Source organism: Sulfurimonas sp. (assembly GCF_016744025.1).
Taxonomy (GTDB): Bacteria; Campylobacterota; Campylobacteria; order Campylobacterales; family Sulfurimonadaceae; genus Sulfurimonas.
In genome coordinates this window covers 1-55007 of record NZ_JADGFC010000001.1, presented here as the reverse complement: position 1 = coordinate 55007, position 55007 = coordinate 1, and the positions used below count along the sequence as shown (strand labels likewise).

At 32.6% G+C, this 55007-nt stretch carries 67 protein-coding genes (1 of these 67 running past the window's edge); 20 read left to right on the top strand and 47 right to left on the bottom strand.

The window, feature by feature from the left end; genetic code table 11:
- The 4 genes in view from QZZ48_RS00335 to QZZ48_RS00320 are tightly spaced (each overlapping or abutting the next) and all read right to left on the bottom strand, a layout consistent with a single transcriptional unit that may run on beyond the window.
- On the bottom strand, positions 1 to 662 hold the 5' portion of the coding sequence (locus QZZ48_RS00335; protein ID WP_294960498.1) for a dialkylrecorsinol condensing enzyme. Its footprint begins 250 nt before the window's first position; 662 of the gene's 912 nt are visible here — the first part of the coding sequence; its start codon is at positions 660 to 662; its stop codon lies beyond the left edge, outside the window.
- The gene (locus QZZ48_RS00330; protein ID WP_294960496.1) at positions 662 to 1510 is read right to left on the bottom strand and encodes a lysophospholipid acyltransferase family protein; all 849 of its coding nucleotides are present in this window, start codon (positions 1508 to 1510) and stop codon (positions 662 to 664) included. The genes QZZ48_RS00335 and QZZ48_RS00330 overlap by 1 nt, the downstream gene beginning before the upstream one ends.
- Positions 1501 to 2187 (bottom strand): glycosyltransferase family 2 protein, encoded by a 687-nt coding sequence (locus tag QZZ48_RS00325; RefSeq protein WP_294960494.1) that lies wholly within the window; start codon positions 2185 to 2187, stop codon positions 1501 to 1503. The genes QZZ48_RS00330 and QZZ48_RS00325 overlap by 10 nt, the downstream gene beginning before the upstream one ends.
- The gene (locus tag QZZ48_RS00320) at positions 2184 to 2477 is read right to left on the bottom strand and encodes a hypothetical protein (protein ID WP_294960492.1); all 294 of its coding nucleotides are present in this window, start codon (positions 2475 to 2477) and stop codon (positions 2184 to 2186) included. The genes QZZ48_RS00325 and QZZ48_RS00320 overlap by 4 nt, the downstream gene beginning before the upstream one ends.
- 169 nt (positions 2478 to 2646) lie before the next feature.
- On the opposite strand from QZZ48_RS00320, the gene QZZ48_RS00315 reads away from it, so the two are divergent.
- Together QZZ48_RS00315 and QZZ48_RS00310 are read left to right on the top strand one after the other, a co-directional pair.
- The gene (locus tag QZZ48_RS00315; protein ID WP_294960490.1) at positions 2647 to 2847 is read left to right on the top strand and encodes a hypothetical protein; all 201 of its coding nucleotides are present in this window, start codon (positions 2647 to 2649) and stop codon (positions 2845 to 2847) included.
- Complete coding sequence (locus QZZ48_RS00310; protein ID WP_294960489.1) at positions 2847 to 3911, top strand: class I SAM-dependent methyltransferase; 1065 nt, start codon at positions 2847 to 2849, stop codon at positions 3909 to 3911. Before QZZ48_RS00315 ends, QZZ48_RS00310 begins: the two co-directional genes overlap by 1 nt.
- 47 nt (positions 3912 to 3958) lie before the next feature.
- On the opposite strand, the gene QZZ48_RS00305 is transcribed toward QZZ48_RS00310, so the two are convergent.
- From QZZ48_RS00305 to QZZ48_RS00285, 5 genes are all read right to left on the bottom strand, one after another.
- On the bottom strand, positions 3959 to 4504 hold the full coding sequence (locus tag QZZ48_RS00305; RefSeq protein WP_294960488.1) for a hypothetical protein: 546 nt from the start codon (positions 4502 to 4504) through the stop codon (positions 3959 to 3961).
- A gap of 74 nt (positions 4505 to 4578) precedes the next feature.
- Complete coding sequence (locus QZZ48_RS00300; RefSeq protein ID WP_294960486.1) at positions 4579 to 4929, bottom strand: hypothetical protein; 351 nt, start codon at positions 4927 to 4929, stop codon at positions 4579 to 4581.
- The gene (locus QZZ48_RS00295) at positions 4926 to 5567 is read right to left on the bottom strand and encodes a beta-ketoacyl synthase chain length factor (protein WP_294960485.1); all 642 of its coding nucleotides are present in this window, start codon (positions 5565 to 5567) and stop codon (positions 4926 to 4928) included. Before QZZ48_RS00295 ends, QZZ48_RS00300 begins: the two co-directional genes overlap by 4 nt.
- A complete protein-coding gene (locus tag QZZ48_RS00290; protein ID WP_294960483.1) occupies positions 5557 to 6660 on the bottom strand; it encodes a beta-ketoacyl synthase N-terminal-like domain-containing protein in 1104 nt (367 codons plus the stop codon). The genes QZZ48_RS00295 and QZZ48_RS00290 overlap by 11 nt, the downstream gene beginning before the upstream one ends.
- Positions 6653 to 6913, bottom strand: a complete 261-nt coding sequence (locus tag QZZ48_RS00285) for a phosphopantetheine-binding protein (RefSeq protein WP_294960482.1) — start codon at positions 6911 to 6913, stop codon at positions 6653 to 6655. Before QZZ48_RS00285 ends, QZZ48_RS00290 begins: the two co-directional genes overlap by 8 nt.
- Before the next feature lie 176 nt (positions 6914 to 7089).
- On the opposite strand from QZZ48_RS00285, the gene mgtE reads away from it, so the two are divergent.
- Positions 7090 to 8418 (top strand): magnesium transporter, encoded by a 1329-nt coding sequence (mgtE, locus tag QZZ48_RS00280; RefSeq protein WP_294960480.1) that lies wholly within the window; start codon positions 7090 to 7092, stop codon positions 8416 to 8418.
- Between the two features lie 16 nt (positions 8419 to 8434).
- Positions 8435 to 9484 (top strand): CNNM domain-containing protein, encoded by a 1050-nt coding sequence (locus tag QZZ48_RS00275; protein WP_294960478.1) that lies wholly within the window; start codon positions 8435 to 8437, stop codon positions 9482 to 9484.
- A gap of 163 nt (positions 9485 to 9647) precedes the next feature.
- Here the strand turns inward: QZZ48_RS00275 and QZZ48_RS00270 are convergent, their stop codons facing one another.
- A complete protein-coding gene (locus QZZ48_RS00270) occupies positions 9648 to 10832 on the bottom strand; it encodes an FAD-dependent oxidoreductase (RefSeq protein WP_294960476.1) in 1185 nt (394 codons plus the stop codon).
- Between the two features lie 61 nt (positions 10833 to 10893).
- Positions 10894 to 11757 carry a DMT family transporter gene (locus tag QZZ48_RS00265; protein ID WP_294960474.1) on the bottom strand — a complete coding sequence of 288 codons (864 nt, stop codon included), beginning with the start codon at positions 11755 to 11757 and terminating at the stop codon, positions 10894 to 10896.
- 79 nt (positions 11758 to 11836) lie between these two features.
- Between QZZ48_RS00265 and QZZ48_RS00260 the strand changes: the two genes are divergently transcribed.
- From QZZ48_RS00260 to QZZ48_RS00250, 3 genes are read left to right on the top strand one after another with little or no spacing between them, the layout of a single operon-like run.
- Positions 11837 to 12262, top strand: a complete 426-nt coding sequence (locus QZZ48_RS00260) for a hypothetical protein (RefSeq protein ID WP_294960471.1) — start codon at positions 11837 to 11839, stop codon at positions 12260 to 12262.
- Between the two features lie 8 nt (positions 12263 to 12270).
- Complete coding sequence (locus QZZ48_RS00255) at positions 12271 to 12972, top strand: tetratricopeptide repeat protein (RefSeq protein WP_294960467.1); 702 nt, start codon at positions 12271 to 12273, stop codon at positions 12970 to 12972.
- Positions 12973 to 13024: 52 nt separating this feature from the next.
- Positions 13025 to 14146 carry a multiheme c-type cytochrome gene (locus QZZ48_RS00250; protein ID WP_294960463.1) on the top strand — a complete coding sequence of 374 codons (1122 nt, stop codon included), beginning with the start codon at positions 13025 to 13027 and terminating at the stop codon, positions 14144 to 14146.
- Positions 14147 to 14187: 41 nt separating this feature from the next.
- On the opposite strand, the gene QZZ48_RS00245 is transcribed toward QZZ48_RS00250, so the two are convergent.
- The 12 genes from QZZ48_RS00245 to QZZ48_RS00190 form a co-directional block, all read right to left on the bottom strand.
- Positions 14188 to 14877, bottom strand: coding sequence for a response regulator transcription factor (locus QZZ48_RS00245; RefSeq protein ID WP_294960460.1), 690 nt, complete (start codon positions 14875 to 14877; stop codon positions 14188 to 14190).
- Positions 14867 to 16378, bottom strand: a complete 1512-nt coding sequence (locus QZZ48_RS00240; protein WP_294960457.1) for an ATP-binding protein — start codon at positions 16376 to 16378, stop codon at positions 14867 to 14869. The genes QZZ48_RS00245 and QZZ48_RS00240 overlap by 11 nt, the downstream gene beginning before the upstream one ends.
- Entirely contained in the window at positions 16371 to 17111 is a 741-nt protein-coding gene (cobA, locus tag QZZ48_RS00235) for a uroporphyrinogen-III C-methyltransferase (RefSeq protein WP_294960454.1), read from the bottom strand. Before cobA ends, QZZ48_RS00240 begins: the two co-directional genes overlap by 8 nt.
- Positions 17111 to 18247 (bottom strand): cytochrome D1 domain-containing protein, encoded by a 1137-nt coding sequence (locus QZZ48_RS00230; protein ID WP_294960452.1) that lies wholly within the window; start codon positions 18245 to 18247, stop codon positions 17111 to 17113. The genes cobA and QZZ48_RS00230 overlap by 1 nt, the downstream gene beginning before the upstream one ends.
- The gene (locus QZZ48_RS00225; RefSeq protein WP_294960450.1) at positions 18247 to 19362 is read right to left on the bottom strand and encodes a radical SAM protein; all 1116 of its coding nucleotides are present in this window, start codon (positions 19360 to 19362) and stop codon (positions 18247 to 18249) included. The genes QZZ48_RS00230 and QZZ48_RS00225 overlap by 1 nt, the downstream gene beginning before the upstream one ends.
- Positions 19362 to 19667 (bottom strand): cytochrome c, encoded by a 306-nt coding sequence (locus tag QZZ48_RS00220; RefSeq protein ID WP_294960447.1) that lies wholly within the window; start codon positions 19665 to 19667, stop codon positions 19362 to 19364. Before QZZ48_RS00220 ends, QZZ48_RS00225 begins: the two co-directional genes overlap by 1 nt.
- 218 nt (positions 19668 to 19885) lie before the next feature.
- A complete protein-coding gene (locus tag QZZ48_RS00215; protein ID WP_294960444.1) occupies positions 19886 to 21526 on the bottom strand; it encodes a nitrite reductase in 1641 nt (546 codons plus the stop codon).
- 63 nt (positions 21527 to 21589) lie between these two features.
- Positions 21590 to 21742: a hypothetical protein gene (locus QZZ48_RS00210; protein ID WP_294960442.1), complete on the bottom strand. Its 153-nt coding sequence runs from the start codon at positions 21740 to 21742 to the stop codon at positions 21590 to 21592.
- Positions 21743 to 21753: 11 nt separating this feature from the next.
- Positions 21754 to 23187 (bottom strand): cbb3-type cytochrome c oxidase subunit I, encoded by a 1434-nt coding sequence (locus QZZ48_RS00205; protein WP_294960441.1) that lies wholly within the window; start codon positions 23185 to 23187, stop codon positions 21754 to 21756.
- Positions 23177 to 23863 (bottom strand): cytochrome c, encoded by a 687-nt coding sequence (locus QZZ48_RS00200; protein WP_294960438.1) that lies wholly within the window; start codon positions 23861 to 23863, stop codon positions 23177 to 23179. Before QZZ48_RS00200 ends, QZZ48_RS00205 begins: the two co-directional genes overlap by 11 nt.
- A gap of 41 nt (positions 23864 to 23904) precedes the next feature.
- On the bottom strand, positions 23905 to 24231 hold the full coding sequence (locus QZZ48_RS00195; RefSeq protein WP_294960437.1) for a hypothetical protein: 327 nt from the start codon (positions 24229 to 24231) through the stop codon (positions 23905 to 23907).
- 173 nt (positions 24232 to 24404) lie between these two features.
- On the bottom strand, positions 24405 to 24596 hold the full coding sequence (locus QZZ48_RS00190; protein ID WP_294960435.1) for a hypothetical protein: 192 nt from the start codon (positions 24594 to 24596) through the stop codon (positions 24405 to 24407).
- A 138-nt stretch (positions 24597 to 24734) separates the two neighbouring features.
- Between QZZ48_RS00190 and QZZ48_RS00185 the strand changes: the two genes are divergently transcribed.
- Positions 24735 to 25100, top strand: a complete 366-nt coding sequence (locus QZZ48_RS00185; RefSeq protein WP_294960433.1) for a hypothetical protein — start codon at positions 24735 to 24737, stop codon at positions 25098 to 25100.
- Between the two features lies 1 nt (position 25101).
- On the opposite strand, the gene QZZ48_RS00180 is transcribed toward QZZ48_RS00185, so the two are convergent.
- The 6 genes from QZZ48_RS00180 to QZZ48_RS00155 form a co-directional block, all read right to left on the bottom strand.
- Positions 25102 to 25491 carry a DUF255 domain-containing protein gene (locus QZZ48_RS00180; protein WP_294960430.1) on the bottom strand — a complete coding sequence of 130 codons (390 nt, stop codon included), beginning with the start codon at positions 25489 to 25491 and terminating at the stop codon, positions 25102 to 25104.
- 15 nt (positions 25492 to 25506) lie between these two features.
- A complete protein-coding gene (locus QZZ48_RS00175) occupies positions 25507 to 27324 on the bottom strand; it encodes a multiheme c-type cytochrome (protein ID WP_294960427.1) in 1818 nt (605 codons plus the stop codon).
- A complete protein-coding gene (locus tag QZZ48_RS00170; protein WP_294960424.1) occupies positions 27321 to 28532 on the bottom strand; it encodes a cytochrome c peroxidase in 1212 nt (403 codons plus the stop codon). Before QZZ48_RS00170 ends, QZZ48_RS00175 begins: the two co-directional genes overlap by 4 nt.
- Positions 28533 to 28634: 102 nt before the next feature.
- Complete coding sequence (locus QZZ48_RS00165) at positions 28635 to 29447, bottom strand: SDR family oxidoreductase (RefSeq protein ID WP_294960421.1); 813 nt, start codon at positions 29445 to 29447, stop codon at positions 28635 to 28637.
- A gap of 102 nt (positions 29448 to 29549) precedes the next feature.
- Entirely contained in the window at positions 29550 to 30470 is a 921-nt protein-coding gene (locus QZZ48_RS00160) for a helix-turn-helix transcriptional regulator (RefSeq protein ID WP_294960419.1), read from the bottom strand.
- Positions 30470 to 31279, bottom strand: a complete 810-nt coding sequence (locus tag QZZ48_RS00155; protein ID WP_366755886.1) for an SDR family oxidoreductase — start codon at positions 31277 to 31279, stop codon at positions 30470 to 30472. The genes QZZ48_RS00160 and QZZ48_RS00155 overlap by 1 nt, the downstream gene beginning before the upstream one ends.
- Before the next feature lie 89 nt (positions 31280 to 31368).
- On the opposite strand from QZZ48_RS00155, the gene QZZ48_RS00150 reads away from it, so the two are divergent.
- Positions 31369 to 32262, top strand: a complete 894-nt coding sequence (locus QZZ48_RS00150; RefSeq protein ID WP_294960416.1) for a glycosyl transferase — start codon at positions 31369 to 31371, stop codon at positions 32260 to 32262.
- 6 nt (positions 32263 to 32268) lie between these two features.
- On the opposite strand, the gene QZZ48_RS00145 is transcribed toward QZZ48_RS00150, so the two are convergent.
- The 7 genes from QZZ48_RS00145 to QZZ48_RS00115 form a co-directional block, all read right to left on the bottom strand.
- Positions 32269 to 32610 carry a hypothetical protein gene (locus QZZ48_RS00145; protein ID WP_294960414.1) on the bottom strand — a complete coding sequence of 114 codons (342 nt, stop codon included), beginning with the start codon at positions 32608 to 32610 and terminating at the stop codon, positions 32269 to 32271.
- A gap of 54 nt (positions 32611 to 32664) precedes the next feature.
- Positions 32665 to 34080 (bottom strand): serine hydrolase domain-containing protein, encoded by a 1416-nt coding sequence (locus QZZ48_RS00140; RefSeq protein ID WP_294960411.1) that lies wholly within the window; start codon positions 34078 to 34080, stop codon positions 32665 to 32667.
- A 638-nt stretch (positions 34081 to 34718) separates the two neighbouring features.
- Positions 34719 to 35375, bottom strand: a complete 657-nt coding sequence (locus tag QZZ48_RS00135; protein ID WP_294960409.1) for a DUF6198 family protein — start codon at positions 35373 to 35375, stop codon at positions 34719 to 34721.
- Between the two features lie 5 nt (positions 35376 to 35380).
- The gene (locus QZZ48_RS00130; RefSeq protein WP_294960407.1) at positions 35381 to 35899 is read right to left on the bottom strand and encodes a tetratricopeptide repeat protein; all 519 of its coding nucleotides are present in this window, start codon (positions 35897 to 35899) and stop codon (positions 35381 to 35383) included.
- A 38-nt stretch (positions 35900 to 35937) separates the two neighbouring features.
- The gene (locus QZZ48_RS00125; RefSeq protein WP_294960403.1) at positions 35938 to 36252 is read right to left on the bottom strand and encodes a DUF1330 domain-containing protein; all 315 of its coding nucleotides are present in this window, start codon (positions 36250 to 36252) and stop codon (positions 35938 to 35940) included.
- A 158-nt stretch (positions 36253 to 36410) separates the two neighbouring features.
- On the bottom strand, positions 36411 to 36761 hold the full coding sequence (locus QZZ48_RS00120; RefSeq protein ID WP_294960401.1) for a rhodanese-like domain-containing protein: 351 nt from the start codon (positions 36759 to 36761) through the stop codon (positions 36411 to 36413).
- 54 nt (positions 36762 to 36815) lie between these two features.
- Entirely contained in the window at positions 36816 to 37058 is a 243-nt protein-coding gene (locus QZZ48_RS00115; protein ID WP_294960398.1) for a helix-turn-helix domain-containing protein, read from the bottom strand.
- 343 nt (positions 37059 to 37401) lie between these two features.
- Between QZZ48_RS00115 and QZZ48_RS00110 the strand changes: the two genes are divergently transcribed.
- Positions 37402 to 37575: a hypothetical protein gene (locus QZZ48_RS00110; RefSeq protein ID WP_294960396.1), complete on the top strand. Its 174-nt coding sequence runs from the start codon at positions 37402 to 37404 to the stop codon at positions 37573 to 37575.
- Between the two features lie 59 nt (positions 37576 to 37634).
- Here QZZ48_RS00110 and QZZ48_RS00105 read toward each other — a convergent pair whose 3' ends face one another.
- The 3 genes from QZZ48_RS00105 to QZZ48_RS00095 form a co-directional block, all read right to left on the bottom strand.
- Entirely contained in the window at positions 37635 to 38471 is an 837-nt protein-coding gene (locus QZZ48_RS00105; RefSeq protein ID WP_294960394.1) for an HNH endonuclease, read from the bottom strand.
- Between the two features lie 13 nt (positions 38472 to 38484).
- On the bottom strand, positions 38485 to 39399 hold the full coding sequence (gene lepB, locus QZZ48_RS00100) for a signal peptidase I (protein WP_294960392.1): 915 nt from the start codon (positions 39397 to 39399) through the stop codon (positions 38485 to 38487).
- Between the two features lie 135 nt (positions 39400 to 39534).
- Entirely contained in the window at positions 39535 to 40380 is an 846-nt protein-coding gene (locus QZZ48_RS00095; RefSeq protein WP_294960389.1) for a hypothetical protein, read from the bottom strand.
- A gap of 157 nt (positions 40381 to 40537) precedes the next feature.
- On the opposite strand from QZZ48_RS00095, the gene QZZ48_RS00090 reads away from it, so the two are divergent.
- Complete coding sequence (locus tag QZZ48_RS00090; RefSeq protein WP_294960387.1) at positions 40538 to 41743, top strand: MFS transporter; 1206 nt, start codon at positions 40538 to 40540, stop codon at positions 41741 to 41743.
- Positions 41744 to 41752: 9 nt separating this feature from the next.
- Here the strand turns inward: QZZ48_RS00090 and QZZ48_RS00085 are convergent, their stop codons facing one another.
- Positions 41753 to 42130 carry a hypothetical protein gene (locus QZZ48_RS00085; protein WP_294960385.1) on the bottom strand — a complete coding sequence of 126 codons (378 nt, stop codon included), beginning with the start codon at positions 42128 to 42130 and terminating at the stop codon, positions 41753 to 41755.
- Complete coding sequence (locus QZZ48_RS00080; RefSeq protein WP_294960383.1) at positions 42127 to 42696, bottom strand: bifunctional precorrin-2 dehydrogenase/sirohydrochlorin ferrochelatase; 570 nt, start codon at positions 42694 to 42696, stop codon at positions 42127 to 42129. Before QZZ48_RS00080 ends, QZZ48_RS00085 begins: the two co-directional genes overlap by 4 nt.
- A 131-nt stretch (positions 42697 to 42827) precedes the next feature.
- Between QZZ48_RS00080 and QZZ48_RS00075 the strand changes: the two genes are divergently transcribed.
- From QZZ48_RS00075 to QZZ48_RS00055, 5 genes are read left to right on the top strand one after another with little or no spacing between them, the layout of a single operon-like run.
- On the top strand, positions 42828 to 43838 hold the full coding sequence (locus QZZ48_RS00075; RefSeq protein ID WP_294960380.1) for an Lrp/AsnC family transcriptional regulator: 1011 nt from the start codon (positions 42828 to 42830) through the stop codon (positions 43836 to 43838).
- Positions 43838 to 44221: a hypothetical protein gene (locus tag QZZ48_RS00070; RefSeq protein WP_294960378.1), complete on the top strand. Its 384-nt coding sequence runs from the start codon at positions 43838 to 43840 to the stop codon at positions 44219 to 44221. The genes QZZ48_RS00075 and QZZ48_RS00070 overlap by 1 nt, the downstream gene beginning before the upstream one ends.
- Positions 44222 to 44392 carry a hypothetical protein gene (locus QZZ48_RS00065; RefSeq protein ID WP_294960376.1) on the top strand — a complete coding sequence of 57 codons (171 nt, stop codon included), beginning with the start codon at positions 44222 to 44224 and terminating at the stop codon, positions 44390 to 44392.
- Positions 44389 to 44682, top strand: coding sequence for a hypothetical protein (locus tag QZZ48_RS00060; protein ID WP_294960374.1), 294 nt, complete (start codon positions 44389 to 44391; stop codon positions 44680 to 44682). The genes QZZ48_RS00065 and QZZ48_RS00060 overlap by 4 nt, the downstream gene beginning before the upstream one ends.
- A complete protein-coding gene (locus tag QZZ48_RS00055; RefSeq protein ID WP_294960371.1) occupies positions 44679 to 45374 on the top strand; it encodes a hypothetical protein in 696 nt (231 codons plus the stop codon). The genes QZZ48_RS00060 and QZZ48_RS00055 overlap by 4 nt, the downstream gene beginning before the upstream one ends.
- On the opposite strand, the gene QZZ48_RS00050 is transcribed toward QZZ48_RS00055, so the two are convergent.
- From QZZ48_RS00050 to QZZ48_RS00030, 5 genes are read right to left on the bottom strand one after another with little or no spacing between them, the layout of a single operon-like run.
- Positions 45371 to 46093, bottom strand: coding sequence for an ABC transporter ATP-binding protein (locus QZZ48_RS00050; RefSeq protein WP_294960369.1), 723 nt, complete (start codon positions 46091 to 46093; stop codon positions 45371 to 45373). The genes QZZ48_RS00055 and QZZ48_RS00050 overlap by 4 nt on opposite strands.
- Positions 46083 to 46877 carry an ABC transporter ATP-binding protein gene (locus QZZ48_RS00045; protein WP_294960367.1) on the bottom strand — a complete coding sequence of 265 codons (795 nt, stop codon included), beginning with the start codon at positions 46875 to 46877 and terminating at the stop codon, positions 46083 to 46085. Before QZZ48_RS00045 ends, QZZ48_RS00050 begins: the two co-directional genes overlap by 11 nt.
- Complete coding sequence (locus QZZ48_RS00040) at positions 46877 to 47830, bottom strand: branched-chain amino acid ABC transporter permease (RefSeq protein ID WP_294960364.1); 954 nt, start codon at positions 47828 to 47830, stop codon at positions 46877 to 46879. The genes QZZ48_RS00045 and QZZ48_RS00040 overlap by 1 nt, the downstream gene beginning before the upstream one ends.
- Positions 47830 to 48732: a branched-chain amino acid ABC transporter permease gene (locus QZZ48_RS00035; protein ID WP_294960362.1), complete on the bottom strand. Its 903-nt coding sequence runs from the start codon at positions 48730 to 48732 to the stop codon at positions 47830 to 47832. The genes QZZ48_RS00040 and QZZ48_RS00035 overlap by 1 nt, the downstream gene beginning before the upstream one ends.
- Before the next feature lie 14 nt (positions 48733 to 48746).
- A complete protein-coding gene (locus QZZ48_RS00030) occupies positions 48747 to 49865 on the bottom strand; it encodes a branched-chain amino acid ABC transporter substrate-binding protein (protein WP_294960359.1) in 1119 nt (372 codons plus the stop codon).
- A gap of 373 nt (positions 49866 to 50238) precedes the next feature.
- Here QZZ48_RS00030 and QZZ48_RS00025 point away from each other — a divergent pair, with 373 nt between their 5' ends.
- Entirely contained in the window at positions 50239 to 53778 is a 3540-nt protein-coding gene (locus tag QZZ48_RS00025; protein WP_294960357.1) for a bifunctional proline dehydrogenase/L-glutamate gamma-semialdehyde dehydrogenase, read from the top strand.
- Here the strand turns inward: QZZ48_RS00025 and QZZ48_RS00020 are convergent, their stop codons facing one another.
- The gene (locus QZZ48_RS00020) at positions 53779 to 53976 is read right to left on the bottom strand and encodes a hypothetical protein (RefSeq protein WP_294960355.1); all 198 of its coding nucleotides are present in this window, start codon (positions 53974 to 53976) and stop codon (positions 53779 to 53781) included. It lies immediately after the preceding gene.
- Positions 53977 to 54127: 151 nt separating this feature from the next.
- Between QZZ48_RS00020 and QZZ48_RS00015 the strand changes: the two genes are divergently transcribed.
- The 3 genes from QZZ48_RS00015 (at position 54128) to QZZ48_RS00005 (ending at position 54944) form a co-directional block, all read left to right on the top strand.
- A complete protein-coding gene (locus tag QZZ48_RS00015; RefSeq protein WP_294960622.1) occupies positions 54128 to 54574 on the top strand; it encodes a YaeQ family protein in 447 nt (148 codons plus the stop codon).
- A gap of 72 nt (positions 54575 to 54646) precedes the next feature.
- Positions 54647 to 54775: a hypothetical protein gene (locus QZZ48_RS00010; RefSeq protein WP_294960352.1), complete on the top strand. Its 129-nt coding sequence runs from the start codon at positions 54647 to 54649 to the stop codon at positions 54773 to 54775.
- Positions 54747 to 54944, top strand: coding sequence for a hypothetical protein (locus QZZ48_RS00005; protein ID WP_294960349.1), 198 nt, complete (start codon positions 54747 to 54749; stop codon positions 54942 to 54944). The genes QZZ48_RS00010 and QZZ48_RS00005 overlap by 29 nt, the downstream gene beginning before the upstream one ends.
- Positions 54945 to 55007 lie beyond the last annotated feature (63 nt).

Here is a 55007-nt window from a genome sequence, read left to right as displayed (position 1 = left end):
TTTACGCTTACTGCATTTAAGTTTTTTAGTAGAGCTTCACCACTTTTTTCTTTGTCTTGGTGAAGGGCTTCATTTAGTCTTTTCCCAAATCTTGAAGCTTCTTGAATATCTGAGTCTTTGATTCCCGCAGGCGGAAAAAACATAAAAGGTTTTTTCTTTCCTGTTAAAAGAAAACCTGGGAGTGTTACAAGACTAAGAACACTTCCTCCTTGATCTGTTAAAGCCACATGGTCGATAAGTTTAGCATCAACAGCTTTTAGCATCTCTTTTACTTTTTCTTGAGCTAAAACCCACATGTCACGACAAGCTACAAGAGTTACTACAGGTTTGTCTTTAAATACTTTTTTAGCTTGTTCAGAGTGCATAAAGGCAGTGATAGGAATAGATGGAGCCATATACCAAACCGTATATCCCAAAATAATCATGTCATAATCATCTTCCAAATCTTCAAGCTCATTAATCTCGCACCCGTCCAAGAAAACAGATTCTGGAAATTCATCAAAAAACTGGTAAAAGGGCCAAGGAAATGGGTACTTTACTTTTGGTGTTATTTCTTTAATATCCAGCTTTATCTCTTCATCTTCTAAGTCTGATAAGAAGCTGTCTAAAACTCGTTTGAGTTGTCCTGATTGTGAGTAGTAAAGTATTAAAATTTTTTTCATTAATTCATCTTTTTAAAAAAATCGTAGAAATTATACCATTGATTGGGATATTCTCTTATTGTATTTTGTAAGACATCTGCATAGTCTTGCGACATTTGTTCCAGTGAAGACTCTTTAATCAGCTCTAGTGCTAGGTCATATTTATTTAGTGAGTTGTTAGTAACAAAGATGGCTACAAGAGGTTTTTTGACTCTAAGTGCAATTTCAAAAGGGTTTTTGTTTATAAGTACTTTTTTGTCTAAAAATTTTACTTCTATGGTTTTAGTCTTATCAACTGCTCTATCTGCCATCATTGCCACTAACTCTTTGTTCATAAGAGCATTTGCTATTTGAATATTAGCAAGAATTGCACCTTGATTGAGGTCTATAATCTTTACTCTTTGCTCATTTACTCTTTCTCTATTTTTTTCTACTTCTTGGATGTTTTCTTTAGTGTTTTCACGCATTACTATGCTCATTGGTGGTAGTTCATCACTTAAACAGTGGGCAGCACTCGCCCAACTTCCAACATGAGAAAGCAGAATTACTCCTCCATTTTCATTGAGTGTTTTGATAACGTCATTATTGTGAATACAAAAGCTTAAGTCTTGCGGTTTTATACGAGAGACAAATCTGTCAAAAATTGATATAGCAAACATTTTTAAGTGATTAAAATAGCTTGTATTTGTTAATTTAATGCCTATGTTATCATAATAACTCTGCATTGATTTTTTCACACTTGGTGCAAAAAGTAGGTAGTAAAGTGCAACAAAGTTTAGTATAAAAACAACTAAGTTATAACCAAGAACACTATATGCAAAAAGCAGTAGTTTATAGCCAAATGCATTTCCTCTTTGTTTTATCTCCACAACCAGCCTCTAAGTAAAAGATATCTTTGCATAAGCAATTTTATGTGAAGAAGAGTTATGTGTACATTGTCCCAAAGCTTGTCAAAGTGAGAAACTCTCTCCTCGTGCGGTGGATAGTAGCACTCAACTTCTACATCTTTAATCTTTGCACCTCTATATGAATGATGGACTAAAATCTCTACTTCAAAATCAAAACGTCGATTTGTAAGGGGCAGGTCTAAAATAGAAACAGGGTACATTCTAAAACCGCTCTGCGTATCGCCTAAAGCTTTGAGAGTCTCTAGCATAACCCAGAAGTTGCTAAATTTTCTACCAAATTTTGAACTATTAGGAATATTCTCTTGCTCGAAATCTCGGTTTCCTATTACAATAGTTTCATCTTCGTAAGCATCTGTTAGTTTTTGAATCTGTGAGCTTAGATGCTGTTTGTCTGCATCTACGCTGACAAATGAGTTGAAACCTAACTCTTTTGCTTTTTTTGCACCACTTAAAATGGCCTCACCTTTGCCCATATTAGAAGAATGAGTAACTAACTCTATATCTAATTCTTGCACATCTATAGGTGTTGAAGAACCATCATCTACTACCACAACTTTGTAGTTATAGCTTAAAACATCTTGGATAACTTCTCTAATATATGGGGAGTTGTAAACGGGAATAACTATACAAAAATTCATAGGCTAAAACTTGCTACCTCTGCATCTTGGCAAAATACTTTAAATTTGTTATTGTTTTTTTCATACTTGATTGTCTGAGAAGGTGATATGACTTTAGTAAATTTTGCTTTTTTGATTGTAGTAATATCTAGTTGGAAAATATCAGATATTATTTCAAAATGAATAAAACCTGGGAGTATTGGTTGGGATGGAAAGTGGGCTTTAAATATTGGATGATTTTCATCGCAAAGAGTTATTATAGCACTGTTGTCATCTTTAAAATCTATATTATATAGTTGCTTATGCATCATAGTTATTTTGGGTCACCTTGATAAGTTGTATGTCATCTTCATAAATTTTACTATAATAAAAGTTATATAATATTTTTATTTATACTAAATATGGAGAGTATTTTACCTTGATTATGCTAAAAATAAACAAAGATTTAGTACAATCAGCAATATTCAATAAAGGTAAATCATGAAATATTTTTTAATATTGTTAGTTACATTAGTCTTTGTTACGGGTTGTACAAAAAAAGAGTTTAAAACAAATTGGCATAATGTTAAAGACGGTACATCAAAAAGATGGAATGAAGGTAAAGAAGATTTTAAAGAATCTACAAAAACTTATGAGAAAAATGAAAAAAAAGATGATAACAAAACATCTGAAGCTAAATAATGTTTGATGACACTCAACGTAATGGCGCAGAAGCCCTACTAGAAGCTCAAAAGATTGCTTTTGGAGCAGTTGTTTTCCAATCAGCGAGACTATTACGTGATTGGGGTGTTTTTAAACTTTTAGAAGATAATAAAAATGGCTTTAGTGTAGAAATTATAAGTGAAAAACTAGGTTTGACTCTATATGCTGCACAAATTTTATGTGAATCAGGTTTTAGTATGGGGGCTCTTAAATTAGAAGGGGATATATACACTCTTACAAAAATAGGCTACTTTTTACTTAATGATGAGATGACAAAAGTCAATATGGATTTTAATCATGATGTCAATTATCAAGGTCTTTTCTTCCTCGATGAAGCACTTAAATCTCAAAAACCATCAGGTCTTCATCAAACATTTTCTAAAGAAGAAACGATTTATCCTATACTTTCAAAACTACCTCCCAAAGCAAAAAAAAGTTGGTTTGGTTTTGATCACTTTTACTCAGATGCGGCATTTGTAAAATTAGTAGATATTATGAGTAAGCGCGGAATAAAAAAACTTCTTGAACCAGGTGGAAATACTGGAAAATGGTCAATAGCATTAACCACAGCATCTCCATCTACAACTGTTACAATATTAGATCATCAGGGACAGATAGATGTTGCTATGCAAAATGCTGATTTAAAAGGTGTAGGTGATAGAGTAAATGGTAAGGCTATAAATTTACTTGATCATACAATAGACTTTCCTAAAGATTTTGATGGTGTTTGGATGAGTCAGTTTTTAGATTGTTTTGCTCCAAAAGATATTATAGCTTTATTAAAACGTTCTAAAGAAGCATTAAATAAAGATGGCCGAGTTTATATAGTAGAACCTTTTTGGGATAGGCAAACTCATGAAATAGGATCTTATTGTCTAATAAATACATCACCATATTTTAGCGCATTAGCAAATGGTACTAGTAAGATGTATAGAGCTAGTGAAATGTCAAAGTTTGTTGATGAAGCTGGACTTGAAGTTGAAGAAGAGATTAATGGTCTTGGATTTGGGCACACACTAATGATATGTAAGGCTAAAAACTAGCCTTACACTATGTAGCACTTCAAGTATTAAGTAATGTCACCAATAATTTATATAACTTTATTGTCTTCAAACCTAACTTCAATTGTCTGAAATCTATTATTCCAATATTTCCATACATCTGCTTTTAAAGATATTGTTGCGTGAAATGGAGGGTATCCGCGAGATAAAACCACTTCTTCTTTTGTCATTCCAACAACAATTTTTCCATCTAATATATTTTGTAGAGTATCTTCAGAATACATTGATAAATCTACTTTAGTTTTAGAGAATAATCTATCTAAAGTTCCAGCAGCATCAACTTTGGTATATTTTGTATATACATAATAGTTTATTTTAGAACCCATGTATTCAAATGTTATAACTTTTGAAGATACAGCTAAAATTTTAACTTCAGTATTTATTGGAATGTGTAAACCTCTTGAATAGTTAGTTCCATAAACCCTATTTTTTTCTGTCCACATAGATACCTTAGTATACATAGTAGCATTAGATTTAACCAGTTCTTGTTGAGCTGGGGACAATTTTGCTGCTCCACAACCTATTAATACAAATGTCGTTAATAGTAAACTTATTATAGATATGATTCTTTTCATTTTTTTTCCTTATTTTTATCAGTATATTAATTAAAATATTCTTCTATGTTGCTTAATGTGAGAAGTAGATTAAATCACTGCAAAGCGATAACAAAAACACCAGATGCTACAAGTGTATTATCATCGTTTACTTCAAAACTAAAATATGTTAGTGCTTCTAGTGCATGTTGATAAGTGACTGTAATATCATACTTTAAAACTTTTGCTTCTTGTATAAGTTTAACATTCTTTAGGGTTACTAAAAATCCCATTTTCCCTTTACCATCACTAAATGCAGCACTGCTCTGTGCTGCCGCTTCAACTAACATAGCTAGAGATGGTAAAGACTCAAACTCAGCTCTAACAATAGCCGAAGTTTCATCTTTTGAAATAATATATTTTGCAAATCTTACGGGTGCTTGATGTGGTAAATTTAGTTTTATCATAATTCAACCTCTATGATGCATCTATCATTACTCTCACATAAATCATATAAGTTTTGCATCCACTCTATAGATTTTGGGACACCTATTCTAGAGTCGCTTTTAACAATTATATTTGCTTCATCTACTGCTTTTTTAATTACAAAAGCAACACCGTATTCAAGCTCATTTTTGCATTTATTTAAAATATCAACTCCATCAAAGTTCATTGCCTCTGCTGTACAAACAAATACTTCATCACACTTATGTAGAGCTAGGGCTCCTTCTTGCATAACAGTATATGAAGTATTATCCCCAGATGAAATAGTTGTTATCTCATCTGTATTTCCCTCAACGATAGAGTGATAAGATGGAGCAGTATTATAAACAGAGTTTTGAAAAGTAGTAGGACTTACCATTTCTTTAGCATTTATAGCTTCTAAAATTTTAACACTATCACCTAGTTCACCATAAGCACTACCATAAATTACTCGCCCAGTTTTAAACTCACATTCATTAGCAAGGTAGACCAATATTTTAGAATTTCGACTTAGCCTACGTCTTATCATCATTTTTTTAACAAGTTCTTTTTCATTTAATTTTTCAATTTGAAGAGGATGATGAATAAGAGCTTTTTTAATAATTTCTACGTTAATTTTCATTATAAACTCCAAAAACAAGAGAAACATTATTACCGCCAAAAGCAAAAGAGTTACTTAGTACGTAATTTATCTTTGACTCTTTTGGCTCTGCAACTAGGTTAATCTCTTTTTCTTTTTGCGTACAGTCAAGTTGAGGAGGAAAGATCTGTCTTTTTAAAGCTTCTGCGCATATAATTGCTTCTATTGCTCCAGCAGCACCAAGAGTATGTCCCAAATTTGATTTAGATGAACTAACGGCTACATCAGTACCGAAAATATCTATAATTGCATTTGCTTCAGATTCATCGTTTGCCTGTGTTCCTGTCCCATGAGCGTTTATATAGTTAATCTGAGAAGCGTCTATATTGGCATCTATAAGTGCTTTTTTTATAGCAGATATTGCTCCAGCGGAAGTTGGATCTGGATTTGCGATATGATAAGCATCGCTACTAGCTCCAGCACCACAAAGCTCAATTGAGTTTTTATTAGGTTTATTTTGTAGTAGAAGTACTCCAATACCCTCTGCTACATTCATCCCTTTTCTATCTTGTTTAAAAGGGGTACATATCTCATCTGATAAAATACCTAAAGAACTGAACCCAAAGATAGTTGTTGAGCATATCTCATCGGCACCAATTATTAAAATATTTTCATATGCTTTTAAAGATATAAGATCTTTTGCAGTTTTTAAAGCATTTGCACTGGATGTACAAGCTGTAGAATATGAACGATTTGCTAAAAAATTAAATTGATTATCTAAGGTAGAAGCTATAACATTGATACTATGTTTTTGTGGATTGATTTTTTCGTAATTGTTTTCTTTAAATAGAATTTTTTCTGTTGTTGCCATTCCACCAACTGATGAACCAACTAGTAAGAGTGTACTTGAAAAATCTTTTAGATTAGAAGCACCCAAAACTTCTTGAACACTTTGTATAAGAAGTTCATTAAAAGTAAAATCTTTTTTAAACTTTCCTATGCAAATTTTTTTCTCATGTATAATGTCGTCATAAACACATAAAGCACTTTTTTTGTTGAATACATCATATATTGAATCTTGTGTTGCCCCAGATGCACTCCGTAAAGAAGTAGCAGTTATGTATGTCTTAGTCAACTTTTAGTTGCTCATTTATGTATGAAGTAAGAGATGTACAAGACGCAAATATGTTCTCAGCTTCAGCCATATTTGTCACTTTAACTCCAAACTCTTTTTCTAAAATAAGTGTTAGCTCAATTGCATCTACAGAATCAAGGCCTAGTCCTTCGTCACCAAAAAGTGCCATATCATCTTCAATTTCATCAGCACTAATATCCTCAAGGTTTAAACCTTCAATAATTTTTCCCTTTAAATCTTGTATACTTACCATTATCTATTATCCTTTTATGAAGACATATTATACATTACTACTCTTTTATAGTAATTATAAGTATAAACTTTACGAAATTTAATTACGTTATTTATAACTATTTGAAACATCGGCGTATTGGCTATTTATGCTATTGTATTAATTAAGTAATATATCTAGGGTATAATTGCAATAATATGAACAAGTTACAAGAATACTTAAATTCTCACGAACTTAGTGAGATTCACCCATCAGATATTGCCAAAATATTAAAACAACTAGATGATAGTGAGTTTGCCAAAACCATTAAACTGGTTCCAAAAGATCTTGTTGGTGCTGTAGCCCTAGCTCTTCCTGATAGATACTTTGACGATATAGTAGAATCTCTTAGTGTTGATGAACTTTCTCATGCCGTAACAGAGCTTGAATCAGATGATCAACTAGAGTTTATGCAAGAGCTTGAAGAAGTTGATGAAAGCGTAGCCTCTCAAGTTTTTGATACTCTAGATGAAGAAGATAAGCAAGAGATAACAAAGCTTCAAACTTATGATGAAGATGAAGCTGGTGCATATATGCAGTTTGAGGTTTTTACTGCTTATATAGATGAAACAGTTCAAGAAGTTATCAAAAGATTTGCTTCATTAAGACGTGCAAATGAGCTTGAAAATGTTCAAAATTTATTTATTACGGGCAGTGATAACAAGTTGCGTTACACAGTAGGATTAGATGATCTTCTTATATTTGATTTTGAAAAAACACTCTTTGAAAATATTGAATTAAGCGGTGATAGTTTTGAACCTAAAAAGGCAATAGATACAGATGATATAAAAGAAGTCGTTCACGTTTTTGAAGAGTATGATCTCCCTGTTATGCCTATTGTAAATGCATATGGCATCTTACTTGGTAGAATTACATCAGATGATATATATGATATTATTAATGAACATGCAACAGAACAAATGTATAATCTTGCAGGTCTTGATGATGATGCAGAAGAAGATGATGAGATAATAAAAGCAGGGCGAAAGCGCGCTACTTGGCTTTCTTTAAACCTTTTTACAGCTATTGCTGCATCTTTAGTAATTAGCATGTTCTCAGATACTCTAGAGAGTATGGTAGCTCTTGCAGTTTTAATGCCAATAGTTGCCTCTATGGGTGGAAATGCTGGAACTCAAAGTCTTACTGTTGTTGTTAGACAATTAGCACTTGGAGACATCTCTCAAGGAGATGCAACGAGGATTATAAAAAAAGAAGTTACCTTATCTCTAGCTAATGGAATCTTATTTGCTATAATTATGGGAATAGTAGCAGCAGTATGGTTTGATAAGGGAATGCTTGGGGTGGTAATTGCACTAAGTATGGTAATAAACCTTTTGATGGCTGGTTTTTTTGGTGCAACAATTCCACTCTTTTTAAAGAGAATGGATATAGACCCTGCTATAGGTAGCACGGTTATTTTAACAACAGTTACAGATGTTATAGGCTTCTTAAGTTTTTTAGGCCTAGCAACATATATACTATTATAAGGAATTTTAAAACTTAATGGATTTATTAATACTATTTTTTGTATTGTCGGTGAGTGTTTCATTTTTATGCTCAATTTTAGAGTCAGTACTTTTATCAGTGAACATGTCTTATGTTTCTGTGTTAGAAAAAGAGAGACCAAGAGTGGGAGCATATTTAAGATCTCATAAACAAAATATAAACAAGTCTATAGCTTCAATTTTAATCTTAAACACTATCGCAAATACTTTAGGTGCAGCAGCCGTTGGTGCTCAAGCTTCTATTATCTTTGGAAATGATGCAGTTGTTTATGTTTCTATCGTTTTAACATTTGCAATCTTATTTCTATCAGAAATTATTCCAAAAACAATTGGTGCAATTTATTGGAAACAGTTAGCTCCATTATCAACAAGAGTTATTAGAATATTCATTTTTATTACATACCCAATTATATTAAGTACCCTTTTCGTAACAAATAGGATATCCAAGGGTAAAAAAGATGCAAACAGCTTAACTAAAGAAGAGTTACTCCATAGTATGCTTCTTAGTGAAGATGATGGTGTTATTGATGAAAAAGAGTCTGATTTTATAGAAAATATTCTAAATCTTAATAAGATAAAAGTTGGAGAGGTCTTAACTCCAAGAAGCGTTGTTTTTGCCCTTGATGAAAATATGACAATAAAAGAAGTCATAGAGACGCAACTATCTATCTTTAAATTCTCTCGTATTCCAGTTTATAAAGGTTCTATAGAAGAGGTTATCGGAATTGTTTTAACTAAAAAGATTTTCAAGCAAGCTCTTAAAGACGATAGCGTAACTGTAGGTTCAATAAAAAAAGAGATTTTTTCTATAAATGAAAATATTCCTGTTTCTAAGGCTCTAGACTTATTTATATCTAAAAAAGATCATATGTTCTTAGTTATTGACAACTACGATCAAACAGAAGGAATCATTACCTTAGAAGACTGTGTTGAAACAATATTAGGTGTTGAAATAGTTGATGAAAGTGATACTACAGAAGATATGAGAGAACTTGCAAAAACAAAAATGAAACAAAAAAGAAGAGAAAAGATAAATAGTGAAAACTAAAAAGTAGTGCCGCAACCTAAAGGGGTAAGTTATGCGGCAATGCTTTGAAATTTAAGGGAAGTGACCGGAAAGAAAGTATACTTCATGTGGACATAAAGTCCTATAGTTCTCTTTCTTGACTCATATTATAAAAGTAAAAAGTGTAAATTAAGTGTGAAGCTAATTAAAGACCTGGGATTCTAGGTATTTTATTTAGTTTAGATAACTTAAAATACGAACCCCATCCTTTTTTTAGCCAGTGACCAATAAATGGAAGTGGAATCATAAGAGCTCTTTTACTATCTCTATATATAAATGAAGCACCATTTCCGCTGTCCATAACACAAAGAATATTGATATGCTCTTGGTAACCTTTAAAATCCCAAAGCCCCTTGTCTTTTTGCTCAATATTAAAAGCAACATTTCTTGCCATTACCTCTGCTACATGACCTTGTTTTGCTCTCCAATCTGCTCCTTCTAAAGCAGCTACATCACCGATAGCGTAGATATTACTAGGCATATTAGGATCTTCAAATACAACATTACAGTAGTCATTTATCTTTATAAATCCAGCTTCATTAGTTGGTAAGTTTGATTTCTTAACTACATCGTGACCATCTCCAGCAGCTATAAACATTGTAAAGTCAGATTCAAGTCTTGAGTCATCTTCAAATATAATAGAATCATTTTCAAATGTTTTTATTTTTTTGCCAAATTCCTGTTTTATATCTAATTTTTTGAAAAATTCAGCCATCATCTTAAGAGCTTGCTTACCCATTCTTTTTCCAGGTTCAGCCATCGGAGCAAAAAATGTTAATTCAAAATTATCTCTAATGCCTTTTTTATTCAAAAGATGGTGAGTATTAAAAAGTAACTCAAATGCAGGACCTCCTCGAACAGCAGAACTGTCTTTCGGATTTCCTCCAAAACCAAAGCAGATTTTACCACTTCCTTTTTCTATAAGGGCATCTATTGAATCACGAATTTTTAGGGATTGTTCTGGTGCACCACAAATTGAAAGTGTATTTTGTATTCCATTATGCTTCATTTTCGAAGCACCCATTGCTAATATTACATGGTCATAATCTTTTAGGATAGTTCCACTACTTAGAGTATATGAATTCTCTTTGGCATCTATCACTTCAAGTGAATCTACTATTAGATTAAATCCATGTACTTCTTTTAGTTTGTTTAAATCTATACAAATATCATCAAATTTTTGTTCTCTTGTTGGAATCCAAATAGAGGTTGGGTAAATAAAGAAATAATCTCTTTCGCTAACTAGAGTAACATCATAATTTGATTTTCTTAAAAAGATAGCAGCTTCAAGACCAGCGAAGCCACCTCCAATAATTAAAGCAGTTTTCATAAGAACCTTTGTATAAAGTTTGGTAATGAAAAATATTACTACAAGTAATATTAAAATTCTATTAAGTTTTTTTGTTTATAAAATACACGGCAATAAGACTAAGCGAACCACCAATAAGGATGTGTGTATGTATAGCTTCGTCTAACACAACCCACGCAATTAATAGAGAGAATAGAGGGACTAAAAACATAAATGAACTTGTTTTTTGACTGCCTAGTTTTGCTGAAGATATAAAGAAAATAGTTGTAGCTACTGTTTGAGCTAAAATGGACAAGAAAATCATAGCTATCCAAAACTTTGCACCTTGCTCAAATACACTCATTAAATCACTGTTAAAAGCGTAAATAAATGAAGCTAGTGAAGCAACTACTGATATATAAAAACTATAGTGAACTGGATGAATATGTTTATTGGAATATTGAGATAGTAGAGTGATTCCAGCCCAGATAAGTGCACAAAGTACAAAATAGATATTAGAGCTGTGCATAAAGAGACTAAAATCATTTAGTTGAAGTATAATCACTCCACCAACAAGACCAATAAAGAGTCCAATATATTGAGAAGCATATAGTTTAGTTTTAAAGATTATGCAAACAAATAAAAAAGTCATAATTGGTGCAAGAGTTGGGATAATAACTCCACCACTTCCTGCAAAACCATACTGTACCCCTAGAAAAGAAAAAACCATGAATGATAAATTTAATACAGAACTAGATACTACAAACTTTGCACTAGAACGGTTTAGAGTTAGAGGTACTTTCATAAAGTAAAGAATAGGAATAAAGGAGATACTCATAAGAAAAAAACGCCAAAATATTATGACATCTATAGGTGTCTCATAAGTTAGAATTTTTAGAGCACTCCATCCGCCACCCCATAGAAACATTGCTAAAATAAGAAGGTAGGTAAAATGAGAATTTTTCAATATTTAATCTTTTGCGAATAAGTGCTATTTTTTTGTCATTATAGCTTAAAAGATTTTACTTTTTTAGGTAACATACCCTATGAGTTATATTAAGTGGTTTGACGCCCATGCTAATAAGCATAAAGTAATAGTAGATAAGTTAGTAGAGTCAGGTTACTCAACACAAGACATAGTTGAGTATTTTGATTTTGATAATATGGTAAAAGAAGAAATTGACTTTTGTCCTCTTTATAAAAAGAATAAAAAGTGCCATGATATGGATGAGTTAAACTGTTATATGTGTGCTTGTCCTAACTTTAGGTTTAATGATGATTCTTTAGAGACTAAAGATGAGTTTACTGTGCTTAGTAAGTGTGATGTAGGTAATGGCGAAGAATTTGTAGGTAAGGGTGTAATCCATCAAAACTGTTCACCATGTAGTGTTCCACATCACAAATCATTTGTATTAAAAAACTTCTCTCTAGATTGGCGAGAGATGATGAAAAATTGTAATAATAATAAATAAGGATTCTAATGTTAAAGCTTGTTCTATCTATGTTGTTGATAACAACAGCCCTTTTTGCAGAGAGTAAAGATGCTCTTGAAGCATTTAAGAAAAAAGACTATGAGGTGGCTTTTAAGCTATATGAAAAGAGTGCAAAAGCTGGAGATACTACTGCTCAAAATGCACTAAGTTATCTATACTTTAATGGTCTAGGTATCTCTAAAGATGCTGATAAAGGTCTTGTTTGGTTGCAAAAAGCTGCAAATAGCTCAGATGCCAGAGCACAAAATGATCTAGGTATGATGTACTTAACAGGTCGCAATATTAAGCAAGACTCTAAGAGTGCATTTAAATGGCTTACAAAGGCTTCAGATGCGAAGAACTCTAATGCTCAGTTTAACTTAGCCCTAATGTATTACAGAGGTGACGTAGCAGATCAAAATGTCTCAAAAACAGCAGAGCTTTTAGAAAAATCTGCACTTCAAGGTAATAAGCTTGCAGAGAAAAATGTAGGTCTTGTATATATGCAACTTATCAAGTTTGATAAAGCTGCTTTTTGGTTAGAAAAAAATGCGGCAAATGGTGATGAGAAAGCTTATTATCTTTTAGCAGAGATATATTGTGAAGCAGAAAAGTTTAAAAAAGCAAAAAAATGGGCACAAAAATCAAAAGATAGTGGAAATAAAGATGCACAGCTCTTATGGTCTAAGTATAATCTAGAAAAATATTAATTATAATATTTCTTATAGTATAATAACTCCATATTAATTTATGGAGTATATTGTGAACTTTCTTCTATCTATTTTACTACTTCTTACTATTAGCGCTAATGCTGAAGTAAAATATCCATCTTCTGAATCCTGTAACGAGTGTCATGAAAATATATATCGTGAGCACCAATCATCTATGCATCCTAAGTCGTCTCTTTTTAAAGATGAATTTCATGCAACAATGAAAGATATAGTAAACAAAAATGAATACGGTTGTGCAGTATGCCATATGCCTGCAACAAAAAATATGCGTGCTATGATGAGTGGAAAGGAACAGCCTGACTCAACAAAGTATAGACAGACAGATGGAGTTTCATGCTTTTTTTGTCATCAAATAAAAAAGATTTATGACTCTCCAGCACATAAAATAAATTATTCAAACTATAGTGGTGACAAAAAACCGACTGTATTTGGAAATCTTAAAAAAGCATATGAGAGTAATGAACATTATTCTGAGTCTAATGAGATATATAAAACCTCTGAAGTCTGTATGGGATGTCATGCACATAAACAAAACTATATAGGTTTTGAAGTCTGTAATGTAGAAAAAGGATATGACAAACAAACAGATTGTATAGGTTGTCATATGCCAAGAACTTCTGGAACTATTGAGAAAAAAGATAAGGGAATGAGAGAGAGTTATGTATCACATGAGTTTTTAGGGGTACACTCTCAAAAAATGATAAAAAAAGCAGTAAAACTGGAACTCTCTTATAAAAATTCACAACTTAAACTTACAATAAACAATAAAATGGGTCACGCTATAATTACTCATCCAATGAGATTAAAGTATGCCAAAACTATTATTACAAGAGATTCTAAAATCATTTGGAGTAACTTTAAAGAAGATCCTGCAAATGATAAGGAAGCTACCTTTGTTATTATATTCAAAGATATAGATGGTAAAGCTACTTTGCCAAACAAAGCCCTAGGATATAAACTCAATAGAAATTTAAGAGCGAATAGTTCTAAGGTAATTACATACAAGGTACCTAAGTTGCAAAAGGGTGATATAGTTAAAACTACATGGGTAAGTTATCTTATAAATCCAGTTTTAGCAAAAATGGCGGGTATTACTGCAAAAGATATAATTAAGCAATCGATAGGCATCCAAGAAATGCTTACTATTAAATAAAATCAGAATTTATAAGTTCTGATTTTATTGGGTTGCTAAAGTTATTTTAGTACTATTTTATAACCTAATCCATACTCATTTTCTATTAGGTTCTCTGGGAGTTTTGCTCTCAGACGTTTTATGAATGATGTTATTGAGTACTCTGAGAACTCTTTTTCACCTTCTCCATATAGATGGTAAAAGATATTTTCTGCTGTAAAAGCATGATTTACTTTTGAGCATAGAAGTTTAAACAACATCAATTCTTTATCTTTTAAAGAGATCTGTTTCTCTGAGTTCCATAGAGTAGAAGAGGTCTTATCCCAAAAGATCTCTTGACTTAGATAAATCCTCTTCTTAGAAGATCTTAGTTTATCTACAAGACTTAGTAAAACACCTTTTAGCTTTTGTGAGTTTATAGGCTTTATAAGATAAGTTACTAGTTTAAGCTCTATAGCTTGAAGAAGTTTTTCTTGCTCAGAGTGAGCACTCATAATGATAATATCAGTTTCATCATCACGTTCTCTAATACGTTTAATCATGCTTAATCCATCAAGATTTGGCATATTAATATCAGTTAAAATGATATCAGGTCTCTTTTCTAAGTACTGCATATAGCCTTCATTACCACATTTAGCTATATATACTTTTTTAAAGAAAATTTGTAAATACTCTTGTAGATACTCTCTTAACTCTGATTCATCTTCAGCTATGAGTATTGAAATATCTTCAATTAATTCACTATTTTTCATTCTTCATCCTTATTGTAAATGTTGCTCCAAGGCTATTGTTGTGTGCTTGTAGTTTACCATCCATCTGGTCTTCTATAATCATTTTAGCAATATGTAAACCTAAACCAGTCCCCATAGATTGATGTTTTGTTGTAAAGTATGGATTGAAAATCTTTGTTAGTATGCTTTCGTCTATTCCACCAGCATTATCACTAATACAAAGTACAGCATCTTCATTTTCTCTTTGAAGAATTATATCTATCTTTATATTAGTTATAGACCTGCTTTTCTTGATATCATATATATTAGAGAGTATAGAAACAATTACTTGTATAAACTCGTTCATAAGACCATAGATATTAAGATTTTTGTCTCCATTAATATTTATATCTACTTTTTCACTTTCTTTATTATAGTTTGTAATTTCAAGTGCTTTAGTTATGGCAGTGTAAACACTAAAAACTGATTTGTTTTTGTTTGGCTTATAGTAATTCATAAAGTCTTCGATAGTATCTGACATATATACAACCCGTTTTTCCATCGTATCTAGTTTAGAAGAGATTTCAGCTCTGTCTAAAATACCAACTTCATTTTTCTCTTTTAATATTGCAACTAAAGTGTTTACTATGGCTAAGGGTTGACGCCACTGATGCGCGATGTTTCCTACCATTTCACCCATTTCTGCTCTTTTAGACTGCTCAAATAGGAGTCTATCTCTCTCTTTAATAGTTTTTTCTTTTTCTTGAAGTTTATTAATAGTATCTAATAGTTCACGATTATATTTATCTTCTATATAAAGCCCACAATCAAGGTTTTTCATATCTTCTATGAGGTTTTTAATGTAAGGTTTTTTAATAATTGAACCATGCTGAGGAGCTATTAGTTGGATATCTAGTTGTTCTATCTTATTAAGGGCATAGTTAAATATGTCCTTACTTGGCATATACTCTTGATGGAATTGTTTTGCTTTTTCAAAATATGTTGCATCTGCATAAAACTCCCATGATTCTTCTATCCCGCCAAATATATCTCCTGAGAATAGTGTTTTAGTATTTGGCTCATAACTAACAAAAGCACCCGGTGAGTGACAGTATGGAGTAGTAAGAAAATCTAATTTGTAACCATTTGAGGTAATTAGAGTATTATCATGTTTATCTATCTCATAATAGTCTGAACTTACAAGATAGTGTTTTATCAATACAGACATTCTAGAGTGAGTAACAATTAGAAGGTCATCTCTATCAATTAGTTTTTCTATCTCGGGAACAGCTGCTGCTAAGTCAGGATCTTGATGGTGTAGGATGATGTATTTAATAGATTTGATATCTGCGATACTTTTGACTTTTCTCACAGTTTCGTTAAATTCAAGCATAGAACCTGGGTCTATTAAGATAGACTCATCTCCATTTTTAATAAAGTAGGGGTGACATTGAAATGGATCATTTTCAAGATACATACCAACCCAGTAGATGCTATCAGCTATCTCTATGGGCTGCTTGTAGTCGTGAAGAGGATTAGGCATTACCCTCAAACCACTTCAGTTGTTCTCTAAGCTCAACTACCTTTCCTACTACTATTAATGCAGGTGTTGGTACGTCTTTAGCTTTTTCAACTATGTTTTCTAAAGTTCCAACAACAACAATTTGATCTTTTGTTGTTCCTTTTGAGATTACAGCTACAGGATAGTCTTTAGCTTTTCCAATCTCAATTAGTTTCTTACTTATCTTTGGAAGATTATGAAGACCCATTAAAAATACAATAGTATCATCTGTTTTAAAATGATTCCATGGAATTTGAGATACTTTTTTATTTGGTGATTCATGTCCAGTAACAACTCTAAAGCTTACTGCTACACCACGATGAGTAACAGGAATACCTGCATATGCAGGAGCAGAGATTGCAGAAGTAATACCTGGAATTACATCAAATTTAACACCTCTTTCTTGTAAATAAAGAGCTTCTTCTCCACCGCGACCAAAAACAAAAGGATCTCCACCTTTAAGGCGAACAACATTGTCATGCTTTAGTGCATTTTGATAAATTACTTCATTGATATCATCTTGAGGTACGATATGACGTCCATCTTCTTTACCAACGTACACGAACTCACAGCCATTCTTCGCTTCTTCAAGTAAATCAGGGTTAGCAAGACGATCGTAAATAATTACATCAGCTTCTTTGATTACTCTAAGTGCTTTGACTGTTAGTAACTCAATGTCTCCTGGACCAGCTCCCGTTAAATATACCTTACCCATTATTGTTTTTCCTCATAAATAAATATGCCAGATGGCTTTTTGATTTGAAATATCTCACGACTTAAATACCATTGTTTAGTATTTATTACAGCAACTTTATTCGTGTCATTTACAGATACATAAAGGTTAGGTCTGATATTTGACCATCTTACATGAAGAACTTTTCCATCAAACTCAAATCTTTTAACGATTTTTAGAGTTTTAGTATCAATGATTTGAATAACTGGAAATTTCTTTCCACTAAATGTTACTGCTAAATATTTTTTATCAGGTGATAGAGCTGTAAATACAGGTAAACCTTCTGTTTCAATGTTTTTTACGAATTTAAAATCAGGTGTATAAACTAGTACTTTGTTGTTTCCAACAGCAGGGATAAATACATATCCAGCACCAATACTCCAAAAACCAAAGTGTGGAACTTTAAGTACAGGTTTTCTGTCATCTAAAAGTATTTTGATTTTTGAGTATTTCATAGTGTCTAAATTAACAACACCAAAGTGATCACTTTGAAAAAAACCTGTAATAAAATTATTGTCTTTTATCATTGCGTCAAAAGGCATAACTCCAACATCTTCAAACTCTTTGTATATCTCAAAGTTTGGAAGACCTTTTCCATCATTTTTGTCTCTTAAAACAGTGATTTTGTCGTTATCCATTTGTGAAAAAACTAAATAATTCTTGTAAGTCTTAATACCAACATTTTTAGAACCAGTCTCAAATGACTGAAGAGGATTTAAATCTCTATCTAAAATATCTACACTCTTTTTAGCATAGTTTGCAACAGCAAGATAGTTCTTTGTAATAGTAAAACCAATTGCACTGTCACTAGTCTTTTGCTCTTTTAAAATAACTTCTTTTACGGGATCAAATTTAATTACATAACCATCACGAGAGATTACATAACCATCTTTACCGTCAAACTTAACAACACCGTGATTCATATTGTGCATTCCGCTAATATGAGATTTTGGTAAGCCCTTTTCAATAACAGCTAGAGATTGACTTTCTCTCTCAACAACAAAAATTTTCTCTTCTGTGTTAAGCATTGCTAAAACTGGGTTTACACCTTGTGCTTGAATATTTGTCAGAATAGATGCTGTAACTATAGCACCAAGTAATATTTTTTTAATTATCATTATTGTTTTCTCTCCTCTTGGCTTAAATAACATGATGGATCTTCACTCCATAAATCACCTGTAATAGCGTATGCACGAGCACGTGAACCACCATTACAGATATCTATTTGTTCACAATCCTTACAGATTCCACTAACGTCTCTTGGGTGAACTCTAAGCTTATCTAATAGTTCGCCTTTTTGCCAGATATCACCAAAATCTTGCTCAATGATGTTTCCAACAGTTATTGGAAAGAAAGGGTCAGGTCTTACATCGCCTTCACTGTTAATGTTAAGAAGTTTTCTACCAGCTGAGTTTCCTCCCCAGTTTGTAAGTCTATTTCTAATTTTTTCTTTTAGCTCAGGATATCTAGATGCAAACTCATTTAAGAAAAGGATTGCATCTTGTTCCATATTCCCAGTTACTATCTCGATATCTCTGCCAGTATCGTAGTACTCAAATGCTTTTTTAAGTATGAACTCTACAGATTTTCTTCTTTGTTCTTTTGTAAGATCCATTTCAAGATTATCAAGACCACGACCTGAATAAACAAGATGCGAGATATATATCTTTGGAATATTTTCTTTTTCAACTAGATCAAAAATATATTCTAATGAATTAATTGTTTCTTTTGTAATAGTGAAACGAATACCAACTTTTGCACCTGTAGAGTTTGCAAGTTGAACAGCTTTAAGGGTCTCTCTAAATGCACCTTTAAGACCACGAAAGTGATCATGAGTAGGCTCATCTCCATCTATACTCACTCCAACATAGTTAAATGTATCAACTATGCGTTGTACATTGCTTTTTGTGAAGTATAAACCATTACTTGATAGATAAGTAATGATTCCGTTATCTTTACAAAAATCGGCTATATCAAATAAGTCTTTTCTTGTAAGAGGCTCTCCTCCAGAGAAAATAATGAACTTTACACCGTTTTCTTTCATTTGTAATATAGTTTTTTTGATTTGTTCAGTAGTCAGAGTGTCAACTTCATCAAGAGTTGATTTTGAATAACAATGCATACAAGATAAGTTACAGCGATTTGTAAAGTTCCATATAGCTATCGAGCCGTCTAAAATTCTTTCTTTTTTGCCTTCTACTACAGAAGATATAAGATTTGTTAGTCTAAACATTATTTGCCTTTATATGAGAGAATATATTTAGCTATAGCTTGTCTCTCTTTGTCGTTTAATTTTAACTCAGTCATTACTGTTCTTTTATATCCAAATGCCTTGTACATTGCTTTTGGTTCTATGATATATGCTTCGATTTCATCTTGTGTTCGTTTAGAAGCAATTTCTGAGAATGGAGGTCCAAATGCAACAGCAGTCTGGTGATGACAGCCCCAACAGTAGCTCTCAAAGACTTTTTTACCATCAGAGTCCTGAGAGTATAAAAGAGAAGATATTATAAGTATTAAGAGTATGTATTTTTTCATATTTATTCTTTATTTTGATAAATTATTCTATCGAAAACTAGCTTTAATCAAAGCTTTTAAAATCTAGAATTTGTCATTTTTTATTCTTTTAAGAATAGCTTTTATTTATAAATATATCGTTGATATTAGTCAATTTTGTAAATTTTTTAAGAAATATTGATTGTAGTTTAAAGAAGTTTTCTCTCCCGAGGGAGAGAAAGTTTTGTAACAAGTGCTAATTATGCACCTGGAATAGTTTGTCTGTGTTCGATAGAGTAAGTAAAAGTAGGAGTTGTTAAACCTTTGATATATTTAACAAATTTACCAGTTTTAGCTTCATAGATACCGATACGACCAGCGTTCCACTCAGAAATCATAGTCCACGCACCATGATTAGCAGGCTCAGCGTGAAGGATTCTAGGTGTAACAACCTTACCTTTTGCATCTTTAACAGTTGGAACATTCCAAGAGTAAAGAGTCTTGTGACTTACAGGATCAGTAATTGTTCCCTTTTTAGTACCAACAGTAAGAATTCTATCTACTTCAAGAGTTTGCTTATTAATTAAGTAAATCTTGTTCCAGTTAGAAGCTCCACCAAGAACATTATCAGCCCATAGGAATGGAGTGTGCTCAGATGTACCGATGAATAAACCACCACCAGCAGTTGGAATTTGACGAATTACATCGAAGTTATCATCCCAGATAGTAACTTGACCTAAGTTCATGTTAACTGTTGCACCAAGTTGTTGACCTAGACCTTCATTAAACCATGAAGAACCTTGACCTGGATGTGGCTTAGCAGATGGACCTGTATAGATTTTAGTAACTAAAGATTTAGTTTTAAAGTCTACAACACCCATAACATCAGAACCTTGAGAAGCTTGGAATAAGTAACGACCTATTTCTTTACCTTCGTTTAGGAAACCATCATGAAGAATTTTACCAATATTTGGAATATCACCAACGATTGGGAAATTAGGCTTAGAGTAATCTATGATATATACGTGACCTGCATCTTTAAGTGCAAATGCAATGTATGGACCATATGGAGTGTCATAAATACCAGCAACACGAGAAGAGTTAATATTACCTTCTGTATCAATTACTGATGAAGTAGGATAAACTTTTAATGGCTCAAGAGTCATTGCGTCCATTAGGATTGCTCCACCTGGAACGTAGTTACCAGCCATTAGGTATTTACCATCTGGAGAAACTGCTAGACCACGTGAGTCAGAACCAACTTGAGTTTGAGCAATTTTTTGTTGACCCGGAGTGTTAAGGTCGAACATTGTTACTAAACCTGAACGAGAGATTGAGTAAGCATAACGAGGCTGACGCTTGTTAGTTACTGTAACGTGTACAGCAAAACCAGCAGGGTGCTTAGATAAAACTTTACCAGAAGTACCATCAACAAATGCAACTCTTTCAGCATCTCTTTCTGTTACGAAACAAATGTCAGTATTTTTCTTAACATCTACAGCTTTTGGATATTTCTTAAAGAAAGCCGCTCTGTCATTTAAAGGTTTCCAACCAGCTTTAACACTATCAAGTGTTAATACAGCCATTTTTCTACCCTTAAAGCTTTGTAAGTAATCAACCATTTTATTTGCATCGTCAATATTCATTTTCTCTGCAAATGGAGGCATTGCTGTACCAGCTTTACCACCTAAAATAATTTCAGAAAGCTTATAAGCATTCTTCTTAGCAATTACAGTAGGACGTAAATCAGAACCAACACCACCTTCGTGATTTGGACCGTGACAACCCTGACATTCTCTTTCAAATACTTTTTCAACATCCATTGAAGATGTTCCAGCAAATAACCCCGAACTAACTACTGCTAATGCAGCAGCTGACATAACTAACTTATTTAATCTCATTTTATTCTTCCTTTTAAAATTAGATAGAGCAGGCCCGAAGGCCCGCCAACAAATTGACTTTTCTTAACTTTCTTTCTCTAAACGAGTTTTTTCTTGTTTATAAATCCAAAACATTGGAAGTATAATCACAGTGTGAAGAAAAATAGTTAGAGTCAATGGACCCTGATTTAACCAAGCAAAAAAGCTTGGTACGACATCTGTCATTGGTTCAAACATAATAATTCCCCTTATCTTTCGTGTACTGGGTTTTTGCCAGTAGACAGTAAATCTTTAGCTAAGAATAAGAAACCTAGGAACGTAACCGCACCCATAACCAGTCTCCAATCCATTGCTTGTGCAAACCACATACCACTTTGTCCGTCAAAGTAACCTGCCCAAGTAGCACCCATTTGTGCACGAGAAACAAGAACTTGAACGTAACCAGCAACAGTAAGTGCAACTGTCATACCCATAACACCACCACAAATCATACTAACAGCCCAGAGAGAAGACTTAGTGTGTTTCATAACTTTAATACCATTTGTTCCTTGAACAGCAATATACATCATACCTATAAGGATAGTTGCATAAGCACCAAAGAACGCAAGGTGTCCGTGTGCTGAAGTAAACTGTGTACCATGAGTATACAGATTTACTTGTGGTAATGTATGGAAGAATCCCCATATACCAGCACCTAAGAAGTTTCCGAATGCATTAAGAACAAACCATGTAAACGCAGGCTTATTATTAATAACTGAAACTTCTACCCCAGTAGCATCTTGAGCACCTTGTGTTTTTCCCCAGTCATAAAGAACGTGGATAAACATAGCAACAAGTGGTAATGGCTCTAGTGCACTAAATAATGCTCCAATTTCCCACCAGTACTCAGGTGTACCAATCCAGAAATAGTGATGACCGATACCTAAGATACCTGAACCAAATAGCATTGCTACTTCAATCCATAACCACATTTCAACAACTTTACGATGTGCTCCAATCATAGTGATTAGACCATATGCAGCAATAGCACCAACATAAACTTCCCAAGTAGCTTCAACCCATAAGTGAATTACCCACCACCACCAGTACTGATCTACAGAGATATTATCTGTAAAGAACATACCTGCTAAGTAAAGACCAGCAAAAGCGATCATATCAGCCATAAGTACTGTAACAATACCTGAACGATTACCAGCAGTTCCTGTCAAGAAAAGGTTAGCAACGAATCCAAGTGCAACTACAACGATACCGAAGTCAGCCCAACGAGGTGCTTCAATATACTCACGACCTTCATGTATAAACCAGATAGATGTTTCATCTGCCGGTCCAACTTGAACGAATAAATATACTAATACAACAACAACGATTGCTGCTACGAATACCCAGTATAATAGTTTACCAATTTTGATACCGATTGTCTCAATCCCGGTTTCATCAGGTAGTAACCAATATACTGAGCCAAACATAGCAAATACCATCCATACAACAAGTGCATTGATGTGTAACATTCTAGCAACCGAGAAGTCTAATAACTCAAATAAGAAACCTGGCATTACATACTGAATAGCTGCAACTAAACCAAATAATAATTGTGCACCAAAAAGTATAGCTGCAAAAGTAAAATACCATGTCGCTAACTGTTTTGATTCACTTCCAATACCTGTTAAGTGATTATTTGCCATTTACTGCTCCTCGAATTTTTCCAAAGTTTCTTGGGAAACCGTTTGTGTCAATAGATGACATATGTTTCAAGAAAGCAACTAAACCTTTTGCCTCTTCAGCTGTAATACCAAGATCTGGCATCATACGAGCATGAGTAGGATAAGTAGATGGATGTTGTAAGAATTCAGCCATAGCCTCTTCTTTTGTACTTTTGCCAGTCATTGCTTGCATCGTACCATCATCTTGCCAAGCTGGATCTAACCAAGCTTTAGTTAAATCTGGTGCATAATATGCTCCATTTCCAAGTAGTGTATGACAATTCATACAGTTTTTAGTTTGAGATCCTAGTTTACCTAGGTGAAGTAAAGCTGCTGCTTCTTCTTCTGAGTAATCATCTCTTCCAAAAAACTTTTGTTTTTCTTGAAAAAGTGAACCACCCTTACCATCATTACCACCTATATAAGGTACCTCATGACCACGTTTATCACTCATTTCATAAGTGATTTTATAGTTAATAACTGTAGGTCCTGGGACTCTTTTAGTTACGCCATTTTTTAAATCTTCATCAGTACCCATTGCTATTTGACCAGCTGTGTCAAAAGTTAGCCAAATAAGTAATACTGCTGCAAACCCTGTGATCCAACCTGCTGAACGCTGCCAGAATCGATTGTCACTCCATACGGATGTTTTAGCCACTGTGACCTCCTATAAATTGCTGTTGAAATATATACATGATATCAATGTTCATTTTCTTCGTGAACTTGATGCTGCATAAAATAGACTGCGTGTGGAAGTAAAAATAATCCAATTGCAGCAACTACTAGAGCCTTAGCCGTAAATTCCCCTACATGCATTAAACTTCCCATTAAATACAAGCAGTAGGCAGTTAACATCCAAAATATATATGCGATAGGCATAGTCCATTTTTTGAGTAGTTTAACTTTTACAGCTGTATATATACCAACATAGAATCCTCCAAATACTAAAACAAGAGAGGATGATATGAAAATTGGTAAGAAATCGTCTAAAGCAATATCTTGTCTCATTACTACTTCTTCAATCATGATATCTCCTTTTTATTTATAGTTTTTCAGAATCAGGTGTAGTCTATTGTGATTTAGATGAAAAAGAATTGATATAAATCAATTTATTAGATTAATTTAAAATTTAAGGAAAGTTTTATATTCTATGTAACTTTATGAAACAAGCAGGTGGAATAAGATTAGTATAAATTATATTATAAGTAGTATAGTAAAGAGGATAAAGTTATCGTAAATGCAATGGTTGTGATAATCATAACTTTTCTTTTTTGACTTTCGTTTATATTATACTTACGCTCAAGAATCTCCCCTAATTTAAGGCCTGGGTAGATGCCAAAGAGTATCATAGGTACTGCCATTACTAATATGATTACTATGTCTTGAGTCATTATTTACCTTTGTTTAATTGTAGTTTAAAATCTTGATATACATCAATTATTTTTTAAGTTTCTTATTATATCATTGATCGATTGAATTTCTTTGTAAAATTTATTTTTTATTAAGAAACTTAAAAAAAAGGACAATAAATGAATAAAATCTTATCGATAACCTTAATCTCTGCAGTCTCTCTAGTTTTATATACAGGTTGTGGTGGAAATTCACCATCAGCTGAAGATCGTGACATGAGAATCTCAGAAGATGCACTTTATGTTAAAACACATGATAGCAAAAAAATAATTCATGCAATAGAAAAAGCTGGTGAAGAAACTGGCTGGAAAATTACTGAGTTTAAAAGTAATGAAGTAATTGCTGAAAAAACTGATGGAGATAAAACTATTTCTTCAACTGTTAAATTTCATGGCGGATATGTAGACTTTTCAGATAACTCTGAAACTTCAGATCTTCGTGACGCAATTGAAGATGAACTTAGTAAAAAAGCTTCTTCTCACTAATTTACCTACACTGCTCCAAATAGCTATTTAGCTTATTTGGAGTAACTCCTCCTCTCATCGGTTCACATACAAAAAGTTCTTTATTGTCTAAAAAAAATAGTGATGGATACTCAAGTGTATATAGCATCTCAATAGGGTAACTGCTCTTTTGATCTTTCGTGATTAGTACAGAGATATATTCTTTATTTATTTTATCTATATATGGCTGATTTATAAAACTTGTTTTTATCGTGTCGATACACTCTTTACAATCTTTTTTTATTAGCAAAACCATAAGTTTTTTATTCTCTTTAAGTGCCTTTTGATGGGCTTTATCAAAGTTTGATTGCCAACTAATATGATTGGCGCTAAGAGTAGATATTAGTAGTAAAATAAGTGCTAATAAACGCATAGATTTATCTCCATATTAGAACTCTTTTTGTATCTCTTTTAAGAGAACAACAGGTGGATTTGGCAGTTGAGGAAAAGCTCTTTGTACTGCATTTGTTACCCATTGAGGGTAGATTCTAAAGTTTAGTTTTACCACTACTTTTAGAGGACGTTTTAAAGCTTTAGCATCTGAAATATCGTAAGACTCTACTCTTCTTTCTCCCGCAGGAATTCTAGTATCACTTATCAGTTTTTTATATCTCCAAAAGAGAAGACCTACTGGTTTTGAGTTCTCATCACCAAAGACTTTCATAAAAGGTCTTGCATCTATGTCTAAATCGCCATCGTCTTTTAACTTACCACTACTAAAAACAACTTTAGAGTCTCTATCTGTAACAGTGATATCTAACCAGATTTCTCTAAAGTCAGATACTCCCGTTGGCAAGTGATGCCCAGCTCCTACATTTTTAACTCCGACTAAAATTTTTCCATCTTTTATATCCACATCTATATCTGCTGATGTACGAAGAAGTTGTATAGTTTGCTCTGCATGCTTTTGACTTTTTAGACCAGATAAAAAGTGGTTAGAACCAGAAAAATAGTGAACTTTAATATCATCTTTTACTTTTCCTCTTGTAGTTGACTGACCTTTTAATGGGGAAAATTTTCCATTTTCAAGGTAGGTCATATGACAATCTATACAAGTCTTGTGTTTAGTTGGGTCTTTAGGATTGTTAAAAGGCGATTTTTCCCACTCTTTAAAAGTAGATACTATCTGCCTTTTTGAGTCATCAGGTAAAAATTCATCATGACAAGATGCACAGTAAGAACTCTCTTTATATAACTCTTTTGAGTAACTCTGTTTATGAACCTCTGGGTTAGAGTTTATAAACTTTTCACTAAGCCAAGTCTCTACATCAGAGTTACTATCTTCAAAAACGTATTTTTTTCTATTTGTAAGATCAAGTGAATATGAGCTATTTCCTTTTGAATCTGTTTTTGTGATTCTATGACAGGTCACACAAGAAACACCTTGTTCAAGTCTAGAGTTTCCATGACTCTTTAACTCATCTACTAAACTCTTTGAACCCTTCTCAAAAAGTGCATCTGGCATATCGTTTATGGCCATTCTATGTGTAGATCTTTTTTGTTTAGTTGTAACTGCACTTGGATTATGACATCCCATACACCACTGTCTAAACTCATCTCCCATATCTGCAGCAGCTAGGTTTTCCATAACCATGTAGTAAGGGTTTGTACCTGTTAGATGTCTATGGTTTGAGTCCGCCCACTGATCGAAAATTTCTTCATGGCAAGATTTACATTTAGCCGAAGAAGTCCAATCTTCATTGTGGTATCTCTCAACTCCATCTTCAAGTTTTATGTTTGTAAGTTTTTCACTAGAATAAGAAAGGCTAGGATAAGAGATGCCAACTACTAAAGCGATAGCAATAAATGGTTTTGCATTAAAGTCGATTTTCTTTTTTGCATGTAAAAATAAAAAATACAACAATATAAATGAGCCATACAGATGTATGTAGTATGAAATAAGTCCGATAGTATCTCCTCCTGTATTTCCTAGAAAAAATAAGTAAAATCCACTAGCAACTATAAATAAAAGTAAGACGCCAAGAATCACACCGCTTGTGCTTTTGGCACGTTTAACTATCATGTACTCATAAGTATGCATATTCACATATGGAACTAGAAGAAAGGTAGCTATAAGAACAGAACTTAAAATATGCAGTGCTTGAACCATTCTAAAGTATTCCCACTCTAGGTTGAAGATACTAAGTTGAAATACTCCACTCATAAACATTAAAAGAATAAGTATTTTCATATATACATTTTTCACAATGCACCCTTATTTACAACTTTATAATCCACAACATCACCTTCTAATGACTTTAAAAACTCTACAATTTCATCAGTTTGTTGATATGTTAGATGCATTCCAAGTTGATGTTTTCCCATAAGAAAAACAGCTTCTCTTAGTTTTGCTACTGCACCGTTATGAAAGTATGGAGAGGTTTTTGTCACGTTACGAAGCATAGGAACTCTAAAGAGTCTTTCTCCATCTTTACCCATAAATCCACCTTTATTCTCAAATGGAAAAGGATGATACATCTTAGCGTTAAAGTCAAAGTCACTAACCTCACGCCCTTTATCTTCTTCGTTAAAAGAGTTTGTAACATCTACAATGCTGTTATAGTCTCTAAGAGGAAACTTTTGTATGCTCTGTCCACCAACGGTTACTCCAGTATGACATCCCTTACACCCAAAGTTTAAAAAGTGTGAGAGACCTTTTTTCGCCTTAGTATTTATCGCGTTATTATCACCATCTAAAAACCTATCATAATCACTTCTAGTGATAAGTGTTTTAAGATACGCTCCAATAGCTTTTTGAACATTTTCAAAACTTACTTTATCAAAAGAGAGTTCAAACTTTTTTACGTACGTAGCATCTAAGAGAAGTCTTTTTACAACTTCTTCTTTTGAAAGATTCATCTGAGTTGGGTTTTGTATGGATAGTCCAACTTGTTCTTCTACAGTTTTAACACTTCCATCCCAAGTTTGGTATTTTGCCAAAGCTGCATTTAGAGTTGTAAGAGTATTTAAGTGAAATGGATTTTTTGCTCCACCATGTCCAACAGAGGTCTCAAATCTATCAGTAGCACTTTGGTCGGAGAGGTGACATACTACACAGTCAGTCTTATCATTCGTTTTAGAAGTAAGTGCTTTTAGATAGATGTTTTTGTCTTTTAAGTCTTTACTTAAAACGTGACAAGTAGCACAGCTTATATCATTGTCTTTAGAGAGCATTTTCTCATGGTAAAGGTCACGACCTAAATCAATTTTTTCTTTACTCATTCTGTTTTGTGGAGTATCTACTAAGTTTAAAAGTTCTTCATAAGTGGCAGGAGTACTAGACATATTTCTTGATAGTGCAGCTGTTCTTAGTCCATCATCGCTGAACTGACGCTTCTCTTTTGTAGGTAAAAGAAAAGCAACGGTTGTTACAAGCAGTATAATAAATATAAATACATATACAAAAAATTTCATAAGAATTACCTATTATTTTAGTCTTGTATAGTATAGGCTAAATGAAAAAAGATAGCAATAACTTTTTAGCAATAGAAGACTTTTGTTTTAGCACAAAAGGACTTAGATGCCAAAGGTCTCTTTTACCTTTGTCTCAAATGCTTCATCACTCATTTCTTTTCTCAAAGGAACAAAAGTTTCAGCTTCTGCGCCAACAGGTACAAAGATTTTAGAGTTTTCATCTTCGATGATATTCTTAACTGCATCTGCTATTGGTTGAGGGCTTGGACCTTCATTTATCGCATTTGCAACTATTGGTACAAAGTGAGCTACTAGACTCTTATATGGAGAATCCTCTGACATCGTTTTATCATTAGTAACAAGCCCATTTTGAACAAAGTTTGTACCAAATAGTCCTGCTTGAATAGAATGAACTCTAATATTATAAGGAAGAACTTCAAATCTTAAAGAATCAACTATTCCTTCTACAGCATACTTTGAAGCATTGTATTGTGCTAAAAGAGGCAGGCCGATTTTTCCTAAAAATGAAGATATATTAATAATTACACCACTTTTTGCTTTTCTCATATGAGGAAGAACAGCGCGAGTAACCTTTAGTAGACCAAATACATTTACATCAAATTGATTGAACATCTCTTCATCAGTTCCATCCTCAACAGTTGATAAAAGCCCATATCCCGCATTGTTAACAAGTACGTCAATTTTACCTTCATTTTCTATGATAGTTTTTATTGTACTCTGGATAGTTTTTGTTTTTGTTACATCTATATATATTTTTTTTAAAGAAGAATCATCACTTAAAGCAGTCGCATCTCTTGTCCCAGCATACACTGTATAACCATTTTTAGATAAAAACTCTGCTGTTAGTTTTCCCATTCCTGAGCTCGCACCAGTTATTAATACTACTTTTGACATTTTGAACTCCTGAGATTTAATTTACTTAGAGTATATATAAAGCAGAAGTTATCTTCAATAGTTTTTTAGCAGTAGAAGACTTTTATTTTAGCACTGGAGGAATTATTTTTTTAGTAGATCTTTTGGATAGATGCCATAGTTCTCAAAGAATAATTTTGAGAAATGACCTTGATGTTTATAACCGACTTCTTTGGCAATTTCACCGATGTTTAGGGACTTCTCTTTTAAAAGTAAGTTTGCTTTTTCAAGACGAAGTTTTTGTATATATCCGTAGATAGTTGTTTTATAAACTTTTTTAAAAATTCTTTTTAAACTTGTCTCATTCGTTGCACACAAATGGGCTAGTACTTGGATACTAGGAGGTGTAGTAAAAGTTTTCAACAAGATGTTTTTAGAAGTTTTAGATATACAAATCTCATCATCGCTTAGTTCATTATCGAGCATATCTAAAAGAGCAAATCTATGAATCATAAACTCCAAGATATTATGCTCGCATCTAATGCTATTCATATAAGCGTCTGCTTTTGTGTTTAGTATTTTGTCTATGATATGCAGACTCATTGCATCTACTGGATGAGAACCCATAAGCTCACATGAAACTTCATCTTGTAGTTTATTGTACAAATAGTTTATGATTTCATTTGCATCTGAGCTAAGATATCTTTTTAAAATAAAGTCAGCTATAAAAAGTACAAATATCTCTGCATCTTGGTCTTTTTTTATCTTTAAAGTTAGGTCTTGTCTTGAAGATGAGAAAACATTTATACTATCTTCTTTAAGCTCAAAAGAGTTCTTATTGATATGCTCATTTATACTAAAAGAGCCTTTTTTATTAACAGATATAGCTATCATTCTATCAAGATTTTTTACCTGATATTCTCGGTCTTTTGAAGAGTTTAAATGTATGTCATAAAAGACTATTCCATTTGAGATATCGACTCTTGTAATGTGCTCTTTTTTTGTTTGAAGTAGTTTTGTTATTTTATAACTGGTGTTTGTTATGTTAAAGAAAAAACTATCCATTATAAATTGTAATGCTCCCGTACACGTCTTTCAAAATCTTCATCACTAAGCTCTTTTCTCATAGGTATAAATTTTTTAGCTTTATCTCCTATAGTTGTGCGAGCTGGATATTTATCGTCATTGATGATTTCTAAAATCATTTCACCTATCTCAGAGGCAGAATTACCGCTGTTAATCTGCTCAACTATCACTGGCGCAAGCTTAGATACTAGTGAAGCATAAGGCGAGTCCTCAGCAAAGGTTTGCTCATTTGTTACAAGGTTATCTCTTGCAAAGTTAGTATTAAAAAAACCTGGCATGATAGAATGAACTCTAATGTTAAAATCTTTTAACTCATAACGAAGAGAGTCAGTGATTCCTTCAACTGCATACTTACTAGAGTTGTACATTGTAAGAAGTGGAAGCCCGATTTTGCCTAAAAATGAAGAGATATTTATGATGACACCATCTTCTTTTTCTCTCATGATTGGGATGACAGATTTACAAACTCTAAGCACTCCAAATACATTGACATTAAACTGTGCGAACATCTCTTCTTCAGTAACATCTTCAACTGTAGAGACAAGACCATAACCTGCATTATTTACAAGAACATCTATCTTTTTATGCTCTTTGTAGATGCGAGAAGTAACCTTGTTTATATTCTCTTGGTCAGTAATATCTAAATGAATAGGAATAATATTTTTGTGCTTTAAATCTTGTAGTTTTTCAACACTACGAGTTCCTGCGTATACTATGAAATCATGTTTTGATAAATACTCGGCTGTAGCTCTACCCATACCAGAACTAGCACCTGTAACAAGAACAATTCTATTGATATTTTCTCCTAATTCAAACTTAAGTATAAGAGTATATCATATCACTAAATAAAATTTATAGATAGATATCAAGGACAAACATGGATTTTTTCAAGTATATACATGCTGTAGGAACAGGACCAAAAGGTAATAGAGACTTAACATTAGAAGAGTCAAAAGACATGATGGATCAGATTTTAAATCAGTCTATTCCAAGTGAACAATCGGCTGCTTTTCTTTTAGGTTGGAGATTAAAACCTGAGACAACTACGGAGTTTCGTGGAGCTATACAAGCTTGTGACGCTTACATCAAAAAAACTACTGTTGCAAACTCACTAGAGCTTGGTTATCCATTTGATGGAAAAGCAAAAAATCCTTATATATTTCCTCTTGTTGCAAAAATTCTTGAAGATTCAAGACTAAATTTAGTTCTTATCGGAGATGAATTGACTCCTGCAAAAGGTGGAATAACTATCAAAGATATATGTACAAATATTGAGTTACATAAAAACGCTCACTACTTTGACCGTAAAGACTTTTTTCCTAAGATGAGTGATCTTACAGAGCTTCGTTTGAAACTAGGTCTTCGTAGTGGTTTTAACACTATAGAAAAGCTTCCTGGTGTTGCAAACAGCGAGTATGCTATTACAGGTGTATTTCATAAACCATATGTAAAAAAATATGTAGAGATTTTCTCTGATAGATACAAAAGATTTGCACTTATACAAGGAAATGAAGGAACACCTGAGTTATTTAGTAAGGGTCGTTTATGGATTTGTAATGATGGAGAAGTAGATGAGATAGTAGTTGATCCTGCAAACTATGGAATCAATTATGCAAAATCATCTGATACTATCACTTTGCAAGACTCACTAAATCAGTTAAACAATCCATCTGATGAGTATATGAAACTTGCAAAACTAAACGCTGCTGTTTATCTTTATGTAAGCCAAAATGCTTCTAGTATTGATGAAGCTTGGGAAAAGTTGAGCTAAAGATTTTTAATCTTTGCTCAAAACTTTATATGTTGCTTTGTCAAAGTTATCTGTTGTAGATCCACCTAACTCATCATACTCTTGAGTTTGTTTACAGATATTTACCATAATTTGTTCTTTGCTTAAACCTTCTAAAGCACTGTTTTTATCTTCAGGTTTGATTTTTTTCGAAAGTTCATCTACTCTATCGTACATTCCAAGACTAAAAGAAGCCATATCAGTTTTTTTACCATCTATAAATAATTTGCACTCAGCTTTCATAAGACCACTTCCGCCAGTGTTGATTAGACTTGTTACTGCAAAAAACGCAATTGCTATTACTATTATTCCTATAGCTATTTTTTTCATTATTTTTCCTATTTATATTTTCTTGTTTTTACTACCAAAAGCGTATATTAGCAATTATGCTATTGATAAACGATTAATTTTTACAATAGCACTTAAAATAGCTACAATTATTGAACCTAACATGAGGTATCCGATGTCTGGTGTAAACATTAAAAATACACTAAAGGTTAAATTGTACAAGAGAGGTACGATTAAATATAGGGAGATAACAATAATAATATCAAAAACAAGAAATAGAATTATTTTGTATTTTGAAGCACTTTTGAGTTTTTTTATAAAATATCTAAGTAAAAATAGTTGAGCAATTATAAATCCTATAAAAAAGATATAAGCAGATATGGATACTAAGTCAAACTCACTAGTATTTATCTTTTTATTTTTAATTATATTCATAATATTACTAGCTAAGTTATTTAACTCTTTTTGTCCAAGAGCATAAGCAGTAGTATTTGTGAGCATTACAAGAGCTAACTTCTCTTGTGGATACATAATTACCTTACTTGTATAACCCGGAACTGAACCCATATGACTTAAGCTGATATTATTATTTGTATCAACAAACCATCCAAAAGCATAATGAAATTTATCTTTGATTACGGTTGCACTTGGAGTTTGGATTTGTTTTATCATAGAAGGGGAGAACACTTGTTCTTTTTTATAGATGCCATTGTTTAACTGAGCGATTAAATACTTACTCATATCTTCAACATTTGAGATTATATATCCAGCAGGAAGCATTACCTTACTAAAAGGAAAATCACTCTCTATGGCTTCTCCAAACCAAAGTCTATGTCCTTGTGTTATCTGCTTTGCATCTATGTCTTTTAAAGATGCAAAACTATTTTTCATATCTAGTTTGTTAAATATATTTTCTTTTATATAGTCATTGTAAGATAGCCCAGTTATCTTTTGTATAACTAAACCTAAGATTTGATAGTTTATGTTTGAGTATTGAAAAGTAGTTGATGGTTTAGATGCAAGGCGAACACCTTTTAAAGCGCGAATAGTTTTCTCTAGAGTAAAACTACTACTATCCCAATTATCAAAGTTTTTCAATCCTTCATAAGTAGAAAAACCACTTGTTTGGTTTAGCAAGGTTCTTATAGTGATTTTATCTACACTTTGCATATTTTGTATTTCAAACCAAGGAAGATACTTCTTGAGTGGATCATCTAAGTTTATTTTTCCATCTTCAACTAACTGCATGATTGCTAAAGCCGTAAACGACTTAGTTAAAGAACCAATATAAAACAGTGAATCAGCAGAAACCTTTTCATCTTTAGAATAACTTTTTTTATAGACTAAACTATCATCTTTGATAATTCCTATAGACACTGCTGGAATATTTGCTTTTTTTTGTACTTTTTTTATATATGTATCTATTTTATTAAAAGTCTGAGTATCAATATTTTGAGCATTTATCTCAAAACAAAAAAGAACACTCAGAATTAGGGCGAATTTTATGAACATTTTTAACCTTTAATAGTCTATTCTAGCAGTTTTGATGTCTTAAGTTCTATAAAGCTTTTCTTTTTTATATTTAAAACTTAATATTATAGGCTAACTTAATCTTGTCTTCTGTATATTGAAATGCGATTTTGTCTTCTTCAGTATGTAAGATTACATTTATCAAAAGTGATACATGCCATCCGATAAGATTGTTTATAAAAATTTCTTCTTTTGAATAGTCATCTGGATCAACTGTTAAGTTATATATGGCAATTGCTTCTGTTGTAATTATTGGAGTCCATATAATATCATTATTTTTATCTAGTCTTGTACCAAATATTGGTGTTAATACTGCTAATCCCCCACCATAAGCATTTGGATATTCTGAAGCTATCCATACGTTAGTAAGAATAAGCCCTTCAGTAAGTAAAATTTTTGTTAATAGAGAAGCTTCTTGAGGTTTTTCTTTTATACTTTCCTCTGCTTGTGCAGAATTAATAAAAACAAATAATATTAATATTGTAATAATAGTGATTTTTTTGATAATGTATTTTCCTTTTTATTGTTATTAAAGCGGCGAATTATATGTAAAAGAACCTTAATCAATAGGATTAATTAGTATAAAATTACTAGTTTATATAATGGAAGTGAAACCTCACCTACAGAGGTGTGATTTGTGGGCAAAGCCATCTTTCTATCATAGGTAGTTTAGTGCTGTATAACTTAATGAGTACACCCACAAGTAAAGCCGCGAGGATTGTACCTTCTCTTATACCTTCTATCTGACCTAAGAGTGCAAAAGAGCTTAGTATTCCAAAAGCTACCATTGAACTGTCTATACTGATTTTCATTGTGCCAAACTCTTTTTCATATGTTTGAGCAACAGCAAGAGCAAAACCTTCAATAGGTAGATTTGTTAGGTGTGTCTTTAAAAGTAGAAAAACTCCAAAAGACAAAACTGCACAAGCAAAGATGCAGATAAAAACTTGTTCTATGTAAAGGACAGGATTTAAATCAACAACAATAAGCATTGCAAAATCAATAAAATAACCAAAAACAATAACAGCCGGAAGTTGGACTAGTTGAATAAGTTTGTAGTTTTTACGTAAAATGATTATTTGGAGTAAAATAAAAAAAGATTCTAAAATGATTGTTAGTTCACCAATACTAAGTGGTGTTGAAAGAGAGTATACATAAGGCACACTTGAAAGAGGAGATACACCAAGATTTGCCTTGACTAATACTGCGACTCCTAAAGCCGTAATAAACAAGCCTAAGATAAAAACAGCAACTCTTTTAAATAGACTAACATTCATAATATTTATATGCCTTTTTTATTTTTTAAGCACCCATAGATATTTCCTAAATTGCAAGCCTTATTGTATAGGACTTTTGAAGCGTCTATGTCTTTTGTTATTGTGTAGACATCTGCTGCAAATGAACATCCGGTAGAGTTTCCTAAGTCACAAGCCTTTTTAAATAGGGCTAAGGCTTTTTCAAAGTTTTTCTCTATAGATTTTCCTTGATAATACATACTACCTAGATTGATATATCCATTGGCATCTTCATTATCATGCGCTTTAGAATAATATTTTATAGCTTTATTGTAGTCCGTTTCTGGAGCGATACCATACTCGTACATAAGTCCAAGTGTGTTGCACCCTTTGGAATATCCACTTTCACAAGATTTATTAAATAGTTCAATAGCTTTATTTATATCTTGTTTTACACCTAATCCACCATAGTGAAGAGTAGCTAAGTAAAAGAATCCCTCTCCTTCACATTTGGCATATACATTTACACTAAATAATAAGCATATTACTAAGATTAATCTCTTCATCTTTGCTCCTGTTTCATTAATGCGTTTTAATTAATTTACTATTCTATCAAAGATTGTCTTTCATATCTTGCTATTTCTGTTGCATCTGAAACGGATGGGATAAAATATTTTTGTTTTACTTCTAAGTACTTCTCATTAGAGAAAAATTGGTTCATGGATTCTTCATCTTTAAAGTAAATAACAAATACACGGTTTATCTTCTCTGGAACTTCACTCTTTAAAACCTCTGCGATTTTAAAGTCATAACTAAACCCACCACCAAATGTTTTAAGTATGGGAATCATCGCCTCTCTATACTTTGCATACATATCATCATCTGTAACATAAAGCCCAACAACTCTTTCAAATCTCATAAGTAATCCTTTAGTTTATAAAGTGTTTAATAAACTCTATTTTATATGAAATTGTATTAACTAATAGAGTTTACTGATTTTTATAATGGAAGTGGAGATTCATTCACAACGGTGTAATTTAGCCCTAAGATTTTAAGTGAGAGAAATATTATTGGGCATTACTGAAATTTTATAAGAGATCTCCATGCTCCTGCATTGTATACATTGTCAAATCCTTTTGCCATTAAAGAGCGTCTTGCCAATCCACTTCTACTTCCACTTGCACAACAAATAATTATGGGTTTAGTTTTATCTAACTTATTCATTTGTTTATCAAGTGACTCTAATGGGATGTTGATACTTCCGTCTTTATGTGCTGTGAGAAATTCATCTTTAGTTCTAACATCAACAATTTTGCCATCTTGTTCAAGAAGAGCTGGAACAAGCTGCAGTACTTTATATCGAGTATACTTTCTATAGGCTATAAAAATAGCCAGTGCAACAAACACATAAATTATATTTTCATTCATAAATTTTTCCTTTTATAAAGCACATTCTATATGAAATTGTCTTAAATAGAATTGTTATGATTTATTCTTTTCTTCCCAACTTCTAACTACTCTTATAATATCTTCATCATCTAGTTTATTTAGCATATTTAACAATGCTTTCATAGCTAGAGGTTCGTTTGTTCCTCTTGTGTATTCTGTATATGTTCGAGGTTTAACACCTATCATTTCAGACATAGCTCTTTGTGATATTTTGCCGTTCATCTCTTTGGCTTCAATAAGTGAGTGCGTTTTGTTTATAATATTTTTTAATTCCATAAAAATAGTCTATCAAAAAGGAACTTTAAATATCTTAATAGTACATAAAAATATCTCTTTTAGGTGTAATAGTATCAACTATTAAACTTTTTCTAATACATATTTATGTATAATAACTAAGTGCATTACGCAAAAAAGCTTTAGTAGATGCTAATTATTTGCATCTAAAATCAAGGAGAAATGTATGAAGTTATGAGGTGTATAAAAAAGAGTACGATAGTAAAACCAATAGTTAGACTTGAGCGCAGATGCTACATAAAGTCTTAAATAACACAACACATAGAGAGCCCTTCCGCCAAGAAAAAACTCCCTACGCTGTTCTCACCGACAAAGGAAAGAAACAATGAATGATACACAAAAAAAGATTAAAACAAAAAAAATGAACGCTCTCACACTACATGATAAACTAAATGAGTTAGACAGACTACTACTTGGCTTAAATGCTTTTGGCACTTTAGATACAAGAGATTATAAAGTAATATCTAACTATATAAAAGGCGCATTTAACCATTCTTAAAATTTCTAACTTTCCTCTTTATAGAGGAAAGAATAAGAATCTCTGATTTTTTATTTTAGTCATATATTACTTTTAAATATATGCGCTCTATGAAACTGTAAGTATTTTTTATGCGCATTTTTTATATCTACTTTCATTTTTTTGTTAACACTAAGTTTTTCAAAGTTACTAAGTTCAGTAGATATCATAATTTTACCTTCATCATCAAAAGATATATAACCTTTATCAAACAATTTATCTAAATTTGGTACAAGTAAAAAGCCATTGTACTTATCTAGTCTTTCGCTATTAGTAGAGTCTTTCCAAGGCTTAATATGTGATGCAATTAGTATATCAATTTGTTTGTGTTTAGTTATTGAACAACCACTCCAATGACTAATCAGACTTTTTCTAAAATCACCTTGTCCAATTCTGCAGTTTACTAGGTTTTTCTTTTCAGTTTCAGATAGTTGTTCTGAGTTGTTTATTTCTGATAGATCATCAATCATGGAGGTACTATTAATAATTATGTCATATAATCTTTCTGGTTTTTCACTTTTTAAAAATTTATAATATGTAGCATGTGGATTTTGACGCATATTATTTATTTGATTAACAAAATTACTAAAGCCATAATTTTCTGCAATAAAAAAATCTTCTCGTAGGTTTTTAATCACTTTCAATTTAACAGGAGGATTTGAAGTAAAATCTATGTCTTTTACTTCTGTAATAAAATAAATTCCTTTACTATCTTTACTTACGCCACTTCCCCCTCGAAATAAAAATACTACATCATCAATAGCTATATCATTTGGTTTTTTATTTCTATTTTTAGGTGATTGCCATTCAATAATTTCTCCTACTTCAAGTTTTTTCCAACCATTCCATTTAGAAAATTTAAACTGCCAATAATTCATAATTTCACTTTTATTATTTTATTTTTAAGTTGATTCTACTTAAGTTTTTATAGTTAAAACAAATAACACCATTAAATATGCCAAAAATATTTTTTGTTTTTATGTATCCAAAAAATCTACTATCATTTGAATGATCTCTATTATCTCCCATTACAAAATAGCTATCTTGTGGAATCGTGATTTGATTAAAATTGAAAAGTGGAGGAGGATAGTTCCCATCATCAATAATCTTTTCATCATTATTTATAGCTTTAATTGATTGTTTATAAGGGTTTTTTACCCATAAAGAATTATTTATAGTTAGAGTATTTTCTATAGGATAATTCTTTTTAATGTATTCTTCCCCTTCATAAGGTTGTAAATAAAGAGTTTTGTTTTTCATAAATACTTTGTCTCCACTAACAGCTATACATCTTTTTATCAAAAAAGTATTTGGATTTTTCGGGTATCTAAAAATAATTATCTCTTCTCTTAATATTTTCCTAACCTCTTTTTTTACAATAATGTGGTCGCCTTGTTGTATTGTTGGGGACATTGACATCGAAGGAATTTTAAAATATCTTATAGGGCTGATTTCTACCGTAACCGCTAGCAAAAAAGAAATTAAAATGATTAATAAAGGTGTAAAATACCATTTGTTGATTTTATAGTGCCTATCTTCTTTTGTTGATATTATTTTTATTACATCAAAAATAGTGTAAGCATATATTAATATGGCAATAGGAAAAATAGATAGAAAAATATAAGCATTTTTAAAATAATCTGTTAAATAATAGAATGCATACATTAAAGTAATAAGACCTAGCATAAAAAATAAAGATTTTTTAAAATATCCTATGTAAAAATATCCTGAACCTGGGAAGAAAATATTAAATAAGGTAGCTAAGATTTTACTTTTTGATTGATATTTTTCTTGATTGATGTTCATTGATATTGTTCCTTTTGAATTTGTAATTATAAATTTTTTTGCTTACAGGCTACTATCTATTAGTATATCCTTTAATATAAATAGTCTTAATATTCATTCCCATCGAGGACGATGGGAACGACAAATATTTCTTTCCTAGTGCTTGGTTTTTGATTTATCATGCTCAATTTTACGCAATACAACATGGATTGTTGATAGATAAAAATAAAACATCCAACTTAGCCATATAGCAGCATCATAGGTCGTTTTTTGTTTATCGTTGTGATGCCGAATACCGAAGTTATTTGCGATGTTAAATAAATCGTTCTCGTCTTTATTGGTAAGCAGTTCTTGAACCTGTGGTCTTAAATATTCCAGAACGTCAGCCAAATCTCGGACTGCTTGTCTCCGGTCATCTAAGCTTGATCCATGTCTGCGAAAGTTAGTGGTTGCGGCATTGATTCTACCAACAATATTCGAATCTTTTGATGGCACATCAGCGTTAAATATCTGCTCAAAACCCTCTTCTGGCTTATGGAGAACTTCACCATTTTGAGAAAGCTCAAATTTATTTTTATAGTGTTCTAATACGGTGTTGATTTTTTCACGGAAAAGATTCTGCCCATTTTTCTTGTTAAAAGTTTCCCAATGCATTCCACACTCGTTATAAGAGTGCATTGTTCCGTCGATTGGTTTGGATACGTACTGATAAAGGAATTCAATTACGTCGAGAAAATCATCTTCAGTATAACTTGATACATACTCCGATATTGGCCATAAGTTCTTCTTTCGGATCGTAAGCAATATTTCCAACTCAATATCTTTTACATTCCCTTCCATATGATCCGCATCGACGCACCAGAACCCAAATGCCTCATCGAAGTAGCCGTCAATTTCTAACTGTAGATAAACTCTTGAGAATAATTCAACAGTATCTTCAATCGGCAACCCATTTAGGTTTGGATTCGTGCCTGCTCTTTGTGAGTAATATTTGTGACCCATGATACTTCCCTATCTCCTAACAATTAATCAAGCACATTCTATATAAAAGAACCTTAACTAATCAACTAAAACAAAAAACGTGTACTAAAAGACAAATATATGATAAAAATAATATTTTCCACTATAATTAGAAAATATTTACTCAAAGAAGCTACAAATGGACAAAACTTCCAACCATATTAGAAACATACTACACGGCTTTTTCCTTACTATTGGGACTACTATTGCTGAGCCTTCGACTATCTTGCCTCTTATAGTTAACTACTTTGGTGGTAGTTTTATGTTGGTTGGTTTTTTTGCAGCTCTTCTTCGTGGTGGAGCTATTGTAGTTCAGCTTTTTGCAGCATTTCAAGCACAGAGTTACTCTCTTATGATGCCTTATATGAGACGTGTTTTTATAGCTAGATTTGCGGCTTGGTTTCTTATAGGTGTGGCTATTATTCTCTTTGGTGAAAACTCTCCAAATCTTACACTTTTCTCCATTGGTATCGGTCTTTTTATCTTCTCTTTTAGTGCAGGCTTTGGAGCGATATACTTTAAAGATATTATTGCCAAGATATTCTCACATAAGTTTCGTGGAAAGACTATGGCTTATAGACAGTTTTTTAGTGGAGCAGGTGGACTTCTTAGTGGAGCTTTAGCTGGTTGGATACTTCATACTTTTGAAGCACCATATAGTTACGGATATCTCTTCATCATAAGCTCATTTATTATGGGTTTTGGTTATCTCTCTTTTGGAACTATTGATGAGCCTGTAAAAGAAGAAGTAGCTAAGAGAGAGAACTCTTTTAAAAAGTTTCTTCACAACTCTTGGATAACTCTCAAAGAAGACAAGGCTCTGCAAGTACAGCTAAAGACTTTCTTTTTGGCATATTCTTATCTGATAGCTCTTCCATTTATCATCCTAGATGCACAGACTAAGATAGAACTCAGTGGTGTAGCTATCGGTAGTCTTATTACTACTCAGATGGTTGGGGCGATGTTAAGTAACTTTTTGTGGGGAAGACTTAGTGGAAAAGGCTTAAACAAACTAACTGCAAACATCTCTATATCTTTACAGATTATCGCTATCTTAGTGGCTTTTAACGCATCTTCACTTTATGAGTACATGGCAGTATTTTTTCTAGTTGGTGCAGCACTTGATGGAAACCGCATCGCATCTGGAAACCTTATACTTTCCATCGCACCAGCTGATAAAAGACCTGTTTATGTAGCTATTCATATAAATGTTGTTTCGTTTGGATTGTTTTTTTCTATAGTTGGGGGAGTTATTTTATACTTTTTTAATTACACGGTTTTATATAGCACTGCATCTGCAATGCTATTTTTGTCTTTATACTACTCTTTTAAGTTAAAAGATTAGCATCTAGACTTAGATGCCATAAAAGCTTTTAAGAAAAACTCTTTCTGTTTCTGTCTCAATAAAGATTTTAACAACAGTTTGATTGTTATCGCCAAGGACTAAAACATCATTGTCTTTTACTACTAAGTGCTTTTTACCCCAAGCCTTATCTACCTCGTCTAAACGGTGAAGTACTTCTGCCGCACTAGGCTTTTCTTTCTCGCCTGTTCGTTTATCAACAATAGTAAGTCCACCGATTCTTTTTTCAAGTGTGTAAGGACTGTATAGCTTAATAGCCTTGTAAATTCTCTCTTCTTTATGCTGAGGAGTTGCTCTTTGCATTGCTAGTATGCCTAATACTAAAAATCCAAATAGTAATCCAAAAATTAACCCTTTTTTTACGCTCATTTATTGCTCCATGATTTAATATAGTCTTGTGCTTTTTTATCAAGCATTTTCATTCTATCTCTTCCCTTAGGAAGTGTTCTACGTAGATCTTTCATCTCTGCTAAAAACTCACTTATCCCGGCAGGGATGAGGTTTTGCAGATATAGTTTTAGATGCTTCGCCATCGCTGGAGATGCACCAGATGTTGAGATGGCTATTGTAAGGTCATCTTTTTTTACATACGATGGAAAGATAAAGTCACAATACTCAGTAGAGTCTACAGAGTTACACAAACACTTATACTGTTTTGACTCAGCATATATATCTGCTTGAAGTGCAATATTGTCAATTGCCATCACAACCACTGCAAAATCTTTTATGTCACCAACACTGTAAGCTCTTTTTTGACAAATAAGATTATTATCTTCTATAGCCTTAGCCATATCTTCGCAGATATCAGGTGCTATAACTGAGATATTTTTTGTAAAATCCAAAAGATGCGAAAGCTTTTGCGAAGCTATATTCCCGCCACCAATTATAAGAATTTTTTTATTATCTAGTTTGATAAAAGCCGGAAAATAAGCCATAAGTCTCTTTCTTATTTTTGATAACATAATAGCATAATTAGCAAAATTACAAACTTGATATACATCAACTGATATTTATTTAAATTAGATTACAATCGTTAAACAAAATAATCCACACAAAGAATGTAAATATGAAAGACGAAATACTATCAAGAATACAAAAGAAGTTCCCTTTAGTTGCAAGACCTTTTCAAGCGATTGGTGAAGAACTTGGTATGAGTGAAGCAGAAGTTTTAGAGATACTTCAAGAGCAAAAACAAAGTAATATTATTCGTCAAACATCAGCTATCTTTGACACAAAAAGATTAGGTTATAAATCTTCTCTAGTAGCATTTAAAGTTAAAGCAGACAAGATAGATGCAGGGGTTGAAATCATCAACTCACATCCAGGAATCTCCCATAACTACGAAAGAAATCATGACTTTAATATCTGGTTTACTCTTGGTGTTTCACCTGAGTCTAAACTAGGTCTAGATAAAACAGTTGAGATTCTTGCAAAGCTTACAGAGGCAGATGACTTTATCATGCTTCCAACTCTGAAACTTTTCAAAATTAACGTTAAGTTAAATACAACTGGAAAAGATGAAAAGAAAGAAAAAGTAAAAAAAGTTGTTCATACAGAAATAGAGATGACTCCTCTTCATAATGCTATAGTTCGTAGAGCTCAGTATGATATAGAGATGGTAAGTGAGCCATTCAAAGCTATTATTGATGAGTTGGATATTGATTATGATAAATTCTTTTCAATCCTAAAAGAGCTCCAAGATGCAGGAATCATGAGAAGATTTGCATCTATACTTAACCATAGAAAAGCTGGTTTCAATGCAAACGCTATGGTTGTTTGGGATGTTGATCAGGGTGAAAAAGGTGAAGAAATCGGTGCAACTGCAGCAGAATTTAGTGCTGTAAGTCACTGTTACCTTCGTCCTAAGTATGCAAACTGGCCATATAATCTATTTACTATGGTTCATGGCAAGACAAAAGAAGAAACAAATGGTATCATTGCAGAGATGGCTAAAGAAATAGACGCCAAATCTCATATGCCACTTTACAGCTCTAGAGAGTTTAAAAAAATTCGTATAGAGTATTTTACTCCGGCAATTGAAGCTTGGGAAGATGAACATTCTAGACAGGAAGCATAATGGAATTATTTTTTGAATTAGAAATTGTATATATAATTATAGGTATTTTTATTCTTGTTGTTACAGCTATTGTAACAACAAGAGACTTTGTACCAAAAGTTGCTTTTAGCCGTGGTATGATAATGGTAAGTATGTTTCTTACTGTAATGATTTCTATTCATTACTATATGACAACGTCTCGTATGGCTGGTGTAAAAGATATCTTTAACAATGGCGAGACCGTTATCTGTGAGAACAAGATGCGAAGAACAATCTCAAGATCAGTACTTCTTTCAAAAGAGTTAGGCTGGAGACTTGATGGTGATAGTTTTAAGAATGATGACTATGAAAGAGATTTTCATACATCAAGATGTATAGAATTTGACGGAATTGTACCTAAGTAGATGCTAGCTATACTAAAACGCTACTCAATGGCATTTGTTTTTTTACTTTTAGTAGTTGTTTTGATGCTTATCGGAACAATGGGTGTTATGAGCTTTGGAGATAAGATGCTTCACGATACTGGTATTGAGACACAAGCTATGAAACCAAGAGGCGAGGATTTGATTAAATGAGTTTAACTGTTATATTAATTGTCGGAGTCGTTTTAAGTATTGCTTTTCATTTTATCGGTGTTTATGCGCAGGCAAAAAAAACTGTATGGCTTATGATAGTCATAATGTGGGCTGGATCTATAAACATCGCTATGAGTGAAGTAAAACCTGCAGGATATGAAGATATCAAAAAGATGAAAGGTCAGTTTAGTGACACAGATAAGCTTATAGAAGAAGCTGGTGCTGAAGTCTCTATATATGAGATGCTCAAAATCAAAAAAAGTTATCAAATAAACAATCCTAAAAAATGATGAAGACAAAAACTGTCGGCATTGTTGGCTGTGGTTGGGTTGGAAAACCACTTGCTAAACTTCTATCTGATACTTTCAGAGTAGAGTGTTTTAGCAGAGAAATAACTTCTGATGACTCTGCGTTTTGGCAGAATGATACTATTATCATCTCCATAAATACAAAAGACAACTATCTCAAAACACTACAAAAAATTTCTACACTTGCATCTAAGAGTTCAAATATTATTCTTATGAGTTCTATCTCTGTATATAGAGAGTTTGACTGTGAAGTTGATGAGAGTGCTATCATAACTAATATAGGGCTTCAAAGAGAGGCAGAAAAGTTAGTTAGCACTCTTAGAGACAAGTTGGTCATCTTACGTCTTGGTGGTCTTATGGGCGATGATAGAGTCTCTGGAAAGTGGAAGAGTGTTTCTTCATTTTCTGACGGGGAAGTAAACTATATTCACCGTGATGATGTTATAAATATAACTAAAAAGATTATAGAGTCTCAAGTTGTAAATGGGATTTTTAATCTTGTGGCATCTGGACATCCACTTCGCTCGCAAGTACATAAAAAGAACTGTGAAGCTTTTGGTCTTGAACTTGCTACTTTTGAGGGAAGAACAAACCGTGTCGTCTGCTCAAAAAAGATACTCAAAGAACTAGACTATACTTTCTTGCATCCAGACCCTTTAGAGTTCTGGAGTTAGTGCTTTTTACCTAAATAAGCTTCTTGTATTGTTGTAGAATTTAAAAGTTCTTCGGCAGTACCTTCATGCGTAATCTTTCCAACTTCAAGAACATAAGCTCGATCAGCTAACTTTAGAGCAGCTTTTGCATTTTGCTCTACAAGTAAAACAGTTACACCAGATAAAGATATCTCTTTTATGGCTTTAAAAATAGCCTTAATCAAAATAGGAGCAAGACCAAGACTCGGTTCGTCAAGGATCAGAAGTTTTGGTTTACTCATAATAGCGCGACCAATTGCTAGCATCTGTTGCTCTCCACCACTTAGAGTTCCAGCTATCTGTTTTTCTCTCTCTTTTAGTCTTGGTAAGATGTCATATATCCATTCTAAAGTTTCTTTATCGTGATTTTTTAGTGTATATGCACCCATCATAAGATTTTCTTCAACGCTAAGAGTTCCAAAAACCCTTCTTCCTTCTGGAGAATGTGACATACCAAGACTAACAATATCATGTGCCTCGCACTTAGTAATATCATTTTTATCAAAGATAATAGTACCTGCACTTGATTTTAAAAGACCAGAAATAGTCTGAAGAGTTGTCGTTTTTCCTGCGCCATTTGCTCCAAGAATCGTAACAATCTCTCCTTTTAAAACCTTTAGTGAAATTCCTTTAATTGCGGCAATCCCACCATAACCTACTTCTAGGTCTTTTATACTTAATAAGACTTCATTATTTACCATTTGCATCTTCCTTATCATTTTCGTCATCAGAACCAATATAAGCTTCTATTACCCTTGGATCATCTTGAACAAAACTTGGAACTCCTTGAGATATCTCTTTACCGAAATTGATTACAGTAATATAATCAGTTAAGTTCATCACCATATCCATATCATGCTCAATCATCATAATACCGATATTCATCTCACTGATACTTTTAATGATCTTTGTTAACTCTATAGTCTCATTTTCATTTAGTCCAGCTGCTGGTTCATCTAAGATAAGAAGCTCAGGACTAGCTGCTAATGCTCTCGCCATTTCAACTTTTCTTTGTTTTCCATATGATAAATCACCTGTCGGTGTTGTAGCTAAGTCACTTAAATCAAAAAAGTTCATCAACTCTTCAACTTTTTTCCATGACTCTAACTCGTCTTTTTTATAAAATGAATTATGGATAATAGAGTGATACCACTTCTGTTTTGATTTTGTGTGATATCCAGCCATAATATTTTCTGCGACACTCATCTCTTTAAAGAGTCTAATATTTTGAAATGTTCTCAAAACTCCCATTTGAGCAATCTTATGGGGAGGCATTCCAGTTATATCTTTACCCTTATATTTAATACTACCTTTTTCAGGCGCATAAATACCAGTTACACAATTAAATAGAGTTGTTTTTCCTGCTCCATTTGGTCCAATAATTCCATATATCTGACCTGGTTTTACATTGATAGTAAGATCATCAATAGCAACAAGTCCGGAGAAAAATTTTGAAACATTTTTTATCTCTAATACATATTCCATTACTTAGCTCCTTTTTTAGGTCTTAAAAATTTTGGAATATTTCCAAAAGTAACAGGCCAAACACCATTTGGTCTTAAAATCATTGTAAGAACCATAGCCGCACCGAAGATTAGATATCTTGATTCTTTAAACTCTGTGAATAATTCTGGCAGTACAAACATAACAAATGTTCCAATAATAACACCAGGAAGAGATGCAGAACCACCTACAAGAACGATTGCAAAGAACATAACAGATTGCATAAAGTTAAATGACTCTGGACTTACCGCTGAGTATTGAATAGCAAAAACACTTCCCGCAACTCCAGCAATTGAAGCACCTAATGCAAATGCAAATAGTTTATAATAAGGTACATTTATACCCATTGATTTTGCAGCTATCTCATCTTTGTTTATATAGTAAAGTGCTCTACCGTACTTAGAATTATCTAGATTTCTAATAATAAATAGAGTAATTATCAGTAGTCCAAATGCTATATAATAAATCGCAGTATCGCTAAAGAGTTCATAACCGAAAATTCTAATCACATCAATACCGAAGATGCCATTTGGCCCACCAGTTAATCCAAAAATATCATTTGATAATACTTGTTCAAATATAATGTTGAATCCAATGGTTGCTACTAAAAAGTAATCTCCCTTTAGATGGATAATAGGACCAGCTAATAGTACAGCGATAATTGCTGAAAAAATAATAGCAAATGGAATTGTATAAATAATCTCAAGACCAAAATGAACATTTAAAATAGCTGTTGTGTATGCTCCTATTCCAAAGAATATTGCATGACCCATATTAAATACACCAGCTCGTCCTAGAATAATATCTTGAGAAAAAGCAACAACGGCAAATACTAAAAATGTAATACCTATACTTAACCAAGCAGAATCAGCTAATAGTGGAAGAAAAGCCATAATAGCAAGAAAAGCTATTGTTATAGTTGTTTTATTATTCATTATACTTTCTCCGCTACATTATGTCCAAGAAGACCAGCAGGTCTTACTATTAGAATTATAATTAAAAGTATAAATGTGAATGTCTCAGCCCACTCTGTAGATATATAGCCTGAAATCATTGCATTAAAAAGTCCAAGTAAAAGACCGCCAAGCATTGCTCCAGGAATAGAACCAATACCACCGATAATAGCGGCAATAAATGCATTTAGTCCATACATCCACCCCATATCAAATGTTAAACCTCTATAGTAAACACCAATAAATAGACCACCAATAGCACCAAGCATAGAACCAACAATAAAAATTATCATAACAATTCTATTTACATTGATACCCATAAGTTTTGCTGCATCTTGATCTATTGCCGTAGCTCTAATTGCTGTTCCAATTTTCGTTTTATTGATAAAAAGATAAAGCGATACCATTAAAAAAGCTGATAAAGCCAAAATAACAAATTGTGTATAAGAGATAAGAACTCCACCAAAATTCCATGTAGTGCTTGGGAATATGTCAGAAGGGAAAATCTCCATATTTGGACCCCAAATAAGCATGATTCCATTTTGGATAACTAAGGAAGCTCCAAGAGCAGAAACTACTGCACTTAATCTTGGTGCAGTCCTTAAAGGCCTGTATGCGAGTCTCTCAAGAAGAACACCCATAAAAGCAACTACTATTGAAGTTAATGAGAACACTATTACAATATTCACTAATGTCAATGCATTTGAACCATAAAACTGTGTAAAGATAGTTAGTCCTACATAAGCAGAAAAGGCAACAAGGTCACCGTGTGCGAAGTTTATTAACTTCATCACACCGTAAACCATTGTATAACCTAAAGCTACTAATGCATACAAACTTCCTACTGTTAAACCATTGATTAACTGTTGAATAAACGTTTCCATCTAATTATTACCTTTTATTTTACTACTTCTTTTGTACCATCATTTTTCATTTTGTATACTACAAATTTAGCACCAACTCTCTCACCATCTTCTCTTACATTAAAAGGCCCAGTTATTCCTGGGAAGTCTTTCATAGTTCTAATGTAGCTAGCAATTTTTTTAGTATCAAAAGATTTTGTTTTTTCAACACCTTCGATTATTGCTCTTAGACCATCTGCATTTGTAACAGGCCAGATTGAAGGAGGACTCATATTAAATCTTTTTTTGTAAGCAGAAAGATATTTCTTAGCTTCTGGGTAAGGAAGAATTTCTGGAGTAGGGAAGTTGATTAGAACTGTTCCCGCAGCTGATTTTCCAGCTAACTTATAAAAGTCTGGATTATCATTTGAATCACCACCAACAAAGTCAGCATCTATTTGTAATTGTATTTGTTGAGCTCTTAATAATCCACCATCAGTATAGTAACCTGAGTAGTAAATTACATCTGGTTTCATAGCTTTAATCTTTGTAAGAGTAGATGTAAAGTTTTGAACTCCAGATTTGATTTTACCTCTAAATAAAATATTTCCATTTATAGCTTTTACAGATGCCTCTGTTGCATCTCCAAGACCAGCTGAATATGAAGAGTAATCAGATAAAACTACAATCTTTTTATATTTTTTTACATTTACCATATACTCAGCAGTAAAATCACTTTGTGCAGCATTTGGAAATGAGTTTCTAAAAAATGTCCAATACTTTCTTTTTATTAAAGAGTCAGAAGTACCATCACTAGTTTGAAGTACTTTATTTCTGAAGTATGTACTTTGAGCAGCTTCTGTAGCTCCTGAAGTATATGAACCTATTACTGCAAAAACACCAGCATTAACAAGTTTTTTAGCACAAACAGCAGCTTTTTGAGCTTTTGCTTCATCATCACAAGTTACAACTTCTATCTGCTTACCTAAAAGACCACCTTGTGCATTTTTTTCATCTACAATTAGTCTTACAAAGTTATCAATACTTTGACCTTCATTTGCATACTTACCAGTAATTGGTGCTTGAACACCTATCTTAACTGTATCTGCTACTGCAACTGAAGAAAGCATTACACTACTTAGTGCTAAAGCACTTGCTATGTTTTTAATTTTCATTTATTTCCTTTTTAGTTTTATATTGAACTTTATATTGAAGGTCTGATAATGTAACACCCAATACTACAATCTGCGATGTTTTGTATTTGATTTATTTCTCCTCCTATAAAATATTATTTAAAGTTTTTATCTCTTTAATAGTCCTGCTTAGTTATATATTTAATTAGTTTATTATTGTAATTAAGGCTTCATCAAATTTTGTATATATAAAAAAAACTTATGTAAAAAATCTTTGATTTGTTGTGATTTAAGCGAGTATTAGTATAACTTACTTTTCTTAAAGTATTTAAAACAATTATTATCAGAATAGAATATAATTTTAAATAAAGTAATAATGAGATAGATTTTGGTAAATTAAATTAAGAGAGTAATTATGAGTATAAGTAATGATCAATTTTCAAATGTAAATAAAATAGCAACCCAGTGGCAAAAGCAGATATCAAAAAATAGAGTAAAGTCTGAACAAGATTTTCATAAACTTATGGCACGCCTACTTAAAGATCCACTAAATAAAGTTTTTCTTATTGAACTGTTAGATCAGAGTTTTCGTTCAAACAACCCTCAAAGAATCGCTAATCAACTCGAATATCTTTTTGAAAAATATTCCCAAACATCATTTTTTATAGATTTTGAAAAAGCACTAATCTGGCTTTTTAGACATATCGGGATTTATATGCCAAAGGTATCAGTACCGCTTTTTATATATTACCTAAGAAACGACATCAGCACTGTTGTCATAAAAGGTGAAGATGATCAAATCGTAAAACATATGAAAAAGAGAAAAAAAGAGGGGACAAGAGTTAACATCAATATCATAGGTGAAATAGTTCTTGGTGAAAAAGAAGCGGCCCAGCGTATACAAAAGTATAAAGAAGCACTTTGTAATCCTTCTATTGATTATCTATCTATAAAAATATCTACTATTTTTTCTCAGATAAATCCTTTAGCTCACGATTGGAGTGTAGAGAAACTTACATCTAGGCTTGAACTTATATACGACGCAGCGATTGAAAATGGTAATAAGTTTGTAAACTTGGATATGGAAGAGTATAAAGACTTGCATCTAAGTCTAGATGTTTTTAAAAAGACTCTATCTAAAGAAAAATATCGCTCACTTTATGCCGGTATTGTTATTCAAACTTATATGCCAGATGCCTTTGAAATAGTAAAAGACCTCTCTATTTGGGCTAGACAAAGAGTGGAGAGTGGTGGATCACCTATTAAGATTAGAGTAGTAAAAGGTGCAAATCAGGAGATGGAAAAGACAGAAGCGAGTCTTAGAGGATGGACTTGTGTTACTTATGATGAGAAGGCTCAAAGTGATGCTAACTATAAGTTGATAATAGATTATCTTCTAGATATTGAAGTTGCACCATATGTTAACGTTGGCTTGGCATCTCACAATCTTTTTGACCAAGCTCTTGGAATGTTACTCTCTCGTGAACGCTCATTAGAGAAATATTACAGTACAGAGATGCTCGAAGGTATGAGTGAAACTGCTTACAGAATGCTAAAAAATGAAAGTTTAAATGTGGTTCTTTATGCACCAATTGCAACTGCTAAAACTTTTACAAATGCCATCGCTTATCTTGTTCGTAGATTTGATGAAAACACAGCAGATAAAAACTTTATGCGTCATAGTTTTGGACTTAAAGTTGATTCAGCTGAGTGGGAGATACTTCTAAAGAGTTATAAAGACTCTATTGAGATAATCAATAGTATAGATTTAAGCCCATATAGGATTCAAAATAGAAACACTGAAGAGTTTATAAGTGAGCCTGAGGATGAGATTTATGAGTTTAAAAACGAACCTGATACTGATTTTGCACTTGCACAAAATATTTCATGGGCTGGGGCAATAACAAAAAAATGGAAAAATATAGGAGCAAATGGCGGTTATCATGTAAGTTCCGTAATCGCTGGCAAAGCTCTAGAGAATGGAAATCTAGTAAAAGTTGTAGATAAGTCTCAATGTGATGAAAACATCTTAGTGGGAAGTTATAAAAAAGCAGATGCCAATGATATGAAAATTGCTGTAGAGATAGCAAAAGAAGATATAGATGGTTGGAGAAAGACAAGCATAAATCATAGACAAAAAGTTTTAATGAATGTTGCTAATGAGTTTAAAAAAGATAGAGATGACTTAATCGGTGTAGCGGCGGCTGAGGTTGGAAAGGTTTTTACTGAGACTGATGTGGAAATTTCTGAAGCGATAGACTTTTTAAACTTTTATCCATACAGCGTGCAAAAAATGTCAAAACTAGAGGGTGTTAAAGTATCACCTATAGGAGTAGGGCTTGTTATTAGTCCATGGAATTTCCCAATTGCTATTCCTGTTGGAGGAGTCGCGGCAGCATTAGCTAGTGGAAATACCGTAATACTAAAACCCGCTTCTGTATCTGTTCTTTGTGCACATCGTCTGTGTGAGTGTTTTTGGAATGCAGGTGTTAGTAAAAATACTCTTCAATTAGTTATCACTGATGGAGCCTTGGCAGGTGAGAGCCTTATACCAAATCCAGATATTGATTTTGTAATACTTACAGGTGGAGAGTCAACTGCACATGAGATGCTAAAGACAAAACCAAACTTGCATCTAAGTGCTGAGACTGGAGGCAAAAATGCGACAATTGTTACAGCTCTTGCAGATAGGGATCAGGCTGTAAAAAATGTTGTGCAATCTGCATTTAACAACTCAGGACAAAAATGTTCAGCTACATCTCTACTTGTTCTTGAGAGAGAATTATATGTAGATAAAGAGTTTAGAGCAATGCTTTTAGATGCAACAGAATCACTAGAAGTAGGTTCAGTTTGGGATTTTAAAAATAAGCTAGGAACACTTAGCTCTAAAGTAAGTGGGAATTTGGCAAAGTCATTAGAACAGCTCAGTGATGGTGAAGAGTGGTTATTAAAACCATCATATGAAGATAATAATCCATTTCTTTTAAAACCTTCTATCAAGTGGGGCACAAAAACAGGAGGATTTTCTCATCTAAATGAGTTTTTTGGACCAGTTCTTAGTGTAATGTGTGCTGATAATATTTATGAGGCTATACAGATTGTAAATGCAACAGGATATGGACTTACTTCTGCAATTGAGTCTCTTGATGAGAGAGAACAAAATATATGGAGAGAGAGTATAAAAGCAGGAAATCTTTACATAAACCGTTTAACAACTGGTGCAATAGTTACTCGTCAACCTTTTGGTGGAGTGGGTAAGTCTGCAATAGGAAGTGGAAAAAAAGCAGGTGGATTTAACTATGTAGCTCAGTTTATGAATATAACTCAAGGTATAACCCCAATCACTCAAAAAGAAGATCATCCAATACTGCAAAAACTTGAGTTAATCATAGAAAAAGAAGAGGCATATAAAAATACTATTGAAAATGTATATAAAACTGTACAAGGTTTTGCTTATTGGATAGAAAATGAGTTTTCCAAAGAACATGATTATACAAATATTCGTGGTGAGAGTAATATCATAAGATATCAAAGTGTTAAAAATACAATTCTTAGAATAGAAAACAGTGACTCTTTGTATGAGATGATTTCATCTATTTGTGCTGTTAAGATGACAGGTGCAAAACTGCAACTCTCTATAGCTGATAATATGAGAGCAGAAGTATCAGAGTGGATTAAAAATCATGTTGATGTATTGATTGATGATAATGATATTGTGAGTTTTGAAAATCAAGAAAGACTTGTAGAGCATATCAAAACAACTAAACGAGTTAGATTTTTAAAACCTAGTTCAGTACAAGATGAGATATATGAAAAAATTGTAGATGAAGCACTTCATATTGCAGCTGAGCCTTTTGTATCAAATGGAAGAATAGAGCTTATTCACTACTATACAGAGCAGAGCATATCTCATAGTTACCATCGTTATGGAAACTTAGGCGCTAGAGGTTTATAACTAGTTACTTCTAGCAAGAGCGGCGAAATCGATTGCTTGCTCTTGTTTATCTTTGGCAGCTTTTTTATCATCTTCGTAATTGCCTGTTGTAAAGATGTACTTACTACTTTTTAGAGTACAGCCTTTCATCCCAGGAACACAAGGTTTCTTTACAAGTTTACACGTACCTTGATAATCATGTTGACAAGTCCAACCCATAATTAACCTCTTTAAAGTTTATAATTTTAGTCGATATACTCTCACTACTTAACTACCAAGGAAGAAAATGGTTGCAAATGCAACTATCCACAAAGCTTCACTAAACATTGCTAATATGGACTCTAATTATTACAATTAACATAACTTTACACTGGCAAAACATCCTTCAGAAAATGAATATAGATTGATGGTTCGTTTAGTTGCTTTTATCCTCAATGCAAATGATGATTTAGTTTTTTGTAAAGGTATATCTCAAGATGATGAGCCAGACTTATGGCAAAAGGCTCTTGATGGTGATATCAAACTTTGGATAGATCTTGGTCAACCTGATGAAAAACGTATCAAAAAAGCCTGTGGACGTTCTGAGAAAGTTATTATCTATACTTATCAAGATGGTAGTGCATCTGCATGGTGGAAACAGACACAAAAAGTTATAAAAAGATTTAAGAACTTATCTGTGATAAATCTAAATATTGATGGAGATATACAAAGTCTAGCAAAAAGAGCGATCTCTTTACAATGTAATATAAGTGATAGAGAATTGACTCTTCTTGATGATGAAATCAGTGTGGCTATTACAGAAGATATATGGAAATAAATTTAGTTTTTTATAAGTAAGATTTATGATTACATGTGATAAAGTCATCACATGTAAGCGTAAGGACTATATATGAAGTTTAATTTAAACTCTTTTTTACTGGCTATATCAACAGCATTAGATTATGCTGAAGAAGAGATTATGAATATAACAACACAGCATAGTAAACGTTGTGCATATATCTCTATCAAAACTTCGTAGAGTAGGTGAGAAAAATATAAAGAAGTTTCCACTTTTAACATCACCAAAAAATGTAATACTATTTCATCATGAATATTTAGATGGTAGTGTTTATGGTCGTAAGGGTGAAGATATTCCTCTTATGTCGCAAATCATTTCGCCAATTCTAAAATCAAGTGCAATTTTTTGAAAGTAAGTTGAAAGATAGGATTAATCGATAATCTGCTAATCTTATTCGACCAAAAACAAAGAA

What these genes read in the sequence shown, in the direction of transcription:
- QZZ48_RS00325 (WP_294960494.1), bottom strand. Translation starts at nt 2,187, where the DNA reads ATGAATTTTTGTATAGTTATTCCCGTTTACAACTCCCCATATATTAGA.
- QZZ48_RS00320 (WP_294960492.1), bottom strand. Translation starts at nt 2,477, where the DNA reads ATGATGCATAAGCAACTATATAATATAGATTTTAAAGATGACAACAGT.
- QZZ48_RS00315 (WP_294960490.1), top strand. Translation starts at nt 2,647, where the DNA reads ATGAAATATTTTTTAATATTGTTAGTTACATTAGTCTTTGTTACGGGT.
- QZZ48_RS00310 (WP_294960489.1), top strand. Translation starts at nt 2,847, where the DNA reads ATGTTTGATGACACTCAACGTAATGGCGCAGAAGCCCTACTAGAAGCT.
- QZZ48_RS00305 (WP_294960488.1), bottom strand. Translation starts at nt 4,504, where the DNA reads ATGAAAAGAATCATATCTATAATAAGTTTACTATTAACGACATTTGTA.
- QZZ48_RS00300 (WP_294960486.1), bottom strand. Translation starts at nt 4,929, where the DNA reads ATGATAAAACTAAATTTACCACATCAAGCACCCGTAAGATTTGCAAAA.
- QZZ48_RS00295 (WP_294960485.1), bottom strand. Translation starts at nt 5,567, where the DNA reads ATGAAAATTAACGTAGAAATTATTAAAAAAGCTCTTATTCATCATCCT.
- QZZ48_RS00285 (WP_294960482.1), bottom strand. Translation starts at nt 6,913, where the DNA reads ATGGTAAGTATACAAGATTTAAAGGGAAAAATTATTGAAGGTTTAAAC.
- mgtE (WP_294960480.1), top strand. Translation starts at nt 7,090, where the DNA reads ATGAACAAGTTACAAGAATACTTAAATTCTCACGAACTTAGTGAGATT.
- QZZ48_RS00275 (WP_294960478.1), top strand. Translation starts at nt 8,435, where the DNA reads ATGGATTTATTAATACTATTTTTTGTATTGTCGGTGAGTGTTTCATTT.
- QZZ48_RS00270 (WP_294960476.1), bottom strand. Translation starts at nt 10,832, where the DNA reads ATGAAAACTGCTTTAATTATTGGAGGTGGCTTCGCTGGTCTTGAAGCT.
- QZZ48_RS00260 (WP_294960471.1), top strand. Translation starts at nt 11,837, where the DNA reads ATGAGTTATATTAAGTGGTTTGACGCCCATGCTAATAAGCATAAAGTA.
- QZZ48_RS00255 (WP_294960467.1), top strand. Translation starts at nt 12,271, where the DNA reads ATGTTAAAGCTTGTTCTATCTATGTTGTTGATAACAACAGCCCTTTTT.
- QZZ48_RS00245 (WP_294960460.1), bottom strand. Translation starts at nt 14,877, where the DNA reads ATGAAAAATAGTGAATTAATTGAAGATATTTCAATACTCATAGCTGAA.
- QZZ48_RS00240 (WP_294960457.1), bottom strand. Translation starts at nt 16,378, where the DNA reads ATGCCTAATCCTCTTCACGACTACAAGCAGCCCATAGAGATAGCTGAT.
- cobA (WP_294960454.1), bottom strand. Translation starts at nt 17,111, where the DNA reads ATGGGTAAGGTATATTTAACGGGAGCTGGTCCAGGAGACATTGAGTTA.
- QZZ48_RS00230 (WP_294960452.1), bottom strand. Translation starts at nt 18,247, where the DNA reads ATGATAATTAAAAAAATATTACTTGGTGCTATAGTTACAGCATCTATT.
- QZZ48_RS00225 (WP_294960450.1), bottom strand. Translation starts at nt 19,362, where the DNA reads ATGTTTAGACTAACAAATCTTATATCTTCTGTAGTAGAAGGCAAAAAA.
- QZZ48_RS00220 (WP_294960447.1), bottom strand. Translation starts at nt 19,667, where the DNA reads ATGAAAAAATACATACTCTTAATACTTATAATATCTTCTCTTTTATAC.
- QZZ48_RS00215 (WP_294960444.1), bottom strand. Translation starts at nt 21,526, where the DNA reads ATGAGATTAAATAAGTTAGTTATGTCAGCTGCTGCATTAGCAGTAGTT.
- QZZ48_RS00210 (WP_294960442.1), bottom strand. Translation starts at nt 21,742, where the DNA reads ATGTTTGAACCAATGACAGATGTCGTACCAAGCTTTTTTGCTTGGTTA.
- QZZ48_RS00205 (WP_294960441.1), bottom strand. Translation starts at nt 23,187, where the DNA reads ATGGCAAATAATCACTTAACAGGTATTGGAAGTGAATCAAAACAGTTA.
- QZZ48_RS00195 (WP_294960437.1), bottom strand. Translation starts at nt 24,231, where the DNA reads ATGATTGAAGAAGTAGTAATGAGACAAGATATTGCTTTAGACGATTTC.
- QZZ48_RS00190 (WP_294960435.1), bottom strand. Translation starts at nt 24,596, where the DNA reads ATGACTCAAGACATAGTAATCATATTAGTAATGGCAGTACCTATGATA.
- QZZ48_RS00185 (WP_294960433.1), top strand. Translation starts at nt 24,735, where the DNA reads ATGAATAAAATCTTATCGATAACCTTAATCTCTGCAGTCTCTCTAGTT.
- QZZ48_RS00180 (WP_294960430.1), bottom strand. Translation starts at nt 25,491, where the DNA reads ATGCGTTTATTAGCACTTATTTTACTACTAATATCTACTCTTAGCGCC.
- QZZ48_RS00170 (WP_294960424.1), bottom strand. Translation starts at nt 28,532, where the DNA reads ATGAAATTTTTTGTATATGTATTTATATTTATTATACTGCTTGTAACA.
- QZZ48_RS00165 (WP_294960421.1), bottom strand. Translation starts at nt 29,447, where the DNA reads ATGTCAAAAGTAGTATTAATAACTGGTGCGAGCTCAGGAATGGGAAAA.
- QZZ48_RS00160 (WP_294960419.1), bottom strand. Translation starts at nt 30,470, where the DNA reads ATGGATAGTTTTTTCTTTAACATAACAAACACCAGTTATAAAATAACA.
- QZZ48_RS00150 (WP_294960416.1), top strand. Translation starts at nt 31,369, where the DNA reads ATGGATTTTTTCAAGTATATACATGCTGTAGGAACAGGACCAAAAGGT.
- QZZ48_RS00145 (WP_294960414.1), bottom strand. Translation starts at nt 32,610, where the DNA reads ATGAAAAAAATAGCTATAGGAATAATAGTAATAGCAATTGCGTTTTTT.
- QZZ48_RS00140 (WP_294960411.1), bottom strand. Translation starts at nt 34,080, where the DNA reads ATGTTCATAAAATTCGCCCTAATTCTGAGTGTTCTTTTTTGTTTTGAG.
- QZZ48_RS00135 (WP_294960409.1), bottom strand. Translation starts at nt 35,375, where the DNA reads ATGAATGTTAGTCTATTTAAAAGAGTTGCTGTTTTTATCTTAGGCTTG.
- QZZ48_RS00130 (WP_294960407.1), bottom strand. Translation starts at nt 35,899, where the DNA reads ATGAAGAGATTAATCTTAGTAATATGCTTATTATTTAGTGTAAATGTA.
- QZZ48_RS00125 (WP_294960403.1), bottom strand. Translation starts at nt 36,252, where the DNA reads ATGAGATTTGAAAGAGTTGTTGGGCTTTATGTTACAGATGATGATATG.
- QZZ48_RS00120 (WP_294960401.1), bottom strand. Translation starts at nt 36,761, where the DNA reads ATGAATGAAAATATAATTTATGTGTTTGTTGCACTGGCTATTTTTATA.
- QZZ48_RS00115 (WP_294960398.1), bottom strand. Translation starts at nt 37,058, where the DNA reads ATGGAATTAAAAAATATTATAAACAAAACGCACTCACTTATTGAAGCC.
- QZZ48_RS00110 (WP_294960396.1), top strand. Translation starts at nt 37,402, where the DNA reads ATGAATGATACACAAAAAAAGATTAAAACAAAAAAAATGAACGCTCTC.
- QZZ48_RS00105 (WP_294960394.1), bottom strand. Translation starts at nt 38,471, where the DNA reads ATGAATTATTGGCAGTTTAAATTTTCTAAATGGAATGGTTGGAAAAAA.
- lepB (WP_294960392.1), bottom strand. Translation starts at nt 39,399, where the DNA reads ATGAACATCAATCAAGAAAAATATCAATCAAAAAGTAAAATCTTAGCT.
- QZZ48_RS00095 (WP_294960389.1), bottom strand. Translation starts at nt 40,380, where the DNA reads ATGGGTCACAAATATTACTCACAAAGAGCAGGCACGAATCCAAACCTA.
- QZZ48_RS00090 (WP_294960387.1), top strand. Translation starts at nt 40,538, where the DNA reads ATGGACAAAACTTCCAACCATATTAGAAACATACTACACGGCTTTTTC.
- QZZ48_RS00085 (WP_294960385.1), bottom strand. Translation starts at nt 42,130, where the DNA reads ATGAGCGTAAAAAAAGGGTTAATTTTTGGATTACTATTTGGATTTTTA.
- QZZ48_RS00080 (WP_294960383.1), bottom strand. Translation starts at nt 42,696, where the DNA reads ATGGCTTATTTTCCGGCTTTTATCAAACTAGATAATAAAAAAATTCTT.
- QZZ48_RS00075 (WP_294960380.1), top strand. Translation starts at nt 42,828, where the DNA reads ATGAAAGACGAAATACTATCAAGAATACAAAAGAAGTTCCCTTTAGTT.
- QZZ48_RS00070 (WP_294960378.1), top strand. Translation starts at nt 43,838, where the DNA reads ATGGAATTATTTTTTGAATTAGAAATTGTATATATAATTATAGGTATT.
- QZZ48_RS00065 (WP_294960376.1), top strand. Translation starts at nt 44,222, where the DNA reads ATGCTAGCTATACTAAAACGCTACTCAATGGCATTTGTTTTTTTACTT.
- QZZ48_RS00060 (WP_294960374.1), top strand. Translation starts at nt 44,389, where the DNA reads ATGAGTTTAACTGTTATATTAATTGTCGGAGTCGTTTTAAGTATTGCT.
- QZZ48_RS00055 (WP_294960371.1), top strand. Translation starts at nt 44,679, where the DNA reads ATGATGAAGACAAAAACTGTCGGCATTGTTGGCTGTGGTTGGGTTGGA.
- QZZ48_RS00050 (WP_294960369.1), bottom strand. Translation starts at nt 46,093, where the DNA reads ATGGTAAATAATGAAGTCTTATTAAGTATAAAAGACCTAGAAGTAGGT.
- QZZ48_RS00045 (WP_294960367.1), bottom strand. Translation starts at nt 46,877, where the DNA reads ATGGAATATGTATTAGAGATAAAAAATGTTTCAAAATTTTTCTCCGGA.
- QZZ48_RS00040 (WP_294960364.1), bottom strand. Translation starts at nt 47,830, where the DNA reads ATGAATAATAAAACAACTATAACAATAGCTTTTCTTGCTATTATGGCT.
- QZZ48_RS00035 (WP_294960362.1), bottom strand. Translation starts at nt 48,732, where the DNA reads ATGGAAACGTTTATTCAACAGTTAATCAATGGTTTAACAGTAGGAAGT.
- QZZ48_RS00030 (WP_294960359.1), bottom strand. Translation starts at nt 49,865, where the DNA reads ATGAAAATTAAAAACATAGCAAGTGCTTTAGCACTAAGTAGTGTAATG.
- QZZ48_RS00025 (WP_294960357.1), top strand. Translation starts at nt 50,239, where the DNA reads ATGAGTATAAGTAATGATCAATTTTCAAATGTAAATAAAATAGCAACC.
- QZZ48_RS00020 (WP_294960355.1), bottom strand. Translation starts at nt 53,976, where the DNA reads ATGGGTTGGACTTGTCAACATGATTATCAAGGTACGTGTAAACTTGTA.
- QZZ48_RS00010 (WP_294960352.1), top strand. Translation starts at nt 54,647, where the DNA reads ATGAAGTTTAATTTAAACTCTTTTTTACTGGCTATATCAACAGCATTA.